The sequence below is a fragment of the Paeniglutamicibacter psychrophenolicus genome (assembly GCF_017876575.1).
In the GTDB taxonomy this organism is placed as follows: Bacteria; Actinomycetota; Actinomycetes; order Actinomycetales; family Micrococcaceae; genus Paeniglutamicibacter; species Paeniglutamicibacter psychrophenolicus.
Genome location: NZ_JAGIOE010000001.1, coordinates 2224014 through 2280377 on the forward strand (window position 1 = coordinate 2224014; position 56364 = coordinate 2280377).

Annotated in this window: 55 protein-coding genes (1 of these 55 cut by a window edge); 34 read left to right on the forward strand and 21 right to left on the reverse strand. The window is 66.2% G+C overall.

The window, feature by feature from the left end; translation table 11 throughout:
* The first annotated feature begins 97 nt into the window (after window positions 1-97).
* From JOF46_RS10090 to JOF46_RS10120, 7 genes are all read left to right on the forward strand, one after another.
* Window positions 98-949: an SURF1 family protein gene (locus JOF46_RS10090; protein ID WP_342592413.1), complete on the forward strand. Its 852-nt coding sequence runs from the start codon at window positions 98-100 to the stop codon at window positions 947-949.
* Window positions 946-1410: a DUF3817 domain-containing protein gene (locus JOF46_RS10095; protein WP_209907174.1), complete on the forward strand. Its 465-nt coding sequence runs from the start codon at window positions 946-948 to the stop codon at window positions 1408-1410. The genes JOF46_RS10090 and JOF46_RS10095 overlap by 4 nt, the downstream gene beginning before the upstream one ends.
* Before the next feature lie 154 nt (window positions 1411-1564).
* Window positions 1565-3487 carry an HNH endonuclease signature motif containing protein gene (locus JOF46_RS22200; RefSeq protein WP_245348075.1) on the forward strand — a complete coding sequence of 641 codons (1923 nt, stop codon included), beginning with the start codon at window positions 1565-1567 and terminating at the stop codon, window positions 3485-3487.
* A gap of 34 nt (window positions 3488-3521) precedes the next feature.
* Window positions 3522-3890: a DUF6176 family protein gene (locus JOF46_RS10105; RefSeq protein ID WP_209907175.1), complete on the forward strand. Its 369-nt coding sequence runs from the start codon at window positions 3522-3524 to the stop codon at window positions 3888-3890.
* A 108-nt stretch (window positions 3891-3998) separates the two neighbouring features.
* Window positions 3999-5585, forward strand: a complete 1587-nt coding sequence (gene guaA / locus JOF46_RS10110) for a glutamine-hydrolyzing GMP synthase (protein ID WP_209907176.1) — start codon at window positions 3999-4001, stop codon at window positions 5583-5585.
* Window positions 5586-5821: 236 nt separating this feature from the next.
* Window positions 5822-9655, forward strand: a complete 3834-nt coding sequence (locus JOF46_RS10115) for a DNA helicase (RefSeq protein WP_245348076.1) — start codon at window positions 5822-5824, stop codon at window positions 9653-9655.
* Window positions 9656-9657: 2 nt separating this feature from the next.
* Window positions 9658-9969, forward strand: a complete 312-nt coding sequence (locus JOF46_RS10120) for a hypothetical protein (RefSeq protein ID WP_209907178.1) — start codon at window positions 9658-9660, stop codon at window positions 9967-9969.
* 9 nt (window positions 9970-9978) lie between these two features.
* On the opposite strand, the gene cpaB is transcribed toward JOF46_RS10120, so the two are convergent.
* From cpaB to JOF46_RS10135, 3 genes are all read right to left on the reverse strand, one after another.
* Complete coding sequence (gene cpaB, locus JOF46_RS10125; RefSeq protein WP_209907179.1) at window positions 9979-10683, reverse strand: Flp pilus assembly protein CpaB; 705 nt, start codon at window positions 10681-10683, stop codon at window positions 9979-9981.
* A 121-nt stretch (window positions 10684-10804) separates the two neighbouring features.
* Entirely contained in the window at window positions 10805-11074 is a 270-nt protein-coding gene (locus JOF46_RS10130) for an FmdB family zinc ribbon protein (protein ID WP_209907180.1), read from the reverse strand.
* Between the two features lie 152 nt (window positions 11075-11226).
* A complete protein-coding gene (locus JOF46_RS10135; protein WP_209907181.1) occupies window positions 11227-11982 on the reverse strand; it encodes a 5-formyltetrahydrofolate cyclo-ligase in 756 nt (251 codons plus the stop codon).
* Between JOF46_RS10135 and JOF46_RS10140 the strand changes: the two genes are divergently transcribed.
* The 3 genes from JOF46_RS10140 to JOF46_RS10150 all read left to right on the forward strand — a co-directional run bounded on the left by JOF46_RS10140 (window position 11981) and on the right by JOF46_RS10150 (window position 15048).
* Window positions 11981-12601 (forward strand): GNAT family N-acetyltransferase, encoded by a 621-nt coding sequence (locus JOF46_RS10140; RefSeq protein ID WP_209907182.1) that lies wholly within the window; start codon window positions 11981-11983, stop codon window positions 12599-12601. The two genes, JOF46_RS10135 and JOF46_RS10140, sit on opposite strands and share 2 nt — an antisense overlap.
* A 268-nt stretch (window positions 12602-12869) precedes the next feature.
* Window positions 12870-13718 carry a hypothetical protein gene (locus JOF46_RS10145; protein WP_209907183.1) on the forward strand — a complete coding sequence of 283 codons (849 nt, stop codon included), beginning with the start codon at window positions 12870-12872 and terminating at the stop codon, window positions 13716-13718.
* Window positions 13719-13740: 22 nt separating this feature from the next.
* The gene (locus JOF46_RS10150; protein WP_209907184.1) at window positions 13741-15048 is read left to right on the forward strand and encodes a phosphotransferase; all 1308 of its coding nucleotides are present in this window, start codon (window positions 13741-13743) and stop codon (window positions 15046-15048) included.
* Window positions 15049-15058: 10 nt separating this feature from the next.
* Here JOF46_RS10150 and JOF46_RS10155 read toward each other — a convergent pair whose 3' ends face one another.
* A complete protein-coding gene (locus tag JOF46_RS10155) occupies window positions 15059-15592 on the reverse strand; it encodes an Lrp/AsnC family transcriptional regulator (protein WP_209907185.1) in 534 nt (177 codons plus the stop codon).
* Between the two features lie 80 nt (window positions 15593-15672).
* Here JOF46_RS10155 and JOF46_RS10160 point away from each other — a divergent pair, with 80 nt between their 5' ends.
* The 4 genes from JOF46_RS10160 (at window position 15673) to JOF46_RS10175 (ending at window position 19579) form a co-directional block, all read left to right on the forward strand.
* The gene (locus JOF46_RS10160) at window positions 15673-16161 is read left to right on the forward strand and encodes an NUDIX hydrolase (protein ID WP_209907186.1); all 489 of its coding nucleotides are present in this window, start codon (window positions 15673-15675) and stop codon (window positions 16159-16161) included.
* A complete protein-coding gene (locus JOF46_RS10165) occupies window positions 16158-17192 on the forward strand; it encodes a type 2 periplasmic-binding domain-containing protein (RefSeq protein ID WP_209907187.1) in 1035 nt (344 codons plus the stop codon). Before JOF46_RS10160 ends, JOF46_RS10165 begins: the two co-directional genes overlap by 4 nt.
* An 87-nt stretch (window positions 17193-17279) precedes the next feature.
* On the forward strand, window positions 17280-18509 hold the full coding sequence (locus tag JOF46_RS10170) for a pyridoxal phosphate-dependent aminotransferase (protein ID WP_209907188.1): 1230 nt from the start codon (window positions 17280-17282) through the stop codon (window positions 18507-18509).
* Between the two features lie 194 nt (window positions 18510-18703).
* Window positions 18704-19579, forward strand: a complete 876-nt coding sequence (locus JOF46_RS10175; protein ID WP_209907189.1) for a PPK2 family polyphosphate kinase — start codon at window positions 18704-18706, stop codon at window positions 19577-19579.
* Between the two features lie 96 nt (window positions 19580-19675).
* On the opposite strand, the gene JOF46_RS10180 is transcribed toward JOF46_RS10175, so the two are convergent.
* Window positions 19676-20509, reverse strand: a complete 834-nt coding sequence (locus JOF46_RS10180; protein WP_209907190.1) for an IS1634 family transposase — start codon at window positions 20507-20509, stop codon at window positions 19676-19678.
* Between the two features lie 493 nt (window positions 20510-21002).
* On the opposite strand from JOF46_RS10180, the gene JOF46_RS10185 reads away from it, so the two are divergent.
* Entirely contained in the window at window positions 21003-23411 is a 2409-nt protein-coding gene (locus JOF46_RS10185) for a PxKF domain-containing protein (RefSeq protein ID WP_209907191.1), read from the forward strand.
* Window positions 23408-23836, forward strand: a complete 429-nt coding sequence (locus tag JOF46_RS10190; protein ID WP_245348077.1) for a hypothetical protein — start codon at window positions 23408-23410, stop codon at window positions 23834-23836. Before JOF46_RS10185 ends, JOF46_RS10190 begins: the two co-directional genes overlap by 4 nt.
* A 105-nt stretch (window positions 23837-23941) precedes the next feature.
* Here JOF46_RS10190 and JOF46_RS22205 read toward each other — a convergent pair whose 3' ends face one another.
* The 3 genes from JOF46_RS22205 to xseA form a co-directional block, all read right to left on the reverse strand.
* Window positions 23942-24205 (reverse strand): DUF4190 domain-containing protein, encoded by a 264-nt coding sequence (locus JOF46_RS22205; RefSeq protein WP_307584071.1) that lies wholly within the window; start codon window positions 24203-24205, stop codon window positions 23942-23944.
* Window positions 24206-24604: 399 nt separating this feature from the next.
* Complete coding sequence (locus tag JOF46_RS10200; RefSeq protein ID WP_209907193.1) at window positions 24605-24850, reverse strand: exodeoxyribonuclease VII small subunit; 246 nt, start codon at window positions 24848-24850, stop codon at window positions 24605-24607.
* 5 nt (window positions 24851-24855) lie between these two features.
* The gene (gene xseA, locus JOF46_RS10205) at window positions 24856-26118 is read right to left on the reverse strand and encodes an exodeoxyribonuclease VII large subunit (RefSeq protein ID WP_209907194.1); all 1263 of its coding nucleotides are present in this window, start codon (window positions 26116-26118) and stop codon (window positions 24856-24858) included.
* A gap of 186 nt (window positions 26119-26304) precedes the next feature.
* Between xseA and JOF46_RS10210 the strand changes: the two genes are divergently transcribed.
* Together JOF46_RS10210 and JOF46_RS10215 are read left to right on the forward strand one after the other, a co-directional pair.
* Complete coding sequence (locus JOF46_RS10210; protein WP_209907195.1) at window positions 26305-27246, forward strand: hypothetical protein; 942 nt, start codon at window positions 26305-26307, stop codon at window positions 27244-27246.
* Between the two features lie 54 nt (window positions 27247-27300).
* Window positions 27301-28401, forward strand: coding sequence for a 4-hydroxy-3-methylbut-2-enyl diphosphate reductase (locus JOF46_RS10215; protein ID WP_209907196.1), 1101 nt, complete (start codon window positions 27301-27303; stop codon window positions 28399-28401).
* Window positions 28402-28525: 124 nt separating this feature from the next.
* On the opposite strand, the gene JOF46_RS10220 is transcribed toward JOF46_RS10215, so the two are convergent.
* Window positions 28526-29905 carry a DNA recombination protein RmuC gene (locus JOF46_RS10220; protein WP_209907197.1) on the reverse strand — a complete coding sequence of 460 codons (1380 nt, stop codon included), beginning with the start codon at window positions 29903-29905 and terminating at the stop codon, window positions 28526-28528.
* 54 nt (window positions 29906-29959) lie between these two features.
* Here JOF46_RS10220 and ychF point away from each other — a divergent pair, with 54 nt between their 5' ends.
* Both ychF and JOF46_RS10230 read left to right on the forward strand, forming a co-directional pair.
* Window positions 29960-31045: a redox-regulated ATPase YchF gene (ychF, locus tag JOF46_RS10225; RefSeq protein WP_209907198.1), complete on the forward strand. Its 1086-nt coding sequence runs from the start codon at window positions 29960-29962 to the stop codon at window positions 31043-31045.
* A 405-nt stretch (window positions 31046-31450) separates the two neighbouring features.
* A complete protein-coding gene (locus JOF46_RS10230; protein ID WP_209907199.1) occupies window positions 31451-31891 on the forward strand; it encodes a YtoQ family protein in 441 nt (146 codons plus the stop codon).
* 581 nt (window positions 31892-32472) lie between these two features.
* Here the strand turns inward: JOF46_RS10230 and JOF46_RS10235 are convergent.
* From JOF46_RS10235 to JOF46_RS10245, 3 genes are read right to left on the reverse strand one after another with little or no spacing between them, the layout of a single operon-like run.
* Complete coding sequence (locus tag JOF46_RS10235; RefSeq protein WP_209907200.1) at window positions 32473-33240, reverse strand: SCO1664 family protein; 768 nt, start codon at window positions 33238-33240, stop codon at window positions 32473-32475.
* Window positions 33240-33794: a DUF3090 domain-containing protein gene (locus JOF46_RS10240; RefSeq protein WP_209907201.1), complete on the reverse strand. Its 555-nt coding sequence runs from the start codon at window positions 33792-33794 to the stop codon at window positions 33240-33242. The genes JOF46_RS10235 and JOF46_RS10240 overlap by 1 nt, the downstream gene beginning before the upstream one ends.
* A gap of 24 nt (window positions 33795-33818) precedes the next feature.
* Window positions 33819-34511 carry a histidine phosphatase family protein gene (locus tag JOF46_RS10245; protein ID WP_209907202.1) on the reverse strand — a complete coding sequence of 231 codons (693 nt, stop codon included), beginning with the start codon at window positions 34509-34511 and terminating at the stop codon, window positions 33819-33821.
* A gap of 132 nt (window positions 34512-34643) precedes the next feature.
* Here JOF46_RS10245 and JOF46_RS10250 point away from each other — a divergent pair, with 132 nt between their 5' ends.
* The 6 genes from JOF46_RS10250 to JOF46_RS10275 all read left to right on the forward strand — a co-directional run bounded on the left by JOF46_RS10250 (window position 34644) and on the right by JOF46_RS10275 (window position 42860).
* Entirely contained in the window at window positions 34644-36080 is a 1437-nt protein-coding gene (locus JOF46_RS10250) for an IS1380 family transposase (RefSeq protein WP_209907203.1), read from the forward strand.
* 423 nt (window positions 36081-36503) lie between these two features.
* Entirely contained in the window at window positions 36504-37148 is a 645-nt protein-coding gene (locus tag JOF46_RS10255) for a dihydrofolate reductase family protein (RefSeq protein WP_209911805.1), read from the forward strand.
* Between the two features lie 446 nt (window positions 37149-37594).
* Window positions 37595-38260 (forward strand): hypothetical protein, encoded by a 666-nt coding sequence (locus JOF46_RS10260; RefSeq protein ID WP_245348078.1) that lies wholly within the window; start codon window positions 37595-37597, stop codon window positions 38258-38260.
* 770 nt (window positions 38261-39030) lie between these two features.
* Entirely contained in the window at window positions 39031-40224 is a 1194-nt protein-coding gene (locus JOF46_RS10265) for a mechanosensitive ion channel (RefSeq protein ID WP_245348079.1), read from the forward strand.
* A 304-nt stretch (window positions 40225-40528) separates the two neighbouring features.
* The gene (gene typA / locus JOF46_RS10270; protein ID WP_209907206.1) at window positions 40529-42439 is read left to right on the forward strand and encodes a translational GTPase TypA; all 1911 of its coding nucleotides are present in this window, start codon (window positions 40529-40531) and stop codon (window positions 42437-42439) included.
* The gene (locus tag JOF46_RS10275; RefSeq protein ID WP_209907207.1) at window positions 42420-42860 is read left to right on the forward strand and encodes a hypothetical protein; all 441 of its coding nucleotides are present in this window, start codon (window positions 42420-42422) and stop codon (window positions 42858-42860) included. Before typA ends, JOF46_RS10275 begins: the two co-directional genes overlap by 20 nt.
* A gap of 102 nt (window positions 42861-42962) precedes the next feature.
* Here JOF46_RS10275 and JOF46_RS10280 read toward each other — a convergent pair whose 3' ends face one another.
* Window positions 42963-43457 carry a helix-turn-helix domain-containing protein gene (locus tag JOF46_RS10280; RefSeq protein WP_209907208.1) on the reverse strand — a complete coding sequence of 165 codons (495 nt, stop codon included), beginning with the start codon at window positions 43455-43457 and terminating at the stop codon, window positions 42963-42965.
* Window positions 43458-43561: 104 nt separating this feature from the next.
* A complete protein-coding gene (locus JOF46_RS10285; RefSeq protein WP_209907209.1) occupies window positions 43562-43813 on the reverse strand; it encodes a putative acetyltransferase in 252 nt (83 codons plus the stop codon).
* A gap of 279 nt (window positions 43814-44092) precedes the next feature.
* Between JOF46_RS10285 and fdxA the strand changes: the two genes are divergently transcribed.
* The 4 genes from fdxA to JOF46_RS10305 all read left to right on the forward strand — a co-directional run bounded on the left by fdxA (window position 44093) and on the right by JOF46_RS10305 (window position 47748).
* Window positions 44093-44416, forward strand: a complete 324-nt coding sequence (gene fdxA, locus JOF46_RS10290) for a ferredoxin (protein WP_113764752.1) — start codon at window positions 44093-44095, stop codon at window positions 44414-44416.
* A gap of 11 nt (window positions 44417-44427) precedes the next feature.
* Window positions 44428-45540 carry a succinyldiaminopimelate transaminase gene (gene dapC, locus JOF46_RS10295; protein WP_209907210.1) on the forward strand — a complete coding sequence of 371 codons (1113 nt, stop codon included), beginning with the start codon at window positions 44428-44430 and terminating at the stop codon, window positions 45538-45540.
* Window positions 45541-45639: 99 nt separating this feature from the next.
* Window positions 45640-46923 carry a citrate synthase gene (locus tag JOF46_RS10300; protein WP_209907211.1) on the forward strand — a complete coding sequence of 428 codons (1284 nt, stop codon included), beginning with the start codon at window positions 45640-45642 and terminating at the stop codon, window positions 46921-46923.
* Between the two features lie 279 nt (window positions 46924-47202).
* Complete coding sequence (locus JOF46_RS10305) at window positions 47203-47748, forward strand: hypothetical protein (protein ID WP_209907212.1); 546 nt, start codon at window positions 47203-47205, stop codon at window positions 47746-47748.
* Window positions 47749-47782: 34 nt separating this feature from the next.
* Here JOF46_RS10305 and JOF46_RS10310 read toward each other — a convergent pair whose 3' ends face one another.
* Complete coding sequence (locus JOF46_RS10310) at window positions 47783-48700, reverse strand: hypothetical protein (protein ID WP_209907213.1); 918 nt, start codon at window positions 48698-48700, stop codon at window positions 47783-47785.
* Window positions 48690-49652 carry a 2,3,4,5-tetrahydropyridine-2,6-dicarboxylate N-succinyltransferase gene (gene dapD, locus JOF46_RS10315; protein ID WP_209907214.1) on the reverse strand — a complete coding sequence of 321 codons (963 nt, stop codon included), beginning with the start codon at window positions 49650-49652 and terminating at the stop codon, window positions 48690-48692. Before dapD ends, JOF46_RS10310 begins: the two co-directional genes overlap by 11 nt.
* Window positions 49653-49689: 37 nt before the next feature.
* On the opposite strand from dapD, the gene dapE reads away from it, so the two are divergent.
* On the forward strand, window positions 49690-50841 hold the full coding sequence (dapE, locus tag JOF46_RS10320) for a succinyl-diaminopimelate desuccinylase (RefSeq protein ID WP_209911807.1): 1152 nt from the start codon (window positions 49690-49692) through the stop codon (window positions 50839-50841).
* 126 nt (window positions 50842-50967) lie between these two features.
* On the opposite strand, the gene JOF46_RS10325 is transcribed toward dapE, so the two are convergent.
* From JOF46_RS10325 to JOF46_RS10340, 4 genes are all read right to left on the reverse strand, one after another.
* The gene (locus JOF46_RS10325) at window positions 50968-51873 is read right to left on the reverse strand and encodes an amino acid ABC transporter permease (RefSeq protein ID WP_209907215.1); all 906 of its coding nucleotides are present in this window, start codon (window positions 51871-51873) and stop codon (window positions 50968-50970) included.
* A complete protein-coding gene (locus tag JOF46_RS10330; protein ID WP_209907216.1) occupies window positions 51870-52550 on the reverse strand; it encodes an amino acid ABC transporter permease in 681 nt (226 codons plus the stop codon). The genes JOF46_RS10325 and JOF46_RS10330 overlap by 4 nt, the downstream gene beginning before the upstream one ends.
* 87 nt (window positions 52551-52637) lie before the next feature.
* A complete protein-coding gene (locus tag JOF46_RS10335; RefSeq protein WP_209907217.1) occupies window positions 52638-53465 on the reverse strand; it encodes a glutamate ABC transporter substrate-binding protein in 828 nt (275 codons plus the stop codon).
* A 72-nt stretch (window positions 53466-53537) separates the two neighbouring features.
* Window positions 53538-54314 (reverse strand): amino acid ABC transporter ATP-binding protein, encoded by a 777-nt coding sequence (locus tag JOF46_RS10340; RefSeq protein ID WP_245348080.1) that lies wholly within the window; start codon window positions 54312-54314, stop codon window positions 53538-53540.
* Between the two features lie 124 nt (window positions 54315-54438).
* Between JOF46_RS10340 and JOF46_RS10345 the strand changes: the two genes are divergently transcribed.
* From JOF46_RS10345 to JOF46_RS10355, 3 genes are all read left to right on the forward strand, one after another.
* Window positions 54439-55227 carry an LOG family protein gene (locus JOF46_RS10345; protein WP_209911809.1) on the forward strand — a complete coding sequence of 263 codons (789 nt, stop codon included), beginning with the start codon at window positions 54439-54441 and terminating at the stop codon, window positions 55225-55227.
* Window positions 55228-55275: 48 nt separating this feature from the next.
* Entirely contained in the window at window positions 55276-55623 is a 348-nt protein-coding gene (locus tag JOF46_RS10350; RefSeq protein WP_209911810.1) for a DivIVA domain-containing protein, read from the forward strand.
* Between the two features lie 111 nt (window positions 55624-55734).
* Window positions 55735-55902, forward strand: coding sequence for a DUF3117 domain-containing protein (locus JOF46_RS10355; protein WP_007269948.1), 168 nt, complete (start codon window positions 55735-55737; stop codon window positions 55900-55902).
* A 132-nt stretch (window positions 55903-56034) separates the two neighbouring features.
* Here the strand turns inward: JOF46_RS10355 and JOF46_RS10360 are convergent, their stop codons facing one another.
* A protein-coding gene (locus JOF46_RS10360) for an O-methyltransferase (protein WP_209907218.1) crosses the window boundary here: on the reverse strand, window positions 56035-56364 show its 3' portion. 306 nt of this gene lie beyond the right edge of the window; only the last 330 of its 636 coding nucleotides appear in the window; its start codon lies off the right edge, out of view; the stop codon is at window positions 56035-56037.

Below are 56364 nucleotides of genomic sequence, written 5' to 3' on the forward strand. Positions count from 1 at the left end.
AGCCGTGCGCCCGATTGGCCAGCGGCCCGCGCGAACGCCCCGGAGTCGCATATGGTTCCATTGGCTCTTCGAGGCCCAACCGACGTACGGTTGGAGTGTGCTGAAAACTGCCCTTAAACCCCGTTGGATCCTGGCCTTGGTCGGCGCCCTCGTTGTTGCCACCGGCTTCGTCCTGCTGAGCCAGTGGCAGTTCAACCGCTCGCAGACCGAAGCCCCGCCCCCGGTGACCACCACCGAGAAGGTCGTCCCGCTGACCAGCCACATCAAGCCGGTCAGCGAATTGATGGCCCGCGAGGCCGACCAGATGGTCTCCGCGACCGGCACCTTCCTGCCGGGCAAGCAGGTCCTGGTGAAGAACCGGATCGAGGACGGGAAGACCGGCTACTGGGTCGTCGCCGCCTTCAAGATCGCCGACGCGCCCGGCTCAAACACCATCCCGGTGGTGCGCGGTTGGCAGCCCGACGACGCGGCCCCCGCCCCGGCCCCGGCCGGCACCCTGGATCTCACCGGACGCCTGCTGCCCACCGAGGCCCCGATCTCCCAGGACGCCGGCCAGAACGCCTACGCCTCGCTGTCGGTGGCCGAGCTGATCAACGTGTGGGACGTGCCCTCCTACAGCGGCTTCGTTGTCGCCTCCACGGTGGCAGGGGCCGACGGCGCGGACCTTTCCGCCGCCGCCACCGGGCTCGTACCGGTGCACGTGGGCCCGCAGCCCCAGGAACGCCAGATCAACTGGCTGAACATCTTCTACGGCATCGAGTGGGTCGTCTTCGCCGGCTTCGCGGTCTTCCTCTGGTACCGGCTGGTGGCCGACGACTTCCGCCGGCAGCAGGAAGACATCGCCGACGCGGCGGCACTGGCCGCGGGCCTGGACCCTGCCACCGTGTACCAACGCCAGATCCACCACGACCACCACCTGCTCGACTCCCAACCCAAGGACCAGTTGTGACCGAAGAAAACTCCGCCCCGAAGGTGCGCCGCTTTGCCGGCACCCCCGCCCAGATCCGTTCCGCCGCCACCTTCTACAAGGTCCTGGCCTACGCCACCGGCGTGATGCTGCTGCTGCTCTGCGCCGAAATGATCATCAAGTACTTCGCCGGCCTGGAGCTGTTCATCGGCGGCACCCTGCTCGATGGCAGCTCCAACGCCGTCTCCCTGGTCAACCGCGCCGACATCACCGAAGGCGTCAACGTCTCGCTGGCCATCTTGATCATCCACGGCTGGATGTACGTCGTCTACCTGCTGGCCGACTTCCGCCTGTGGTCGCTGATGCGCTGGCCCTTCAGCCGCTTCATCACCATCGCCCTGGGCGGCGTCGTGCCGCTGCTGTCCTTCTTCATGGAGAAGAAGGTCCACGGCGAGGTGGACCGCGAGCTGGCCTCGCACCCGCAGGCTGCCAAGCGGTACTGACCCACTGAACGGCCCGGCTGAACTGCCCCGGGGGCGGCCAACGCATGCGCATCGACGCATCCGTTGGCCGCCCTTCGTGCCTTGCCCATCCACTTCCCCGCACATTGGGCCTCCGCGGCCGCGCGCCGGGCCCGGGCGGCGCAGACTGGGGTTCATGACCACCACCGCGCCAACCGGCACCCCGAGGGGGCAGGCACACACCGACACCGCGATCCGGCAGCTTGCCGACGCGGTGCTGGCGGTGCGTGCCGCGCAGGAGCAGTTGGGGTCCGCTGACCTGGATGCGGCCTCAGCCGCCCTGGTGCTGGGGCTGTACGAGCAGGGGAACCGGTCGATTGCCTACGGGCAGATGCACGCGGTGTTCACCGCCGACGCGCTCCAGGTCCACCGGCTGGACCCGGGCACCGCGGCGGAGATCGACGCCCTGGCAGCCAACCCGCGCGAGCTGTCCGACGGGAAAGCGAACGTGCCGGTGGAACGGATGTGCCAGGGGATGGCCCCGCACCGGAACACGAATGAGTGGATGCAGGCCCACCTGCGGATCACCGAAGCGGAGTCCAAGCGCCGGCTCGGAGGTTCCCGGCTGCTCATCGCCCCGGATCCCGCGAAGTCCGTCGCCGATGATGGTGGCCGCCAGACACCGGTGTTTCCGGTCCTGGCGCAGGCGGCCGAAGCCGGACAATCGGATGTAGGGACACTGGCACAACTGGCCAAGAAGCTCTCCTCGATGCAGACGCGCATCGCACGGCACCCGGATGCCCGGCGGTTGGCCGCCGACATCGAGGCCTCGGTCGCCGAAGCCGTCACCGGCGCGGAACCCAGGCACGGGTACAAGGCGCTGGCCGACTGGGGCTCCTTCCTCACCCGGAACGGGGCGCCGATCACCGATGCCCAGATCCGGGCCAAGCGCGGATTCTTCTACAAGGGACACCGCGATGGCTGCGACGAGTACCACCTGTCCTGCGACCCCGTGGATTCCGAGGCCATCAGGGCGTTCGGGGAGGCGTGGACCAACCCGCGCTCGAGCAAGCTGCCCCCGCCCTCGGTCTCGACCCGCGGCCCCGTCACCCGCCCCACCACCAACGCCCCGACCAACACGGTAGGCGGCACCGCCGCCGACGAGTCAGGCACCTTCACCTCGGATCACGCCACCGAGACCAATGCCACCGAGACCGATACCACCGGGGCCAGCAGTGCCGGGACCCACACCCCCGGCACGGACACAACGCCTGGCAATGACCAGGGCCCGCGGTTGGTGATAGTCCCGGATCCCGGCGACAGCACCACCAAGGACGCCACCCCTGGCGGTTTGGCACCAGCAGGAGCACCCGCCCCGGAGTGGGCACTGGCACCGGGCACCGACCCGGAACAGGCGCCGCGCTCGGAGTGGTCCTGCGGCCCGCCGGCGCCCGGCACCTCAGGCAACGAACCCGACTCCACCGAAGATCGGCAGGGGTGGGAAGACCGGGATTCGCGCACCGCCCCGCAATTGCTGCTCGACGGGCTCATCGCCGCGATCACCGGTGCCCTGAACGGCACCGGGGTCCCGGACTCCGGAGGCCTGCCGGTCAAGATCGGGGTGCTGATCGGCTACCGCAGCCTGCTGGGCCAATGCGAAGACGCCGGGATCACCGCCCACGGCAAGCCCATCTCGGCGGCGAACATCCGCCGCTTGGCCTGCGACGCCGACCTGCTGCCGGCGCTGCTCGGATCCGCCGGGGAAATATTGGATCTGGGCCGGACCGTGCGCGGATTCACCCCGGCGCAGCGCCGGGCCATCGCCATCCGCGACCGCGGCTGCGTGGTCCCGGGCTGCCACCGCCCCGCCTCCACCAATGAGTACCACCACGTCAAGCCGTGGCAGGAGGGCGGAGTGACCAGCGTCGACAACGGCGCAAATATCTGCCAGCACCACCACCTGATGATCCATGCCGGGCTGATCACGCTGAAGATGATCAACGGCATTCCCTACGTCGTCGGCCGCGCGGGCCAGCCCCGCGGGGACCCGGAACGCAACCTCTACTGGCACCCCGAGCTGCGCACCGCCGGCTACACCCCACCGATGTTCACCGACTAGCCATCCCGCTGCGTTCCCGCCTAGGGTCGATGTCGTGGATATCGAATTGAGCAGGTTTCGGGTGCTGCCCGGCAAGATGGACGTTGTCGAGGCGTGGCTGGCGTTCCTGAACGAGAACATGGACGCCGTCCTGCAGACCCTCGAAGGGGAGCGGATGGTGGTGGAGACGATCTTCCACGAGCAACTCGCCGGAGTCGACTACCTGTACTGGTTCAGCATCCAGGTCCCCGGCGGGATCGACGTGCGGGACTCGGGCCACTGGATCGATGCCAAGCACCTGGAATACTGGCGCGAGTGCATCGACCCGTCATACCCGCACGTGGACCTGGCCCCGAAAGTGGCGATGCTCCCGGCACGCGTGCGCACCGGCTTGGAATCCGCCGCAGGTGAAGCGAGAGAATGACGCCAGGGCGTCGTGCGGGCCGCACTGTGACGGGGCCCCGCGTAGCGTGCGTCACTCCCGGCCGGTTGAAGATGCAAGCAGGCTCTCCGGGCGGCTAAGCTTAGGCGCGTGACCAACACTCCCAGCACCCCAGAGCAACAGCCGGTTCTGGTCGTCGATTACGGGGCCCAGTACGCACAGCTGATTGCTCGGCGTGTACGCGAAGCCAACGTGTATTCGGAGATCGTCCCGCATACCTTCACCACCGAACAGATTCTCGCCAAGAACCCGGCGGCAATCATCCTCTCCGGAGGTCCCTCGAGCGTTTACGCCGACGGTGCCCCGAGTGTCGGTGCCGACCTTTTTGAGGCAGGTGTCCCGGTTCTGGGCATCTGCTACGGCTTCCAGGCCATGGCCAACGCGCTGGGCGGAACCGTCGCCGAGACGGGCCTGCGCGAATACGGCGCCACCGATGCCACCGTTTCAGGGGCGGCCCGCTCCATCCTTGCCGGTATGCCGGAAAACCAGAACGTCTGGATGAGCCACGGCGACTCCGTCTCCAAGGCCCCCGAGGGCTTCGAGGTCCTGGCCACCACCGCCGGCGCACCGGTTGCCGCGTTCGCCAACGAGGCCAAGCGCCTCTACGGCGTGCAGTGGCACCCCGAGGTCAAGCACTCGGACCACGGCCAGCAGGTCCTGGAGAACTTCCTGTACAACGGCGCGGGCCTGACCCCGTCGTGGACCGCAGCGAACATCCTGGACGAGCAGGTCGACAAGATCCGCGAGCAGGTCGGTACCGGCCGTGCCATCTGCGGTCTGTCCGGCGGAGTTGACTCCGCCGTGGCCGCCGCCCTGGTGCAGCGCGCCATCGGCGACCAGCTCACCTGCGTGTTCGTCAACCACGGGCTGCTGCGCGAGGGCGAAGCCGAACAGGTCGAAACCGACTTCGTCGCCGCCACCGGTGCCAAGCTCTACATCGCCGACGAGCGCGAGCGCTTCCTCACCGCGCTGGACGGGGTCACCGACCCGGAAACCAAGCGCAAGATCATCGGCCGCGAGTTCATCCGCGCCTTCGAGGCCGCCGAGACCGCGATCCTCTCCGAGGCAGCCGACTCCGGTCAGCCCGTGAAGTTCCTGGTCCAGGGCACCCTGTACCCGGACGTCGTGGAATCCGGCGGCGGCGAGGGCGCCAGCAACATCAAGAGCCACCACAACGTCGGTGGCCTTCCCGAGGACCTGGACTTCGAGCTGGTCGAGCCGCTGCGCGCGCTCTTCAAGGACGAGGTCCGTGCCGTGGGCAAGCAGCTTGGCCTGCCGGCCGAGATCGTCATGCGCCAGCCGTTCCCCGGCCCGGGCCTCGGCATCCGCATCATCGGTGCGGTCAACGAGGAACGCCTGGAACTGCTGCGCAAGGCCGACGCCATCGCGCGCGCCGAGCTGACCGCCGCCGGACTGGACGAGGAAGTCTGGCAGATGCCGGTCGTCCTGCTGGCCGACGTGCGCTCCGTGGGCGTGCAGGGCGACCACCGCACCTACGGCCACCCGATCGTGCTGCGCCCGGTGTCCAGTGAGGACGCGATGACCGCAGACTGGTCGCGCCTGCCCTACGACCTGCTGGCGAAGATCTCCAACCGGATCACCAACGAGGTCGACGGGGTCAACCGCGTGGTGCTGGACGTCACGTCCAAGCCGCCGGGAACCATCGAATGGGAGTAAGCCCCACGGCGTAAGCGCGCCGACGGGAATGTTCAGGGGGAGGCCTACGCCAGGTCTCCCCCTGAACTGTATGCGCAGGTGCCCCGGCGCCCTGCGCGGCAACGGGGCCGGTGCGAACGTGTTTCGGTTCGGCACCGGGGCCCCGTTTTGCACTAGGTTGGTAAGGGCTGGCTGTATCCGTGCGGCAATGCGCCACGCGGCCGCGGCCGCATTCGCAGCAGAGGTGAAGGGACGGTATGGTGACAGAGCACCAGCAACACACAGATGAATTGGTCTCCACGTGGGTTGACTCCCTGGGCCCCGGGGTGGGGACCGACACGCTGCTGCGTTTCGCCCCCTCGGTGTCCAACAGCATCGACATCACCCACGCCCACCCCTCGGGGCTGGCCCAGTTCCTGGCCGGACGACGCACCCGGCTCTCCACGCTGCTGCGTGACTCCGACCAATACGACTCGGCCCGCCGCACCGCCGACGCCCTGCGCGGGAAGATCCGCGAGCTCTGGGACGAGCGCGGCATCGACGTCGGATACCTCTCCGCCGGCCAGGCCAACTGGCGCGCCGTGCACGAGGGCCGCAGCGAACAATTCAACGCCCCGATCATGCTCGGGCGCATCGTGCTCTCGGTGCGCGAGGACCAGGACGACTTCGAGATCCAGCTGATGGGCCGGGCCGAGTTCTCGCCCGCCCTGCTGCGCTACTTCAAGCGCCAGCACCAGGTGGACATCGACGTCGAGGGAATCAACGCCGCCGCCTACTCGATCGCCCGCTTCGACCCGACCCGCGCCATGGACGCGCTGCGTTCGCAGGTTGCCGACGTCTCCGGCATGGTCATCGCCCACCGCCTGCTGATTTCCACCTTCGCCGACCTGGCCGATCCGGCCGACCCCGGCACCATCAACGTGCAGCACCCGGTGCTGGCCCGGCTCTTCGACGCGGAAATCAACCGCACCGATGATTCCGCGCACGTCCCCGGCCCGGCGGCCCCCGGCGCCAAGGCCGGCCAGCCCGCCACCCGCCCCCGCCGCACCAGCGACCAGCGCGACCCGGCCGACGAGCTCCTGCTGCTGGATGCCGACGAATCCCAGCAGGCGGCCCTTGACCTCATCGAGGCCGGCGAATCGGTGGCCATCAGCGCCCCGGCCGGCAGCGGGCAGACCCAGACGGCGCTCAACGCCGCCGCGGTGCTCGCCGCGGCGGGCAAGCGCGTGCTGGTGGTGGCCGAGCGCCGCTCCAGCGCCGAGGAATTCGTGTCCCGCTTCGCCGAGCTGGATTTGGCCGGCACCGCGCTGCTGCTTTCCCCGGAGGACGACCCCGATGCGCTGCGCAACCTGCTGACCCGGGCGATCCTGCGAAACGAGCGCGCGACCGAACCATCGCTGGGCAAGCTGCACGCCGCGCTGCGCGACCACCGCCACGCCCTGCTGGAGCACGTGCACTCGCTGCACTCGACCCGCGCCCGCTGGGGCTGCTCCCCGTACCGGGCCATGCAGGAACTGGCCCGGCTCACCTCGCTGTCCCCGGCCCCTGCCACCACGGTGCGCCTGAAGCGCTCGGTGCTCGACTCGATCACCGACCGCACCGCCACCACCGCCAAGCTCACGCGTGCCGCCGAGCTCGGCGCGTTCGTGCGCGCCTCGGCCTCCAGCCCCTGGTACGGGGCACGCCTGCGCAACAAGCGCGACACCGACACCGCCCTTGACCTGGTCACCGGCCTGCAGCGGGACCTGCCGATCCTGCGCGACCACATGCTCAAGGTCGCCGCGCACTCCGAGATCCGCCTGGCCGACTCCTACAACAAGTGGGGCGAGCAGCTGGACCTGCTGGTTGCGGTGCGCGGCTCGCTGGACAAGTTCGAGTCCGACATCTTCGACAAGTCCGTCGAGGACCTGATCTCCGCCACCGCCTCGTCGTCCTGGCGCCGGGAACGCGGCATCGAGATGAGCTCGATGACCCGCTCGCGGCTGCGCAAGGTCGCCAAGGACTATGTGCGCCCCGGCGTGCACGTCTCGGACCTGCAATCCGCGCTCGAGGCCGTGCAGGAACAGCACCTGGCCTGGCACCACCACGCCACCAGCCAGCGCCACCCGATGGTCCCGGCCGGGCTGCTTGACGTCAACGCCGGCTACCAGGACGCCGGTGCGCGCCTGGACAAGCTGGCCACGCTGCTGCCCGCCGCGGCCGGTGCCAATCTGCGCGACGAATCCATCACCACGCTGCTGGAGCGCATGGGCAGGCTGCTCGAGCACCAGGGCGAGCTGGCCCAATTGCCCGAACGCACCCTGATCACCGAGCAGCTGGCCGAACACGGCCTGGGCGAGCTGATGGACGACTTCCGGGCACGCAACGTCACGCCCGACGCCGTGCCCGCTGAACTGGATTTGGCCTGGTGGCAGTCCGCGCTCGAGGCCATGATCTCCGGCGACGACTTCCTGGCCATGAACGACGGGGAGAAGCTGCGCCGGCTCGAGGCCGAATACCGGCTGGCCGACTCCGCGCACGTTGCCTCCGGGGCCTCGCGGCTGCGCTGGGCCCTGACCAAGAACTGGAAGGCGGCGCTGGCCGACCACCGCGCGGCCTCGCGCGAGCTGCGCGCCATGCTCAAGGACGGGGAACCGGCGATCGCCGACCTCGCCGCCTTGGGAGACGAGCTGCTGAACTCGCTGTGCCCGGTGTGGGTCGGCTCCCCGCTGCTGATCCCCGCCACCGTCCCGGCGCAGATGGAATTCGACGCGGTGATCCTGCTCGATGCGGACTCGCTGTCGCTGCGTTCGGTGCTCGGCTCGATCTCCCGCTCCAAGCAGGTCATCGCGTTCGGCGACACCATGATGGGCGCCCCGAACCCGTTCGAGGTTTCCGTGGACCCCACCGCGCACGCACGCATCGAACCGGCCCCGATCTCCGCGATGGAATCCCTGCAGGCGGTGCTGCCGCTGTGCCGGCTGGCCACCGCCTACCGGGGGATCGACGAGGGACTGACCGAGTCGCTTTCGCACGACTTCTACGAGGACTCGCTCTCCCGGCTGCCCGCCGCCCGCTCGCTGGGTGCCGGCACCCCGGCGCTGAAGGCCGAGTACGTGATGGACGGCACCGGGTCCCTGGGCGCCGACGGAGAATCGGTGGAGACCACCGTCGCCGAGGTCCAGCGCGTCGTGGACCTGGTCTTCACGCACCTGGCGCGGCGCGGCGAGCAGACCCTGGCCGTTGTCGCCGGCAACCGCCGGCACGCCTCCGCAATCGCCGAGGGCATCCGCGTGCAGCTGCCCAACCACCCGTGGGCGACGAAGTACTTCCGCACCGCGGCCGAGCGCTTCCTGGTCACCAGCGTCGACAGGCTGGCCGGGTTGCAGCGCGACTCGATCATCTTGTCCCTGGGCTACGGACGGACCACCCACGGCAAGGCCGTGCACGACTTCGGCTCCCTCTCGGTGGCCGGGGGCGACGAGCTGTTCGTCAACGCCGTGACCCGGGCGCGGGAGTCGATGGTGCTGGTCTCGGCGCTGCGCCCGCAGGACATGGACCTGTCGCGGATGCGCTTCGGCGCCTACCGCTTCCTGGAGCTCTTCGGCCGGGTGCTCGGCGGGGACTCGGGCATGTCCGCCACCGCGACCCCGCTGCAGGACCCGCTGGTCACCGACCTGATGTCGCGGCTTTCGGACCGCGGGGCCATCGTCACCCAGCACTACCGCGGGGTGCTGGACATCGCCGCGCATGCACTGGATGTCACCGGCAACGGCACCGCGGTGCCTCTGGCCGTGGTGTACGACGGCACCCAGGGCTACCGGGAACTTTCGGTACGCGAGCGCAGCCGCCTGCGCCCGCAGCTCTTCGAGGCCCTGGGCTGGCGCTACGTGCCGCTGTGGACCATCGACGTGTTCTCCGACCCCGACCGGGTCGCCAACATGCTGGCCGGCTTCCTGGGTCTGGACGGCGACATCGAGGGTGCCGGCGACGGCACCAAGGATGGCGCCGGCGAAGGTGCGGCCAACGCCACGGCCGCCGGGACTTCTGGCTCCGCAACCCCGAATGCCGCCGGCCCCGGCCCCCGTGCCTCGGACCTGGCCGATGCCTAGCCATGCCCGCTGAGCAAGACGCGCCGCGGCGCAAGAAGCCGCGGCGCTTCACCGCCCCTCCACAACGGGTCAGCGAGTCGACGCTGGTCGGGGTCTTTGAAATGCCCCACGGTTCCGGCCGCCCCGCGGCCAACGCCGCCGGGAACCCGGAAGCCGGCACCCGGCCACCGAAGCCGGCGAAGAAGCCGGGCCCCGCGAAAACCGGCCCGGTCCTGGAGCAGCGAGCCACGGAAGACGACCCGCGGCGCTGGGGAGATGCGGACGACGATCTGGGCGACTGGATGAAGGCGCAGCGACCTCCGCACTGGGACTGACCCGCCCGCCTACGGGTTCACCAGGACCACCGAGACCTTGCCGCGCTGCGCCGCGGTGGAAAGCTGCTCGGCACTGCCCGGGCCGGCGCCCACCACGATCAGCCCGCCCTGGCCCGAGCCGGCGGCCACCGACCACGGGGCCTGCCCGTCCGGCTGGGTCTGCGACCCGGTCCACAGGATCGGCACGGCCCGCGCGAGCACCCGGGAGACCAGCTTTGTCTCGAACCCGTTGCCCTCGGTGAGCACCACATCTACCAGCTGGCCCGCCCGCACCAGGGAAGCGGTCTGTTCGTCGTCCAGCCGCAGCGGCACCGCCACCGACCCGGAATCCAGCCCGGCCAGCAGCCCGGGCCCGATGACCATGGTGGGCAGCACCGGGGTGCCGGCCGGTACGGGAATCGCCAGCCGCGACCCGGCCGCCGGGGGCTGGCGGTCATAGGTGCCCGCGGGCACCAGGGAGCGCGCCACCGGCTGGCTGCGCAGATCCCCTTCACGCAGCGCGGTGCCAACCGGCAGGTCGCGCGCGGCGACCAGCACCTCGATGCGTTCCTCGGTGTCGGGGGCCAGCACCGCCAGGGACACGGCCACCGAGAGCATCAGCAACGCCGCGGCAAGATGCCTGCGGTACTTGGCGAACAGCTCCGGGCCCGTGCGGCGGGGCACCCGGGTGGCGGCGGACGGGCGGGCCATGGCGGAGCGGCGAAAAAGGGTCATGCCCTTAAGCAACTCATGGGCCCCACCCAAACGGATGGAGCCCATGGCGAAGCGGTGATACCGGCGGCCGGGGCGGTGTCCCTGTGCGGGCAAGTGCGCCGCGGCCCGCCGGGTAAGTGGCTTAGGCGGAAGCCGACGCGGAAACAGGTGCGGCGGCGGGCGCCGGCGCGGCGGCCTTGGTGCCGGCGGCGGCCGGGGTGCTGGAGCTGGTGGTCGAGCGCGAGTCGTTGCGGTAGAAGCCCGAACCCTTGAAGACCACTCCGACGCTGTTGAACTTCTTGCGCAGTGCGCCCTGGCATTCGGGGCAAATGGTCAGTGCCTCGTCGGTGAACGACTGGACGACCTCCAGGCCGTGGCCACAGTCCTTGCAGGCGTAAACATAGGTAGGCATATCGATCCTTTCGCACGGGCTTTGCGTGCATGGCGCGGGCCGCCGGGGCAGCAAGGCGGCACGGCACGGCACCCGGGCAAGCGACTGTTGATGGGGGAGTGCGGGCGCCCGAGGGCGTCCACCTACACCAATTCTAACGCACCCGCCCGCCGCTACCGGGTGAGGTTGCGCACCCCGGAGGGCAGCACGACAGCTTCGACCCGCTGGTCGAAGGGTTCGACGGGGATCTGCCCGGCCGCAACGAACTCGTGCTCGAACAGGATGCTCACCAGCTTCGGGCGCTTGCCGGGCCCGGGAAGCGAGGAGATGAAGCGGTCGTAGTAGCCCCCGCCCTGCCCCAGCCTCTCCCCATCGGCATCAACGGCCTGCGCGGGCACCAGGATCACATCGACCTGCGCCATCAGCCCGGGGCCGAAGCGCTCACCGACGGGTTCGTCGATGGGGCCGACCGAACTGCGGGCCATCTCGACGCCGGGGTGCCAGCGCGTCCAGGACAGCCGGCGTTCCGGTTCGCAGATCGGCACGTAGATCGTGTACCCGGCGCCATGGAGCCGGGCCAGCAGCCCCTCGGTGGGCGGCTCGGCGCCGTAGGACAGGAAGCAGGTCACGGTCCGGCGCGGTGCATTGGCCTCAAGCCACGGCACCAGGTGCCCGGCGAGCAACGCCATTTCGGCTGCGCGCGCCACCGCTCCCATGGCCCGGCGCCGGGCACGAAAGCGGTTCCTCACCTCGTCCTTGGAGTTCATCTGTGTCACGATCCACAGTCTATCCCCGCCGGCGCTGGCCACCGCGGCCGCCGAAGCCGCGCCGGGATCCGAGGCGGTTGCCGGCCCCCGGTCCGCGGATCGCGCCACTGCGGGAACGGCGGTGCAATCGCGGGGCCCGCGGATCGCTAGGATTGTGGACATGTCCGAATTTGAACGCCACTGGCCCGTCACGGTGCAGGGCCCGCGCCTGGTGCTGCGCCCGATGCGCCGCCGCGACAAGGCCGAATGGATGCATTTGCGCCGCACCAACGAGCAGTGGCTGACCCCCTGGGACGCGACACTGCCCGAGGGCAGCGGCTACCCGGCGGACTTCGCGGCGATGGTCTCCACGCAGAACCGTTCAGCGCGCCTGGGCCAGTGCCTGCCCTGGGCCATCACCCTTCCGTCGCTGCACTCCAAGCACGCCCCGATCGTCGGACAGCTGACGGTCTCCTCGATCATGTGGGGTGCGGCGCGCAGCGGATCCATCGGCTACTGGGTCGATGTGCGCCACGCCGGGGAGGGCATCGCGCCGGAGGCCGTGGCGATGGCGGTGGACCACTGCTTCAAGGCGATGGGCCTGCACCGGATCGAAATCAACATCCGCCCCGAGAACGGCCCGAGCCTGCGCGTGGTTCAAAAGCTGGGCTTCCGCGATGAGGGGCTGCGCAAGGACTTCCTGCACATCAACGGGAACTGGGCCGACCACCGCAGTTTCGCGCTGACCGAGCCCGAGGTCCCGGACGGGATGCTCAACCGGTGGCTGGGCATGACGCAATAGCGACACAAGCACCCCAAACACCCCGAAATCCCGAATTTGTCCAGAGTATTGCCAGACACACCGGGTCGAATGCGGCATCACACGCGCAAGCATGCTTAATGTGGTTGACGTGGACGTTTCACATCGGCAACAAAAGCCCGCGGCAACTTGCGCACGCAGGGCCGAGGCAACGCCAACGAACCGCCACGACGGAGTAAACCGGCCCCCAGGACACTGGGCCGGGCGGATCCGCCCAAAGAAGTCAGTCGCCAGCCGACGAAGGAGCAACATGGCACCGGTAGCATCCCACGCTTCAGCCGCGTCACGGTCGGCTGCGCAGGCGCCCTTGCGGATTTTCTACGACCGCCTGGCCGTTGCCCTGCTCGGATGCCTCGCCGTCCCCACCCTGCTCATCGGCGGGGTGCTCGCCCTGGTCTCGGTGGTCTCCGGCTGGGTTCCGCTGATCGCCCTGCTCGTGGGCCTGGCCAGCTTCTCCACGCTGCGCGGCCTGGCCGTGCGCGACCGGCGCAAGAAACTGCTGGCACGCCTGGATGCCACGCGCACCCGTGCCATGGAAACCGGCCGCACCCCGGTGGCCGAACCGGCGAAGAAGGCCGCCGAGGTCTTTGACGCCCAGCCGAACTCCAACAAGCGCCCCCCGCGGCTGACCGTCCAGGAATTGCGCGCCGAGGCGCTGCGCATCGCCCACAAGGGTGCGGCCGTCCAGCGCCCCGAGGGCTGGGAGCCCACCGAGGTCCCGCTGCCGCAGTACGTCGTGGCCAACACCGCCAAGCGCCAGGCCCCGGCCCCGCTTCAAGCCACCGAGGCACCCAAGGCATCGTCCAATGCGACGCTGCGCGCCCAGGAGGCCGCCGCACGCCTGGCCGAGGCCACCGGCGCCGCCAACGCGGCCACGGATTCCTCGATTGCGACCCTTCCCGTGGTCCCGGCAACCCCCGTGGTTGCTCAGGCCGATCAGGCCCCCGCCGCACGGGCACCGTCGGCCGGATCCGCGCCCTCGACCGCGCCGAAGACCGCCGCCGAACCATCGTCGGACAACGGCCCCCGCGCGCCGCGCACCGAGAAGTCCGCCGACCGCATCAACCTTGACGACGTCATGCAGCGTCGCCGCGCCTGACCGGATCCACTTCGGTGACGCGATGACAGCCGGCGAACCCGGCCCCGCGCCCCCGGGGGCCGATGTGGCACGGAAATCCGATGCCGCAAGCAGGCCGGATGCCGCGCGCATGGTCGATGCCGACGCCCGGGAACTTGCTGCCCTGCCCGCCGCCATCCCCGAGCTCGTACGCCGGCTGGGCGGCCGCGTGCACACCGGAAACTGGGACTACGAGGCCAACCGGCTGCGTATCCAGCACCGGCCCGGCGCCGGGATCAGCGCGATGTACCGCATGCCCGCGGGCACCGGATTCAACGAACTGGGCGTGAGCACCGAGGCGATCCGGGTACCCGGCGTCGCCGCCACCCGGGTTTTTGCCACCAACCGCACCCCCGGGGTCACCGTCAGCGGCTGGATCCACCCCCACGACCCCAGGCTCCCGGCCCTGGCCCAGGCCGCGGACCGGGCATTCGTGCAGGAAACCTGGGGCGAGGCGGAATTGCTCACCAAGCTCAAGATCGTCGCGTACCGGCCGCTGCGCCGCGCGGTGCTCCGGGCCACCTTCACCACGCGCGGCCCGCTGCGCATCGCACGGACGATCTACCTGAAGGTGGGCCGGCCCCAGGCGATCGAGGCCCTGAACCGCCGCCACGAGCTGCTGGCCGGAACCCCGGTCCCGGTGCCCCCGGTGCTTGGCCCCGCAATCGCCGGCGTGCTGGCCCTGGAGGCCGGGATCGGGGAATCGCTCTCGGCTGCCATCAGGCCCCATTCCGGCGCGGACCTGGATCCCCGGGACTTCATTTCCCTGCTCGATGCGCTGCCCGGGTCGGTCATGGAGCTGAAACCCCGGGCGGCATGGAGCGATTCGACCAGGCGCTACCAGCAGGCAGCGGCCCTCGCCCTGCCGCATCGCGCCGGGCGGATCGAGGAGCTCACCGGGCGGATCGAGGCGCATCTTGCGGCCTCCGACCGCGGGGACAAGGTGCCTGCCCACGGGGACTTCTACGACGCGAACATCCTGTTGGACGGCGGGAAGATCACCGCACTGCTGGACCTGGATTCGCTGGGGCCCGGGTACCGGGTCGATGACCTCGCCTGCCTGCTGGGCCACCTGGCCATCCTGCCCACGCTGGGGGAGAAGAACGACGGCGCCGCCGGTGCCCTGGAGCGTTTCGCCGCGGTCTTCGAACGCGGCGTGGACCCACGCGCCCTGTGGGCGCGGTCCGCCGCGGTCGCGCTGACATTGATCGCCGGGTCCCGCGGCCTGGGCGGGGAACGCTGGCTGCAGGTGGCCGAGGCCCGGCTGCGGGTCGTCGAGGCGCTGGTGCGCCGCGCCGACTCCCGCGTCTAGCCGGCGCGGATCAGAGGGTGCCGGCCCGGTGCTCGGCGGGAACCTGGCCGGGTTCCTCCGGGATCGGTCCGCCCTGTCCCTTGTGGTGACCGAAGACCAACGTGGTTTCGGTGTGCCCCACGGACTCGTCGGTGGCCAGGTTGTCCAGCACCCAGTCGCGCAAGGCCTCGGTGGAGCTCACCGCGATGTGCAAAAGGTAGTCGGTGACCCCGGAGGTGTGGAACATCGAGAGCACCTCCGGCAGCTGCGGCATCTTCTGCGTGAAATTGTCGATCAGCACGCGGTCGTGCACCCGCAGCCGCACCGAGATCAGCGCCTGCACGCTGCGCCCGACCGCCGGCAGGCTGACCTCCGCGTGGTACCCGGTGAGCACCCCGCGTTCGACCAGCGCACGGGTGCGCAGCAGCGCCGTCGAGGGTGCGATCCCGGTCCGCTGCGCGAGCAACGCATTGCTTATGCGCGCATCATTGACCAATTCCTGAATAATCCGACGGTCAACGGCGTCAAGATCAACGGGTTGTTGCGGAAAAGTTGAAGGTGCCATGCTGATATTCCATCACAGTTGTCCATGCTTCGGGAGATTTGGACCCCGGGATTCCGCCGCCGACACCCTAAAATGGAAGAATGACTACCCCTGAACCCCCGGTCCACCCCGGCTTTGACACCCGGCTTGCCGCCTACGCCGTGGTGGTCCGCGATGGTTCGATCCTGCTGGCGCTGTGGGACATGCGCGGCCGGGACCCTCAATTCGTGCCGCGCTGGACGCTGCCCGGCGGCGGCGTGGAGCTCGGCGAGGGGATCGCCGCCGGCGCCATCCGCGAGGTGGAAGAGGAAACCGGGTACCGCGTGCGCATCGATGAGCTGCTTTCGGTGGACTCCGGGGTGATCCCCGCGCACAAGCGCTACAGCGGCACCGAACACCCCATGCAAACCGTCGCGGTGCTCTATTCCGCCACCGTCACCGCGGGGGAATTGCGCCACGAGGCCGACGGCACCACCAGCCAGGCCGCCTGGTTCCCCCTGGCGGAGGTCGCCTCGCTGAACCGCGTCGAGCGGGTGGACGCCGCCATCGCGCTGTACCGGGAAAACCTGCACAAGGAAAGCACCAGATGATTCGCACTACCGGGCCCCTGGGCCTTCTGGGCATCGGCGCCCTGCTGCTGTCCCTGGCCGCCTGCACCTCGGGCACCGAGGTGAGAACCTCGCAGGCCGCCACGACGCGCGAGCTGGTGCTGGTCCAGGGCCCCGACGCCACCTCCCAGGCACTGGGCCACGCCTACCGGGACATGCTGGCCGACGCCGGAATCAATGCACGGCTGGCCGACCCGGCCACGGACCCGGTCGGCGAGGTCCTGGCCGGACGGGCCGACTTCACCGCGGCGGGATCCAGCAGGCTGCTCACCGCCCTGGGCAAGCTGCCCGGCGCGCACGGCCCGGAGGCCACGGCATCGGGGACCTCCGCCGACGCGACCGGGAACGCCTCCGCCTCCGAGGGCGCCGACCCCGGCACCGAATCCACGTCCGGGAACGCCTCGGTGGCCCCCGGGGACCTGGACGCCGCACAAACCAAGCGCGAGCTGCACGCCCTGGCACCGGGCGGATTCGCGGTGCTGGAATCGGCCGACGCCGAACGCACCGGCACCCTGGTGCTCACCGCAGCCACCAGCGCCCGGGACCAGCTGGTGAACACCTCGGAGCTGGCACCGCTGTGCCCGCAGCTGGAATTCGGCATCGCTTCAAGCATCAAGGCGGAACTCACCTCCCAACTCGCGGCCAAGCTCGCCTGCCACCCCGAGGCCGTCACCGAGCTGAGCGACGCGCAGGCCCGCGGCGTGCTGCCGGTGATCAGCGACGAGGTCCAGGTCCAGGCCACCACCCTGGAGAACGCCGGGATCCCGGACAACGCGCTGGTGGTGCTCCAGGGTGCCGAGAAGCTCTTCGCCCCCGAATCCATCACGCCGCTGATCACCACCGACGGGGTGGGGCAGGACGCGGTCAAGGCCATCAACAAGCTCAGCTCCGCGCTGAAGCAGGAAGACCTGCTGAACCTCAACCGCATGGTCACCGGCCGCGACGCGCTGGAACCGCCCAAGGCCGCTGACGACTGGCTCACCGACAAGGCACTGGTCGCCGGACAAAGATGACGCCGCGGCTTCACACTCGCCGCAGATCGCGAGTTGGCTTGCTCACAGTGCAGGCGCGCCCCCGGCCCCCAATGAGAAAGTAGTCCCATGGCAGAATTCAAGCAGTCCACGAAACTCCACAATGTGCTCTACGACATTCGCGGGCCGCTGCTGGAACACGCCCAGCGCATGGAGGCCGAGGGCCAGCGCATCCTCAAGCTGAACATCGGCAACCCCGCGCCCTTCGGTTTCGAGGCCCCGGACGCGATCCTCGTGGACATGATGCGCAACCTGCCCAACGCGCAGGGCTACTCGGACTCCCGCGGCATCTTCTCCGCGCGCACCGCCGTCTCGCAGTACTACCAGACCCGCGGCATCCAAACCATCGGCGTCGACGACGTCTACCTGGGCAACGGCGTCTCCGAGCTGATCACCCTTTCGCTGAACGCGCTACTGAACAACGGCGACGAGGTGCTGATCCCGGCCCCGGACTACCCGCTGTGGACCGCCTCGGTGTCCCTGGCCGGCGGCACCCCGGTGCACTACCTCAACACCGAGGAGGAGGGCTGGCTGCCGGACCTCGAAGACATGGAAGCGAAGATCACCCCGCGCACCAAGGGCATCGTGGTCATCAACCCGAACAACCCCACCGGCGCGGTCTACCCGAAGTCGACGCTCGAGGGCATCCTCGAGCTGGCACGCAAGCACAAGCTGATCGTGTTCTCCGACGAGATCTACGAGAAGATCCTCTACGACGACGCGGTGCACATCAACACCGCGGCATTGGCCGACGACGTGCTGGTGCTGACCTTCTCCGGGCTGTCCAAGGCCTACCGGGTCTGCGGCTTCCGCTCCGGATGGATGGCCATCTCCGGGCCCAAGCACCTGGCCCACGACTACATCGAGGGCATCAACCTGCTCACCAACATGCGCCTGTGCGCCAACGTGCCGGGCCAGCACGCAATCCAGACCGCGCTGGGCGGCTACCAGTCGATCAACGACCTGATCCTTCCCGGCGGGCGCCTGAAGGAACAGCGCGACACCGCCTTCAAGCTGCTCAACGAGATCCCGGGCGTCTCGGTGCAGCAGGCCAAGGGCGCAATGTACCTGTTCCCGAAGCTGGACCGGGAGGTCTACCCGATCCACGACGACGAGCACTTCGCGCTGGAACTGCTCAAACGGCAGAAGATGCTCATCACCCAGGGCACCGCGTTCAACTGGGTCGCCCCCGACCACTTCCGGCTGGTCACCCTGCCGGCGGTGCGCGACCTGCAGGACGCGATCGGTCGCATCGCCGAGTTCCTCGCGGAGCTGCGCGAGGGCAAGCTCAGCGTCTAGACCCGCCGCACTGCCGTCCCGGGGGCGCGTTCCTTCCCAAGCCGCCGGCGGGGAAGGAACGCGCCCCCTTGCGTTCCCGCCGGCCCCGGGATGCCCGCGTCGCCACCACCACCTGCCGCAGTCCGCCTGCGCGGGTTGTTAATGCCCATGCCGTACGCTGATCTCCACAAGTCCCGAGGATGAAGGTTGCAGCCATGAGCAAGAAACAGAAGTCCAAGTCACGCCCCGTTGCCTTCGCCGATGCCGTGGGCCCCGCGCTTGCGGCCTCCGCGGACTTCGAGCTGGCCGGCGTGGACCCGTCCTCGACCCCGGGCTACACCGGGGACAAGGCCAGCGGCGCCCGCGACCTGGCCCAGGTGGGACGCGAACTCGGCGAACTGCAGGAGCGCTTCCATGCCGCCTCGCGTGCCGGGGCCCCGGCCAAGGTCCTGTTGGTGCTCCAGGCGATGGACACCGCGGGCAAGGGCGGCATCGTGCGCCACGTCATCGGCGCCGTCGACCCTCAGGGCGTAAAGTTGAGCGCCTTCAAGGCGCCCACGGCCGCGGAGGCCAAGCGCGACTTCCTCTGGCGCATCAACCGGGCGCTGCCCCAGGCCGGCTTCATCGGCGTGTTCGACCGCTCGCACTACGAGGACGTGCTGATCCACAAGGTCAGGGGCCTGTCGCCGGCCGAGGAGATCGAGCGCCGCTACGGCGCCATCAGGGAGTTCGAGGCCGCGCTGGCGGACAAGGACACCACCGTCATCAAGGTCATGCTGCACATCTCCAAGGATGAGCAGCGTGCGCGCCTGGCCGAGCGGCTGGAGCGGGAGGACAAGCACTGGAAGTTCAACCCCGCCGACATCGACGAGCGCGAGGTGTGGGACGAGTACATGGACGCTTACCAGACCGCGATCCGGCGCACCCACACGCCGGACGCGCCCTGGTTCGTGGTGCCGGCGGACCGCAAGTGGTACGCCCGGCTGGCGGTGGCGACCCTGCTCGCCCAGGCGCTGAAGGGCATCGACCCGCAGTGGCCGCCGGCCGACTTCGACGTGGAAGAGCAGCAGCGCCGCCTGGCCGCTTCCTAGCGGGAGTTTCCGAAAGGCGACCTGACTGGGACTCATTTGTCCTAGTCAGGTGTTCTTTTGGGGTGTATTACCCAGAGGGTTCCTTTCGGCGGGTGGCTAGCGGGTCGGCGCGTAGGTTTTCAGGTTGAAGAGCTCGCCAAGTTTCGCGGCCCTCTTCGAGTGCTCGGTCAGCGTCCGCTGGGCGCGCGGGCGGCCCTTGGCGCCGTCGTGGTGCAGCAGCACGGTTTCCTCGATGGTGCCCAGTTCGTCGAGCAGTGCGCGTGTGGAGAGCTTGTATCCGGCGTTGGCCGCGGTGCGGGTCATCGGGTGCGCGATCTGCAGGGCCAGGACGCAGGTGAAGGCGTGCACGCGGATGTGGTCGTCGGTCCAGTGGTGCATGGGCGAGAAGGAGACCACGTGGCGGTCCTTGAGCTGCCGGAAGGAGTCCTCGACGTGGGACTGGGAGCGGTAGGCCGCCACGATCTCGGCCGGTGACCAATCCGGTTGGTTGGTGATCAGGATCCTCTTGCCGAACACCCGGTTCTCCAGCTTCCTGCGGGCCGCGGCATCCACCGCGAACGTGAGCCGGAACGTGGCGGGGGTGTCCCCGGCGAGGCTTGTGGTCAGGACCTCGGCGACCCAGCTGTTGTGGGTGATCTTCTGGAGGTGGTCTTCCAGTCCCTGGCGGGTGCGGCGGGACTTGCCGCGGGCCGGGGTGTCGGCCAGTTCCTCGAGCCAGGCGGTCACCTTGCCCAGGGTCTGGTCGAAGCCGCGGCTTTGGGCCTGGTGCAGGGTTTCGGAGTGGGTGAGCAGGATGCGCTGGGGATGCCCGTGGACGGTCTTGGCGCCCTGGTGGGCCTGGATTCCCGGGTAGCCGGGAACCGCGGTGAAGCGCGCCCTGGGGACCTTGAGCAGGGCAGAAGCCAGCCACCGTGCCCGCCAGCTTGTCACCGACCTGTTCCAGCCCCCCGGCAGGCCACCCCATAAGCACCGCCGTTCACATCACCGGCGGCGGCCCGGGCCACGACTTCACCGAGGAAACCGGCTCCGATGTGCGCAGCATCACCTGCGAAATCCAAGGCCCGCTCAAGGGCAGGTGGTGCGCGACGGCGTAGAGTGCCACGGCACCAAAAGCGCCCAAGAACGTAGCCTCGACGGAGGGGCACCACGACAAGCGCGCGGCCCCGTGGCAGTGCCGTGGCGCCGGATATCGTCCCTTCGGTTCGGTCGGAGAGTGGACGGCAAAATCCCTACTTCTAGCCGTTGGACAAAAGTCATAGACATGCCCACATCGTGGTGTTAGGTTTGGACTCGTCATCGTGTATCGGGGGGAATGCGAAAAATGCCTAGTCGTACGTGGGGAAAAGTATCAGCCATAGCCTTGGCCGCAGCACTCGCTGCTCAGCCTGTCGTGGCTCAAGCGGCACCAGAGACCCAGGGAGCGGTGATCAACACCGCTGACTGCAACGAGAATGTCCTCACCGCCAACGATGACTCATCATCCCCACACGTCCCTCTGCCGTTCGGCGTCAACTTCTACGGATCGTCATTCCAGAGCCTATGGGTGAACAACAACGGCAACGTCACCTTCGACGGACCCCTCTCCACATACACGCCATTTGGACTTGCAGGCACCAAATCCCAAATCATCGCGCCGTTTTTCGCGGACGTAGACACCCGCGGCGAAGGTTCCCAACCGGTCACATACGGCTGGGGTGAAACCACTTATGAAGGCCACCGAGCGTTCTGCGTGAACTGGATCAACGTCGGCTACTACTCGCGCCAAACGGACAAGCTCAACAGCTTCCAAATGCTCCTGGTCAACAGGGAAGACTCCAAGAACCCCGGTGACTTCGACATCGTCTTCAACTACGACAAAGTACAGTGGGAAGCCGGTTCCGCCAGCGGTGGCGTCGGCGGCCTCGGCGGAACCTCAGCCTCGGCCGGGTTCTCCAACGGCAGCGAGAGGGACGGCAGCTCATACCAGATCGCCGGTTCGCTCACCAACGGTGCGTTCCTTGATTCCAGCCCTACCGGGCTCGCGAAAACCAGCACCGACAGCACTATCCCAGGGCGCCATATCTTCCGCGTTCGTGGAGGTAACGCCCCACTGACCCGCTACGTCGCACTGGGCGACTCCTTCCAGTCCGGTGAGGGCGCCTACGAATACCTGCCCCTGACGGATGTGCCGGGGAACAAATGCCACCGCTCAGCAATGGCCTACCCGAAACGCCTTGTAGATAATGGCACAGTTGCCCTCGATTTGGATTTCGGGGCCTGCAGCGGCGCCACTACCGACGATCTCGCATTGACTGTTTCATCCTCAGGGCCTCCGTACACCGACGGCACCGCCCAGCTCGACAGGCTGGACAGCAGCACCAAACTGGTCACCATTGGCGTGGGCGGCAACGACCTCGGGTTTGGGCCCATCCTCAATGACTGCTTCACATCATCCATCGGCGATGCATTCAACCCATTTGCAGAATCCAGCTGTGAAGAGGATCTCGGTGACACCTTGCAGGCGAGTTACGACTCCCTGGTAAGCGACGACAAGCTTGGCAAGGCATACAGGGAGGTGCGCCGGCGTGCCCCGTTTGCGCGAGTCGTAATCCTTGGGTATCCCCGGTTCTTTGTGGAAGGAGGCAACAACAACGACTCTTCCAAGGACTATTGCGGCGGCTTCCGAATGGCAGATCAGCGCTGGATCGACTCGAATATCCGGAAGCTAAACGGCTTGATCAGCAACCAGGCCGGGAGCTTGGGTCTGCAGTACGCGGACATCTACGAGACCCCGAAGGGCCATGAGCTGTGCGGCCCCTCGAAAGACCACTTCCTCAACGGCCTCGTCGGATTGGGCGACCCGGAGTCATTCCACCCGAACGCCTTCGGTCATGAGCTGATCACCGGCACGTTGACTGATTCGTTGACCTCCCCGGATCCCGGTACGTACTACAACGTCCTTCCGGGGCAGACCATCAAGACGACCTTCGAGTCATCAGGGGAGCCTTTGGGCATCTCCACGCAGTGGCCCGGAAGCGACGTTGTCCTGACCTTGACTTCACCGTCGGGCCGCGTGATTGACCGTGACGTCAATAGCGCCGATGTCCAGCACGAAGTGGGCCCCACATTCGAAAGCTATCGCTTGACCACAAGCGAGCCAGGGACATGGACGGCAACACTCTACGGAGCTCAAGTTGCTCCCCAGGGTGAGCAGACCCGCCTGACCGTCTGGCATACCCCTCCGGACAACAAAGACCCCGTGGCCCGGTTTAGCCTGAGCCAGGATGGTCGGACCGTTACCGTCGACGCGGCGGCCAGCACGGACGTTGACGGCAACGTTATCGACTACCTGTGGGAATTCGGTGACGGCACTTCAGCCACTGGCAGCAAGGTGGCCCACACATATAAGGCCGCGGGTAGATATCTGACGACGCTGGCCATCAAGGACAACGCCGGGGGAGAGGATTTCGCCTCTGCAGACCACGTGGTCACCATTTCCAACTACACCTTCACCGGATTCTTCAAGCCGGTGGCGCCGGAGCCAGCCATTAGTGAAGTCAAGGCGGGGCGCGCCATCCCTATGAAGTTCGGGCTCGGCGGAGATTTCGGCCTGGACGTCATCTCGAAGGGGTCGCCCACCTCCGTCCGCGTAACGTGTCCGGCCGACGCGCCTGTGAGCGCTGTGGAGGCCGCGTCGACAGCCGGAGCAAGCTCCCTTAGCTATGACGCGGAGTCCAAGACGTACAACTACGTGTGGAAAACCGAGACCAGCTGGGCAGGGACCTGCCGGACGTTTGACCTGACCATGGACGACGGCAGCTCACACCGGGCAACGTTCAAGTTTGTCCGATGACAGGGAGCGGAGCAGAAGCGATGAGCCGGGACCGGCCTTCCATTCAGCGCCGGGGGTGGCTGGGCGCGATCCTCTGGGCCCTGCTGGTGGTGACATCCATTGCCCTAATGGCCAAGGGTCTGTGGGTGTCAACGTTCATCGGGTATCTCCCCGTGCCTGGACTTGAGGAGGACGCCATCGTCGGCAGCCGCTACCTGCTAGGCGGCTCCGCGGCCTCGTTGACAGCAGCGCTCTGCTCGTTCCTACGAGGTCATCCGCACTGGGTCACCGCGTGCGTTGCGGCCCCTGCTGTGCTGGTTGGGGGAGTCGCCTTGGTGGAGCCGTACACCTTACTCCGGCATCTCGTAGCCGTGGTCGCCCTGCCGGCTGCGGTGGCGGGAATGATCGGCGGCCTGCTCAACCGGGGCTACCGCAGGACCGGGTAGCGGAACCGTCGCGGAAGCGGGATCCCGGAAGAACCCAAACCTTCCCAGCCGACGTTCGCGGGTAGAACGAGGTACGGGCCGTGACGCCGGGCTGGATCCGGGGTGTCAGGAGGTCGCCGACAGGAGACTGGCGAGGAAATAAGCGAAGAGCACCGTGGCTAAGTAGCCGATGACCAGCGCCGAAATCGCCAGCCAACGGCCGTCTTCGCCAGTTCTCTTGATCTGGTGCAGGGCGATATGCCCCAAAATGACGCCCGTTATGCCGATAAAGAACGACGTCGCGAATGCGGCGATGGCAAGCGGGTTTGTCCTGGAAGGTGCCGAGCCGTTGACGCGATGCGCGGGTACCTGGTTCAAGGGGATGCTCACGGGTGACGCCCTTCCAAATCCGCAGTTCCGATCACCGCAAACCTGTGCGGTGATCACAGAGTACCAAGACCGGTGGGCTTTGTCTGCGCGTGATGGTTTCCGGGATCGCCCCGTCCGTGATTTCGTTTCCACACAGCGCGCCCCTGCCTGTTGAATCCTCCCCGCGGCCAACGTTGGGGCCATTCAGTCCCGGACCCCACCTTCGGTGAGCCGGAGCCCGGCGCCGGGACTCCTAGCGCGCGCCGCTTCCCGGCAAGTGCCGCCAACTGGCGAGCGGCCTGGGCGCGCCGGTTGCCATCCGGACCTGCGCCGGCGCCGAATCCGGGGGGCGGAGGGATAGTGCCCGGTCAGGACCCGGCGGCCCGGTCGGGCCCGGGACCCCCCGTCGCCGGGACCCGTTCAGGATGCGGACGATGCGGGCGACGAAGGCCCGTTGGGCTCGCGGGCGGCATCCAGGCGCGCGGTGGCGCCCTGCAGCCAGGCCTCGCAGCGGGCTGCCAGCGCCTCGCCGCGCTCCCACAATCCCAGGGACTGCTCCAGGGTCGCGGCCCCGGCCTCGAGCTGCGCGACCACGGCCACCAGCTCCTCCCGGGCCTGCTCGTAGCTCAGCGTGGCGATGTCGGTGTTTGCTGCTTCGGTGTTCATGGGGTTCATCCTTCTTCCGGGGATTGGCTGTTGGTGACGGTTGCGGCCAGGCGTCCGCGGGCCAGGCGCACCTGGATCCCGCTGCCCGCCGGTGCATCCTCGGCGGAGCGGACGATGCCGCCGTCCTCGAGCTGCACCACCGCATAGCCGCGGTCCAGGGTCTGCTGCGGGGAAAGCGCGCGCACCTGGGCGCGCAGGTGCCCGATGGAATCGTGGCCGCGCGCCAGTGCCGCACGCATCGCCAGGGTGCTGCGCTGGCCCAGGCGCACCACGTCCTCGCGGCGCCCCTCGATGATGGTCCAGGGGTTGGCCAGCACCGGGCGGGCCCGCAGCGAGGCGATGCGCTGGGTCTCGCGCTCCACGTTCGCCCGCACGGCCCGATCCAGCCGGTTCCGCGCCATCGCCAGGTTGGCCAGCTCCTCGGCCAGGTCCGGCACCACGCGCTTGGCGGCATCGGTGGGGGTGGAGGCGCGCACGTCGGCCACGTCGTCGAGGATCGGGCGGTCCGCCTCGTGGCCGATGGCGGAGATGACCGGGGTGGTGCATGCTGCGACGGCGCGCACCAGGTCCTCGGAGCTGAACGGGAGCAGGTCCTCCAGCGCGCCGCCGCCGCGGGCGATGATGATCACATCGACGTCCGGGTTCGCATCGAGCTCGCGCAGCGCGGCCATCACCTCGGACACCGCGTTGACGCCCTGCACCGCGGTGTTGCGGATGTCGAAGGCCACCGCCGGCCAGCGCAGCGAGGCGTTGCGGACCACGTCCTTTTCCGCGTCCGAGTCCCTGCCGGTGATCAGCCCGATCCGGTTCGGCAACAGCGGCAGCGGCAGCTTGCGTGCCGGGTCGAAGAGGCCCTCGTCGAACAAGGCCCGGCGCAGCCGCTCCAGGCGGGCCAGCAGGTCGCCCAGGCCCACCGGGCGCAGGTCGAAGGCGTTCAGCGAGAGCCGGCCGGTCTTGGCGTAGAAGCTGGGCTTGACCCGCGCCACCACCCGGGAGCCGACCTCGGGGGCCGTGTCCAGCGAGCGCAGCACCGAGGCCCACACCGTCACCGAGAACGAGTAGTCGACGTCCACGTCGCGCAGCGTGAGGTAGGCGTGCCCGTTGCGGATGTTGGCCTCCAGCAGCTGGCCCTCCACCCAGGACTCGGGGGAGTTCTCGATGTGCGCCTTGAGCTTCTCGCTGAGCACGCGCAGCGGCCAGGGATTCTCGGGCGAGGTCGCAGCGGCGGTGCGCGGCAGCGAACCGTCTTGCTTCTGTGCTTGCTCCACGTGTGCTGGGCCTTCCTTGCCGCCGGGTCTGCAGGGGCGGGTTGCCGGGCTGCCGGGATGTGCGGCGGCACCGGCTTTCGAAACCACACCAACACCTATTCAAGCAGTAACGTGGGACAAAACGCAGACGGCGGGGAAACACCGCCCCCCGGGGCCGACCGGAAGACCACCAGGAGCGCCACAGCCATGCGAACCACCACCCGCAACATCACCGCGATCGTCCTGATGGTCCTTGCCGTGCTGCTGGGATCCGGGGCCATGCTCGGATCCGCCGCAGCCCGCCTGGCGGACACGCCCGGCCCGCTGCAGGGGATCCTTGGCCCGCTGGCCTCGGACCCCGAGCTGCGCCGGGTGCTGCCCGGCACGCTCGGCACCGAACTCGCGGCCCGCATCACCGCCCAAACGGCCGTTCCGCAGATCCTGGCCGGCCCGCTGGAAAACGCGATCGCCACCGCCGGCGGCGCCCTGCTCGATGACCCGTCCTTCCGGCCCGCATGGGACGCGACCATCGAGGCAACCCGCGCCGACTTCACCGCACGGCTGCGGGCGGCGAAGGACCCCGGGGCGGAAAACCCCGAGGGAGTCGAACAAGTCACCCTGCACCTGGACATCGCCCCGTTGCTGGGCTCCGGCTACAGGACCTTGCACGCGTCCCTGCAGGGCTCCGCACTCGGTGCCGTGCTTCCCGAAGCGATCCCCACCACTCCGGTGGTCCTTGACACCGGGTGGCCGAGGGCGGACCAGCTGCCCACCGCAACCCTGGACAACTGGCTGTCGCTGGCACGCGGTTGGGTCTGGATGCTCGGCGGGGCGGTGCCGGCTGCGGCGGCCGGGATGCTGCTTGCCACCCGAAGCGCACGCCCCTGGGCACTGCTCGCCGGCGGGGCCGCGGCCCTGTTGCTGGGCACAGCCACCCGCCTGTGGGTCGGGTCCCTGGGCTCCGCCGGTACCGAGGACAGGGCAGCCAGCCTGCAGACCCTGGTCACCGACAGGCTCGTGGCCGGGGTGGCGGGGGAGTTCGGTGCGGCCACCACGATCCTTGTCATCGGCGGCATCGTCGTCGTGCTCGCCGGCGCCGGATGGGCGTGGCTGGCCTCGCGCACTGCGGACGACGGTCCGCGCGGCTAGGCCGGTGGCGGAAAGCCGCCCGCGGATTTTGTGCGCCATCGTAGACTTGGAGACATGGCTACCAGTTCCACCGTTCAGGTCTCCCTTCCGATGCCCACCATCCCGCGCTCCCGTCGCTCCCCGGCAGAAATCGCCGCCGCGGCACCCGTGAGCGGGGAACGCCACGTGTTGCTGGCCGCCCCGCGCGGCTACTGCGCCGGCGTCGACCGGGCCGTCATCGCGGTGGAAAAGGCGTTGGAGCACTACGGAGCACCGGTCTACGTCCGCAAGCAGATCGTGCACAACCTCCACGTGGTCTCCACCCTCGAGGCACGCGGGGCGATCTTCGTGGAGGAAAACGAGGAAGTCCCCGAGGGTGCCCTGGTCGTCTTCTCCGCCCACGGCGTCTCCCCGGCCGTCGTGCAGTCCGCCGCCGACCGCAACCTGCGCACCATCGACGCCACCTGCCCGCTGGTGACCAAGGTCCACAAGGAAGCGGTGCGCTTCGCCCGCGAGGACTACGAGATCCTGCTGATCGGGCACGAAGGCCACGAAGAGGTCGAGGGCACCTACGGCGAGGCGCCGGACCACACGCAGATCGTGAACAACCCCGACGAGGCCGACACCATCGAGGTCAAGAACCCCGACAAGCTGATCTGGCTCTCGCAGACCACGCTGAGCGTGGACGAGACCATGGAGACGGTGCGCCGCCTGCGCGCCCGCTTCCCGAAGCTGCAGGACCCGCCGAGCGATGACATCTGCTACGCGACCACCAACCGCCAGGATGCGATCAAGGCCATCGCCCCGAACAGCGACCTGGTCATCGTGGTCGGCTCCTCGAACTCCTCGAACTCCGTGCGCCTGGTCGAGGTCGCGCTGGAATACGGCGCGAAGGCCGCCCACCGCGTGGACTACGCCTCGGAGGTCGACGAGACCTGGTTCGAGGGCGTGGCCACCGTCGGGGTGACCTCCGGAGCCTCGGTGCCCGAGGTCCTGGTCCGCGACGTGCTCGCACTGCTGGCCGACTACGGCTACGGCAGCGTCGAGGAAGTCACCACCGCGCAGGAAGACATCCTCTTCTCGCTGCCCAAGGAGATCCGCGCCAAGCTCAAGGAAGCCGGCGACGACTCCCGCGGGCCCGGCGGCCGCATCACCAAGTCCGACATCAGCAGCTAGGCACTTCCCGCGGGACCATGCTGCCGTGGCGGCCGGGCCCCGCGCTGCGGCGCACCCCGGCGGTGCCGAGTCAGGTCAGTGGCGTGGAGCCCCACCACCGTGTGGGGACCCACGCCACGCCCGCTTAACCGCTTGCCTGGCCCTTCTTGGCCTCGCGCCGCGTCAACGGCAGCACCGGGCCACCGGCGGGCCCGTCGGCAGACACGTCATCGGCACCATCGCCGGCCTCGTCGCCAAACACGTCGCCCGTCGCGTCCCTGGCCGCATCCCCGCCCGGGTCCCGCCGGCCGTCGTCATCCAGGTGCTCGAGGAACTCCCCGGCACCGAGCGCGCGCGGGGTCGCCTCGATGACCGGCAGCCCATGCAACGCGGCGGCCGGATCGTGTTCCGCACCAAGCCCCGGATCCAGGTCCCGGATGCGCCGGGCACTGGGCAGCACCCGTGATTCCAGGGTCCCGACGAACGCGTTGTACCTCTCCACGCTGGAGCGCAACGAGGCTCCCAGCTTGGCCACGTGCCCGCCCATGGTCCCGAGCCGCTCGTAGAGTTCGCGCGAGCGCACGAAGAGCTCGCGTGCGTTCTCGGTCAGCAGCTCCTGCCGCCAGGCGAACGCCAGCCCCTTGAGCATCGCCAGCAGCGTGGCGGGGGAGGCCAGGGCGACGTTCTTCCCGAAGGCGTAATCCAGCAGGGAGGGGTCCGCGGCCAGCGCATCGGCCAGGAACGACTCGGCCGGAAGGAAGCACACCACCAATTCCGGGCTGCCCGCAACCGCATTCCAGTAGGACTTGGACGCCAGCGCATCGACGTGCAGGCGCAGCGCCTTGGCATGCTCCTTCATCAATTCCGCGGCCCGGGCCCGGGAGGGTGCATCGAGGGAGGCCGAAAGCTGCTGCGCCTTCAGGTAGGCGGACAGTGGCACCTTCGCGTCCAACACGACCAGCTTGTTCCCGGGCAGCTTCACCACCATGTCCGGGCGCAGCCCCTCGATGGTGCGCAGCTGCTCGGAAAAATCCACGTGCGCCAGCATGCCGGCGGCCTCCACGACGCGGCGCAATTGCGCCTCGCCCCAGGTGCCGCGGACGGCGTTGTTGCCCAGGGCGGCGGCCAGCGAACCGGTGGTGCGCAACAGCTCGGCATCGTTGGCCGCGGCATGCACCAGCTGCTCGCTCAGCTGCCCGAACTGTTCGACACGGTCCCGTTCCAGCACCGAGACCTGCGCCCTGACCTGGCGCAGCTGCTCGGCCACCGGTGCCAGGGCATGGAGCACGGACTGGTCCTCGCTGCCGCGCAGGCGTTCCTCGGCGACGCGGTCGCGCAATTCCACCACCTGCGCCTGCGCGCCGGCCAGCAATTGCGCGGTCCGGGCCAGTTCGTCGCGTGCAGCCGCGGCGGCGGAAAGCGCCGCGGCACGCGGTTCCCGGTTCACGTACCACCACGCCGCGACACCCAAGACGAACCCAACAACCAGCGAGCAAAGGGCCGCCACCCAGACCAAGGCATCCATGGGCAAATCATCCCAGCAAGCACCGACGGTTTTTCCCCGGTAGACTCTATTCCCGTGGCTCTTACAATCGGAATCGTCGGACTGCCCAATGTCGGCAAGTCAACAATGTTCAATGCTCTTACCCGCGCGCAGGTCCTCGCGGCCAACTACCCGTTCGCAACCATCGAACCCAACGTGGGTGTCGTGCCGTTGCCGGACGCACGCCTGAAGGTGCTCGCCGGAATCTTCGGTTCCGAGCGCATCCTGCCGGCAACGGTGTCTTTCGTGGACATCGCCGGAATCGTCAAGGGCGCCTCCGAAGGTGAGGGCCTGGGCAACAAGTTCCTGGCCAACATCCGCGAAGCCGAGGCCATCTGCCAGGTGACGCGGGTCTTCTCGGACCCCGACGTGATCCACGTCGACGGCAAGGTCGATCCGGCCTCGGACATCGAGACCATCGCCACCGAGCTGATCCTCGCTGACCTGCAGACCATCGAAAACCAGCTTCCGCGCCTGGAAAAGGAACTGCGGGCCAAGAAGATCGAGGCGTCGTTCATCGACGTGGTCAAGGCCGCGCAGAAGGTCCTCGAAGAGGGCAACACCCTCTATGCAGCAGGCAAGGGGGCCGGCATCGACATCGAAGAGCTGGCTCCGCTGCAGCTGATGACCACCAAGCCGTTCATCTACGTGTTCAACACCGACGAAGAAGGCCTGTCCAACACCGCGATGCAGGAAGAGCTGTCCGCCCTTGTTGCACCGGCCGAGGCAATCTTCCTGGATGCGCAGTTCGAGTCCGAACTTGCGGAGTTGACCGAGGAAGAAGCCGAGGAAATGCTCGAGGATGCCGGCTACACCGAGTCCGGCCTGGACAAGCTCGCCCGTGTCGGCTTCGACACCCTGGGCCTGCAGACCTACCTGACCGCCGGCCCGAAGGAAACCCGCGCCTGGACCATCCCCAAGGGTGCCACCGCACCGCAGGCAGCCGGCGTCATCCACACCGACTTCCAGCGCGGCTTCATCAAGGCCGAGGTCTTCGGGTTCGAGGAATTGGTTGAGGCCGGTTCGGTTTCCGCTGCCAAGGCAGCCGGCAAGGCCCGCATCGAAGGCAAGGAATACATCATGAAGGACGGCGACGTGGTGGAGTTCCGCTTCAATGTTTAGTTCTTGACGCATAAGCAAATGCCTCGGCTTCTTTCAAAGAAGCCGGGGCATTTGCTTATCTAGGACAACACGTTGAATGAATCGACGGACCAGGGCAGCGAGCCTTGTGGGTAACGCAGTGTCCAAGTGAATGCGCAATGGAGCGTTTCCTTCATGTGAAGAGAATTAGGTGCGGATGATCATGAACTCGTCTGCTACCACTGAGGGGCGCGATCCGATTCCTCTGATCCATCCGGGGAAGAACTGTTGGAAGATTTGACTCCCCATTTCCCAGTTGAGCTCGCTCTTGCGTGGACTAAAGACAGAAGATGACGTGCTCGCAGTGATATCGCTGGCCCAACTAATTAGGATGGTGAGCTCAAGGACCAGCCGAGTCCGCCGTCTCAAATATAGGAGTCTTCAGCCATGAGTTTCTCTGTCTATCTTTCCGGCGAGATCCACACCGACTGGCGTGAAGAGATCCAGCGCGGTGCAGAAGCTGCCGGTCTGGACATAGTCTTTACCGCGCCGGTGACTGACCACCCCGCGAGCGACGCCGCCGGCGATCATTTGGGTGAGACTTCTAGCCAGTTCTGGCGTGATCACCAATCCTCGAAGGTCAATGCGATTCGCACACGCACCCTGATCGAAAAGAGTGATTTCGTGGTGGTGCGCTTCGGGGATAAGTACAAGCAGTGGAATGCAGCCTTCGATGCCGGCTACTGCGCCGCCTTGGGCAAACCCTATGTGACTCTTCACGATGAAGGCATTGTCCATCCGCTCAAGGAAGTGGACGCCCAAGCTCAGGCTTGGTGTAAGACTACCGACCAGGTAGTAGAGATATTGCGTTACGTTCTCAAGGCGTGAGTATTCCGAATTCAGCCGTCGCAGGCGAGCTTGCTTGCCGGCGATAGCCAAATTCGGTTGAAGTAGCTGCGGTTCTCGGAGTTCTACGTGCGGTGACGTGAAGACGAGGGGTTCGTACAAACTGCGATCTCCACCCGGGGGTGGTCCGGCATCCCGAGATCATAGTGAACAATGTTGCGGCGATAGCGATAACTGTCCGGTACGGCTCTGGAGGGACGCGACTTTCGCCGGACGCGAGGAATAGGTCCTGCCGAGTGGTGGCGTGCAGAGCGACGCATCGTCGAGACCACGGAGGAGTTCGGGAAATGCAGGCGATGCGTCAGCGTATTCGCTTGGTCCTATTCAGTGGCTCCCTCAAAACGGGAGCAATATTTCGGAGGATTGCTGGCTGCGAAACACGATCGAGTTTCGCCCTACAAGTAACTGCTGGCGTGATTGGCACCGAACTCCGTTTGCCGGAAGCCAACCTCTGGAAAAAACAAGGCACGTCTTACCCTGGTGTGGGATCCGCTCCGCGGGCGCGTCCTTTTAGGAAACCATACAACGCGATACCGACAGCGAAGCCAGGAAACGTAATTCCCTTAGAACAGCGGCCAGGGCACCGCTGGCATCTCACCGCTAGGAGCCGGAAACCGTCCGGCCAGGCGCAAGCGGGCGCAGCGCGCGGCAAGCACTGCGATTTCTTCGGCGCTGAGCAAGTCCGCCAGGTCTTGGCCCAGGGAACCATGCAGTCCTTCGCTGACACGGTCTATGCCTTCTGCTTCCTCGGTGGTTAAGGCCTCACCCTGCCATCCCCACAGGACCGTGCGCAGCTTGTGGTCACGGTGAAAGGTGAGCCCGTGGTCCACGCCGTGTCGGTGACCGTCGGCCATGGCAAGGATGTGGTCGCCTTTGCGGTCGGCGTTGTTGACGACGATGTCGAACACCGCCATGCGCCTGAGCTCTGGCGAGTCTTCGTGAATGAGGGCGACCATCCCTCCGTTCTGATCTTGTCCCTGCAGAACTTGTTTCCAACCTTTTTCCGGCACGTTCTCAGCCGCGACCAGATTCACGGCGTATTGGGCAGGATCTTGCTCCTGCCAGAGCTGCACCATTCCTTCACCCAACGGCCCATCGCGCAGCCAGGTGTGTGGCACGACGTCCCAGCCGAAGGCCTGCGATATCAGGTAGGCGGCGACCTCCCGGTGGGCCAGTCTTCCCTGGGGAAAATCCCAGAGCGGACTTTCGCCGGCTATCGGCTTGTAGACGACCGGCACGTCGCCGATGCTGCCGAGAAAAGTGGCGTTTGAAGCCGTCGTGATACGTCCGGTGAGTCTCAGCTCGGCGGTCAGGAGGTCCGGGGCCGGCATCAGGACTCGGAAAAGGTGCAGGTGTGTCCGTCTGCGTCCATGGGATAACCGCACAGCGGGCACATCGGACGCCCGGCACCCACGATCTCGCGGGTGCGCTTGGTGAACGCGCGAGCGGTGCCGACCGGCATTCTCACGCGCAGCATTTCGGGGTCGTCAGTCGGGTCCTCATGAAGCGATTCGTCGTTGTCCTCGGGATCGTCAGAGGGGAGAGGATGGGCCTCAATGACGAGCTGGGCCGTGGTTGGGTCCCACCCCAAGCTCATGGCCCCGGTGCGAAACTGCTCCTGGACGGCTTCGAGGGGGTCATTGTCGACAAGTTCGATGGGAGTACCGGTCGGTACGCTGAAGGGGTTGCCCTCGAGGGTGATGAGCTCGTCGAGAATTTCGTCGATCTTCTCCGCGAGCAGAGCGGACTGCTGCTTCTCCATGGCAATACTCACAACCTGCGCCCCTGCGCGCACCTGCAGGTAAAACGTGCGCGACCCCGGAAGTCCGATGGTGCCGACGACGACCCGATCAGGCCAAGCAAACTCGTGAATACGTGCAGACATGTCAGTATTCTAGGCCAAGGAGGTTCACGGCGCCTTGTGCCCCGCACCGCCGCCCACCGGCGCATCGCCAGTGTTGATGTCGTTCGCCAGCCATGACAGGTCACCCGCATCGGTGTTGGTCGCATAGACGCTCGGCCGACTGGCGCCGTAGTGCACAATCGAGATGGAGGCCGGACCCACGTTGATGCGCTGGAACATATCAAGGTGCATGCCGAGCGCATCGGCGAGGATCGACTTGATGACATCCCCGTGACTCACCGCTGCCCACACAGCCCCTGGCCCGTACTCGGCTTCGAATGCTGCATCGTGGCGCCGGATCGCCGCCACCGACCGCGCCTGCATCGCGGCCATGGATTCACCGCCCGGAAAGACGACGGCAGAGGGCTGCGACTGGACAACCCGCCACAAATCCTCGGTCGCGAGATCGGTAAGCGTGCGGCCCTGCCACTGGCCGTAATTGCACTCGGTGAGATCGGGATCAACGGGCGCATACGGCGCTGTAGCCTGGCGATCGAGGATGAACTGGGCGGTCTGCTGACAACGTTCAAGAGGGCTCGACACCACCCCGGCCAAAGGCACGGACGCCAGCCGCTCTCCTGCCAAGGCCGCTTGCTCCCGCCCGATCTGGTCCAGGCTGACGCCGGGGGTCCGGCCAGCCAGCACTCCATTGGCATTTGCTGTGGAGCGGCCGTGCCGCACGAGAATAACTGTCGCCATCCACCCAGCCTAACCCGGCGTTTTCATGGGATGGGTTGTCATTAAGCGTCTTTAACGAGGAAAAGGTGAGCTGATCTGGGAAAATAGAGGTACCACACCTTATATTCCACCAGATCAGGACTCACCTTTTCGATGCTTAACGATACCCGTGTTTTCCCCGCCGTTCCCGCAACCCTGACCGGCCAGTCGCTGGTCTCCCACGCCGGGCTGAACGTGCTCACCTCCTTCCTGGACGCGACCGGCTTCGGTGCCCTGTGCGAGGACCGGCTCTCCCAGTTCGTCCCCGAACAGGCCATCCACCGGCCCGGCGGGATCCTGGGCCCACTGGCGGTGATGCTCGCCGGTGGCGGGGAACACGTCACTGACCTCGACACCCTGCGCGACAGCCCCGGCTTGTTCGGCCCGACGCCCTCGAACGCGACCGTGTCCAGGTTCGTGGCGCGTGCCGCCGAATCACCGGAGGCCTACGCCCACGGCTTCGCCACCCTCACCAAGGCCCTGCGCTCCAGGATCTGGGAAGCCTCCGGCCCACGGAACCCCGCCATCCTGGCCACTAGGCTGGACCCGCTGAACATCGATCTGGACGCGACCCTGGTGAATTCCCACTCCGAGAAGGAATGGGCCGCAGGCGACTTCAAGGGCGGGTTCGGTCACGCCCCCTTCGTCGCCAGCCTCGACTACGGCAGGAGCAACGGCAACGGCGAGGTCCTTGTCGCGGAACTGCGGGCCGGCAACAAGGGCGCTAACTCGGCAACGGACCACATCCGCGTGCTCGACAAGGCCCTGGACCAGCTCCCCGATGCGATGCGCGACCAGCAGGGGGAACTGGCCGCCGAGAAGATCCTGGTGCGCACCGACAGCGCCGGGGCCAGCCGCGAGTTCCTGCACCACCTGCACGACAGGGGGCTGCAGTTCTCCACCTCCTACGCCCTGCCGGTCCCCAACGAGCGGTTCATCCACTGGATCAACGACAAGACCCTGTGGGAGCGGGTCGTGGAGCAGGACGGGTACGAACGCCGCGACGCCTGGGTCATCGACGCAACCCGGGTCATAAAACTGAAGGATTACCCGCCAGGAACGCGCCTGTACCTCCGTGCCGAGCCGTTGCATCCCGGGGCGCAGGCCAGCCTGTTCGACGTGGACGGGCACCGGGTGACCGCGTTCCTCACCAACGCCCCGCGCTGGAACGTCGCGTTTTTGGACGCCCGGCACCGGGCCCGCGGGCGGTGCGAAAACCGCATCAAGACGCTCAAGAACAGCGGTATGGGGAAGCTGCCCTTCTTCGGGATCTCGGCGAACCAGCTGTGGACTGACCTCGCGGTGCTCGCCATGAACCTCGTGGCGTGGATGCCGTTGGCGATCCTGCCCACGGACCACACGGCCGGGGCCTGGGACATGAAACGCTGGCGTTACCGGCTGTTTTCGATCGCCGGGAAAATCATCAGCAGCGCCCGGCGGAAACGGCTGCTGATCCCGCAATCCGCACCCGAATCGCCGCTGCTGATCGCGCTCCTGGATGGGACCGCCCGTCTGCGCCAGCGCTGGCGGCAAGGGCACCTCGCGGCATAAGGACCCATGCCGCGAGAACCCCCTTCGAGAGAAAGAACAAGCCCTTTTCGGGAGTGGAACCCGACGCCCGGACCGGTGGCAGGTCTTCTTGCCGTGCCCGGAAACCGGTCGGGCCGCCGAATCCGGGAAAACCATGGATCCAGCGGCCCACCGGCATCACATGAAAAATCCGGGCTAACCACCCGCAGTCGACGAACCCAGCCCGGAAGCCGAGTGCCACCAACCCGATGGCCAATCAGAGCCAATGGCAATGAGAGGGGAAACCCCGACTCGTGGACCGCTGCGGAAGACCACATCAACCCTTGCATCCCGGTATTGATCTGAAATGGTCCTGGCCACGTGACCTCCAAAACGATTGCGGTGGGAATTCACTCTGGGCTATGGTTCAAACGTTTCCAGGTTCCTATCACACAGGGAGTTCTCATGGTTCGGACGCGAGTACACAACCTGCTCGTTTCCTCGGACGGATATGCCGCAGGGGACTACGTGACGCTCGAGGAGCCGATCGGCGGAGCCAAGGCCCTTTTCGGCAAGTTCGACGGACGGGTCATTCATGGCGTTCATGGCACCGACGACCCCGTGACCGTGGACCGGGCCATGTTCAGCATGTGGGGCCAGGGCATCGGGGCGGAGATCATGGGCCGTCGAAAATTCGGTCCGCAGTCCGGCGAATGGCCCGACGACGGCTGGGAAGGATGGTGGGGAGACGAACCGCCCTTCCTCACTCCGGTGTTCATCCTGACCCACTATCCCCGCAAGACACTCGAGTTCGCCAACGGCACCAGCTTCCACTTCGTGGATGCGTCGCCGGAGAAGGCGCTGGCTCTGGCGCAGGATGCTGCCGGCGGGTTGGATGTTCGGATCGGTGGCGGGCCCACGACCGTGAGCGAATTCCTCCGGGCCGATCTCATCGACTTCCTGCATGTGGCGATCGTTCCGATCGTGCTCGGCTCCGGAGTCCGGATCTGGGATCACCTTGCTGGCTTGGAAGACCGGTTCACCGTCGAATCCATCAGCACATCCAGTGGTCTGACGCATCAGCTGTGGAACAGGAATGGCCGAGTGTGAAGTCAACGCGTCGTCACCAAGAGGATGTTATGTACCGGAACGTGGTGGAGTTCCGCTTCACCGTCTAGTCTTCCCAGCCTGAGGCTGTTCCGAGGGGACGCCCTGCGCTGCATGGCAGGGCATTCCATTGTTGCCTGTGCTCCAAGGCCTTGCCCGGGGATGTCGGGATGCGCCGTGGAACGTGCCCGGTCGGCGAGTGCAGCCAGCGCGAGTGCTGGACACGTCAACGCAAACGGCCCCGGCCGCCTGCCGTTCAAGCTCCCGCCTGGCATGCGGCGATCCTCTGTGAGCCCCGGTCGGCCCGCAGTCCGGGAGCTACCCATTTCGCCTTGGAGCATCGCCTTCGATCATTTGACGTACCTGCGTCACCGCTGTGAGGATCGGGGGATGAAGAACCAGATGCGCGTGTCGGCTAGATGAGCCTCTATTCCTTCCACCTCGCACACATGCCGCTGCTCAGCGCAACCGGTGGGCTCCTGCGACCGCCGAAGGCCCCTGGCCTGAGACACATCGAAGTGCTCGCCGGGATGCAGCTGGGAGCGGCAGTGATCTCCCCGCACCGGATGCAGTTGCGGCGCGTGGCGGTGTTCGCGCAGTGGGAGGACGAACCGGCCCTCGTTGTTTTTCTTGCCCGGCACCGGTTCGGCCGAAAATTGAACGAGGGCTGGCACGTCAGGCTCGAGTTCGTGCGCCGTTGGGGTGAAGTGCGCGAGCTGGCCCCGTTGCCGGAGACGGCAGGGCGCCTTGAACTGGATGAGCCCGTGGTTGCCGTGACATTGGCCCGCATGCGCCTGCCCGAGCTGCCCCGGTTTATCCACTGGGGCCGCCCCGTCGAGCGTCAGATCCGGGACCATCCCGAAGCAACGCTCGCCATGGCGGCCATCCGACTGCCGCGGACCGTTTCAACGTTCTCGATCTGGACCAGCACCCGGGCGATGACGGGGATGGTGTTTGGCCGCGATGATGGCGGTGCAGCCCGCCGACATGCCGAAGCGATGAATGAACGCGAGCGCCGGGATTTCCACCGGGAATTCACCACGCTGCGCTTCAAGCCGCTGTCCGAGCACGGCTCCTGGGAAGGCCGGGCCAATTACGTTCCGTGGCCCGGGTGATTCCAGCCGCCCCGGTTGGTCGGTGCAGGGTCGCACGCCGAGGATGAGTGCTCGTTTCCAGACTTTGACGTCCTTCAAGTTTCTCGCCGCCTCCCGATAAGTGTTGGCTCTCGAGTGGGCATCGCATTGTTGGTGTGCCCATGTGAATGAATCCTCCGCTCCGTCCGGAATCCTGGCTCTTGCCCTGCCGGTGAGTTCGGCCGGGCCGTATGCAGTTCCTTGAGCTCGATTGGCGCGGAACGACTATGGGACATGGCGGAGTTCGGCTTCAAGGCGTATCGCCTTCCGCGCCGGAGCGCCGTGCTTGACCTGCCCTCCGACGTCGAAGGATTCCTCGGTCCACGGGACATTCCCTGAAACGGAAGCCCCTTTTGCCTTGCGCCGCCCTCCGGCATTCCCCGCCCGGCTGCGACGACGGGACCGGGCAAGCCAGCAGGAACGGCTGCGCCCGTGGCCGGACAGCGGCTAGGGAGCACATCCACTCATTGTCCGAAGTCGGCAGCGATCTCCTGCGGCCCAAAAAAACACTCGATGCGATAGGAAAGCAGTGCCGCCCACTTGCATATCGTTGAAGTTGATCGCGATGGGCACCGGAATTCGTTGCACATTCCCAGCGCCGGGTACTGGTTCCGCAGCTGCTTGGGGAGCTCTAGTGAAATCAGCTGTTGTCTTAGAGACACGAAACAGGTTTCCTTAGTAGTCAACGCCGATTTTAGAAAGGACAGCGGTTCGCGGGCACGATTCCTCCAAGTGAAGGATTTCTCATGAACATGGAAAGTTTCGATTGGGCCGGCACGGCGCAGAAAGTTGCCATCGCCGTAATCATCCTGCTGGTGACTTGGCTGTTGGCCAAGTTGGTGAAGTGGGGTATTGGAAAACTCGTGGGGCGGGTTAAGGGGTTGCAGCGTCAGGGCAACGACGGACAACAACTTGGGGAATCACTCGGCAAAATTGCGGCACTGATCATCTGGCTTTTTGGGCTCGTTGCCATTTTGCAGGTCTTCGCACTATCCGAGGTCCTGGCCCCGGTGCAGGATCTGCTTGGCAAGGTCATGGCATTCGTCCCGAATCTCATCGGTGCGGGCATCATCTTCTTCATCGGCTACATGATTGCCAAGATCGTTCGCCAATTGGTGACGACCGCACTGGGTGCCGTCGATTTCAGCAGGCTAACCGCCAGGTTCAGGCACGGAGCCACGGAGCCCGACCTCGTGCAAACCCGTGAACAGAACGCCAAGATCATTTCGATCATCGGCAACATCCTTTTCGCGATTATCGTCATCGTGGTCGGCATCAGTGCCCTGCAGGTACTGGGCATCGCGGCCATCTCCGATCCGGCCCAACAGATGCTGGCCCTGATCCTGAATGCCATACCGCAGATCATTGCCGCATTGATCTTGCTGGCCATCGGCTTCGTCATCGCCAAGTTTGTCGGAACGATCCTGGAAAGCACGCTGCAGGGAATCGGCACCGACCCTGTCGTACATAGGTGGGGAATCGTCCCCGCAGACAGGAGCCCCTCGGGCATCATCGCGCTGTTGGTGAAGATCGCCATCATGCTGTTCTTCGGCATCATGGCAGCACGCCTGCTGAACTTCCCGGAAGTCACGGTCATTCTCAACGAGATCCTGGCCCTGGGAGGCAATGTCCTCTTCGGTGGTTTGATCATCGCCGCCGGCTTCCTGATCGCCAACGTCGTGGTCTCGATCGTCGGACCGGGAACGGCTGCGACCATCATCCGGTGGGCAACGATCGTGCTTTTCGTGGCCATGGGCCTGAAGTACATGGGCCTGGCCGATTCGATCATCAACATGGCCTTCGGTGCGTTGGTCATCGGAGCCGCCCTCGCCGCGGCCCTCGCCTTCGGGCTGGGCGGGCGTGAGACTGCCGCACGGACACTGCAGAAACTGGAGCACAGGCAGCCTCCGGCGGCACCTGCCGGGCCGGTGGACCCCCTGGCCTAGGCAGCAGTGCCGAGCTAGCAGTAGTTGATTTCTGCAAGTTCCACAGGAAGATGGGCGGTTGCGGGTATCCCGCAGCCGCCCCCTTTCCGTCGGATCGGAGCACTTCTGGCCGCCCCGGCTTCGTGTCCGTGGCTGCAACGTTCCCGGGATGACGGGGCACAGCAGCGCTGCACGCAAATTTTTCCGCGTGAGATAAGGCACTTTTTACACCAGATTTCCCATTAGGACTAGAATGGTTAATTGGGTCAGTCGTGGCCCCGATCCCCGAGACCCAAAATTCTCTAGAAGAAGTGAGCCTTTTCGCATGTCAGATACCACCATCATTCGTCGTGAAGACCTGCGCAACGTTGCCATCGTTGCCCACGTCGACCACGGCAAGACCACCATGGTCAACGCAATGCTCCAGCAGACCGGTGCATTCGACAGCCACGGTGAAACCGAAGACCGCGTGATGGACTCTGGCGAGCTGGAACGCGAAAAGGGCATCACCATCCTGGCCAAGAACACCACCGTGTTCTACAACGGCCCGGCTGCCAACGGGCACAACATGACCATGAACATCATCGACACCCCGGGCCACGCCGACTTCGGCGGCGAGGTCGAGCGCGGCCTGTCCATGGTCGACGGCGTCGTGCTGCTCGTGGATGCCTCCGAAGGTCCGCTGCCGCAGACCCGCTTCGTGCTGCGCAAGGCGCTTGTCGCCGACCTGCCGGTCATCATCGTGGTCAACAAGACCGACCGCCCCGACGCCCGCATCGACGGCGTCATCTCCGACTCCATGGACCTGCTCCTGGGCCTGGCCTCGGACCTGGCCGACGAGGCGCCGGACCTGGACCTGGACAAGATCCTGAACGTCCCGATCGTCTTCGCCTCGGGCAAGGCCGGCTACGCCTCGGTCAACCAGCCTGCAGACGGCACCCTGCCGGACAACGAGGACCTCGAGCCGCTGTTCGAGACCATCATCAAGCACGTCCCGGCCCCGTCGTACACCGAAGGCGAAGTCCTTCAGGCACACGTCACCAACCTTGACGCCTCCCCGTTCCTGGGTCGCTTGGCACTGCTGCGTATCTTCAACGGCACGCTGCGCAAGGGCCAGCAGGTTGCATGGGCACGCCAGGACGGCGAGCTCAAGACCGTAAAGATCACCGAACTGCTGGCCACCAAGGGCCTGACCCGCGTTCCGGCCGAGTCCGCTGGACCGGGCGAGATCGTTGCAGTTGCAGGTATCGAAGACATCATGATCGGTGAAACCCTCACCGACATCGACAACCCGAAGCCGCTTCCGCTGATCACCGTTGACCCGCCGGCCATCTCGATGACCATCGGTATCAACACCTCGCCGCTGGCCGGCAAGGTCAAGGGCGCCAAGGTCACCGCACGCCAGGTCAAGGATCGCCTGGATCGCGAATTGATCGGTAACGTTTCGCTGAACATCCTGCCGACCGAGCGTCCGGATGCCTGGGAAGTCCAGGGCCGTGGCGAATTGGCCTTGGCCATCCTCGTTGAGCAGATGCGTCGCGAAGGCTTCGAACTGACCGTCGGCAAGCCGCAGGTTGTTACCAAGCAGATCGACGGCAAGCTGCACGAGCCGATGGAGCACATGACCATCGACGTACCCGAGGAATACCTCGGCGCCGTGACCCAGCTGATGGCAGCCCGCAAGGGCCGCATGACCAACATGGCCAACCACGGTACCGGCTGGTGCCGCATGGAATTCATGGTTCCGGCACGTGGCCTGATCGGCTTCCGCACCCGCTTCCTCACCGACACCCGCGGTGCAGGCATTGCCGCTTCGTTGGCCGAGGGCTACGAGCCATGGGCCGGTCCGATCGAATACCGCACCAACGGTTCGATCGTGGCTGACCGCTCCGGCGTCGTGACCCCGTTCGCGATGATCAAGCTCCAGGAGCGCATGTCCTTCTTCGTGGCGCCGACCTCCGAGGTGTACGAGGGCATGATCGTCGGCGAGAACTCACGCGCCGACGACATGGACGTGAACATCACGAGGGAAAAGCAGCTCACCAACATGCGTGCAGCTTCCTCGGACACCTTCGAGAACATGACCCCGCCGCGCAACCTGACCCTTGAAGAGTCCCTCGAATTCGCCCGTGAGGACGAATGCGTTGAGGTTACCCCGGAGGCAATCCGTATCCGTAAGCTCATCCTGAACGCCGGCGACCGCGCCAAGTCAAACCGTGCCCGGGCCAAGGCCTAACAAGGCCCAAGGCGCCGGCGCCTCGGCAATCGGCAGCGTCCTGGTCGCCCTGGCGGCCGGGGCGCTGGCCGCGGTGGTCGGCACGATCCTGCATGCCTCGCTGGGCTATATCGGCGACGTCCCGGTGCCGTGGGGTGCCGCCCTGGCCTTGCTCCTCACCGGAACCCTGACCTACTGGGTCGGCATGGTGCGGGGAAAGCTGTGGGTCAGCGCGCTGACCGGGCTGGCGACGTATGTGTTTGTCGCGTTGATCTCGACCGACCAGCACAACCAGATGATCGTCTCGACCCAGTTCTTCAAGATGTTGCCCGGCCCGGCATTGGCCGGCGGCATCTGGGTTTACGGCATCATCGTCCCGGTCATCGTGGCGATCCTGCTGGTCTCCCAGCAGTTGCGCCTTCTGGCACGATCCGGGCGCTGATTCGTCGGTTGGCCCGAACAACGCAGGAACCGGACATCGAATAAACAGCTTGGCCCCCGCAAGGTTTCTTGCGGGGGCCAAGCTGTTTTGTTTATGGGACGGCTACGCCGACTTCAGATCCAGGTGGTGGGCCAGGAAAAGCGAGGTGGCCACCCCGTCGGGCTCGGCATCGCGCATGGCGTAGTCCTCGATGACCGCGTGGATGCGCGCCAACATTTCCTTCTGCGTTCCTTCGCTGAGCTTCAGCCCCACCCGCATGACCTGGATCTCCTGCGGGGCCAGGCCGTCGATTTCCTGCAGGAACGTGTCCACCAGCAGGGGAGCGGCGTCGGGCAGCTTGGTGCCCCAGGAAAGCTTGGTGCTGCGGTATGGCACTTCCTTGGCCCCGCGGTTTCCCCGGCGGGTTTCCTCGGCCGCGAGGAAACCATTGGAGAGCAGCGTGCGCACATGGTGGAGCGATGTTGCCGGATTGATCTCCAGCAGGTCCGCTATTTCCTTGTTGGTACGAGATTCGTGCAAGCAAAGTCGCAAAATGCGTAGACGGAGCGGGGAGCTCAACGCCCGTGCACGGGCCTGTACCTCTTCATCTGTGGCCATGGAATCAGCATACGGGAAAATCCGCCACTGATTGAATCATTCAAATCACATGTCCGGGGACGGCCAATTCGCCGGGTTGGAGGGCCTGCGTGCAGCCTGCCGGCTCAGTCGCCGGGCGCGGCGCGCCTGCGCACCGGGGGCGGGGGAACCCGCTTGGCGTGGGTGATGGCCGCCCGGCTGACCTGCACATCCCCGGTACGGGTCTGCACCGTCACGCAGTGCTCGTCGATGCTCAGCAGGTATCCCAGCGCGTCACTCATCCGTTCGCCGGCCTGCCCTTGCTCACCGGGGGAGAGGCGATAGCGAAGGACCACGCGGGTGCCGGGGTCCAGGGAATCCAAGAAGTCCGTGCTCATGCACCAATCCTAGGTCCTGGGTCGCAGCACCGGGCGGTGACGCATTTCGTAAGATTTCCGGCGCAGGGGGACCCCGGGTGCCCGGGGGGCGACGCGGAACGTAAGAATCCATCGGCGGGGGAGTATTTGTGACCCGGACTGTGACGCGGAACGTAAGAATTCTCCGGTGGGGCAGCTGCTGCGGCATTCGGGGCAGGTCGGGACTAAGCTTGAGTCATGCATGTCTAGCCGCATGCAAATCACCGAACATTTCCGTAGTGAAGGAAGGCCCCGGGTACCGTGACCTACATCATCGCCCAGCCGTGCGTCGACGTCAAAGACAAGGCGTGCATCGAGGAATGCCCCGTGGATTGCATCTACGAAGGCGAACGCTCGCTGTACATCCACCCCGACGAATGCGTTGACTGCGGCGCCTGCGAACCGGTGTGCCCGGTCGAAGCCATCTACTACGAGGATGACGTCCCGGACCAGTGGGCGGAGTACTACAAGGCGAACGTCGAGTTCTTCGACGAGGTCGGTTCCCCTGGTGGAGCCGCGAAGCTCGGCAACATGGGCATCGACCACCCGATCATTTCCGCGCTTCCGCCGCAGGCCCAGGGCTGATCCGCGACACCATGCTGACGCTCCCTGACTACCCGTGGAACGCCCTTGCCCCCTACCTGGCACGTGCCGCCGAGCATGAAGGCGGGGCGGTGAACCTGTCCATCGGCACGCCGGTGGATCCCACCCCCGAGATCATCATGCGGGCCCTGCGCGATGGCGCAAACGCCCCGGGATATCCCACCACCCACGGCACGCCCGCGGTGCGCGAGGCCATCGTGAACTGGTTCGCGCGCCGGCGCGACGTGCACGGTCTGTCGAGCGACGATGTCATGCCGACGGTCGGCTCCAAGGAGCTGGTGGCCTGGCTGCCGCTGCTGCTGGGCCTGGGCGCCGGCGACCTGGTGGTCCGTCCGCGCGTCGCCTACCCCACCTACGACATCGGCGCGCAACTGGCCGGTGCGGACTCGATCGCCGCCGACTCGCTGGCCTCCCTCTCCGACGCGGACCGTGCACGGGTCAAGCTGGTCTGGGTCAACTCGCCCGGCAACCCCACGGGCATCATCCGCGGGGCCGAAGACCTCAAGGCACTGGTTGATGACGCGCGTTCACTCGGTGCCGTGGTGGCCTCCGACGAATGCTACGCGGAACTCGGTTGGGGCGAACACGAGGCCGGGGTGCCCAGCATCCTGCACGAGTCGGTCAGCGGCTCGGACCACGGCAACCTGCTGGCTGTGTACTCGCTGTCCAAGCAGTCGAACCTTGCCGGATACCGTGCAGCCTTCGTGGCAGGGGCACCGAACCTGATGCCCGCGTTGATCAACAACCGCAAGCATGCCGGGATGATCGTTCCGGCCCCGGTGCAGTCCGCCATGGTTGCCGCCCTGAACGACGACGAGCACGTCAAGGTGCAAAAAGACACATATCGGGCACGCCGGACGGCACTGGTTCCGGCCCTTGGCGCCTTCGGGCTGCGGATCGAGGATTCGGTGGGCGGACTGTACCTGTGGTGCACCGCGGACGAGGACTGCTGGAGGACCATTGGCAGGCTCGCCGATCTGGGCATCGTCGCGGGCCCGGGGGCCTTCTACGGAACCGCCGGAGAGAAGTTTGTGCGCATTGCACTGACAGAGAGCGACGAGCGGATTGCCAGCGCCGTTGATCGGCTTAATGCGGCAGCCCGATAGACAAACGTGACCAACGATTGGTGTCAAGAGCCTACTAAAAGGTAGCGTGACAGTGATTACTGACCATCGGACTCATCTGCATTCCGGTTAGGAGAGACAATGACGGAAAACAATTCTGCTCAGCTCAGCTTTGGCGGCAACAGCATCGAACTACCTGTTGTGCCCGCGGTAGAAGGCAACAACGGCTTTAACATCGCGCCGCTCTTGAAGGCGACGGGTGGCGTGACGTACGACCCCGGCTTCATGAACACGGCTGCGACCAAGTCCGCTATCACTTTCATCGACGGCGATGCGGGCATCCTGCGTTACCGCGGCTACCCCATCGAGCAGCTGGCCGAGAAGTCCAGCTTCCTCGAGACCAGCTACCTGCTGATCTACGGCAACCTTCCCTCGGCCACCGAGCTGGAGGCCTTCGACCAGAAGATCCGTCGCCACACGCTGCTGCACGAGGAGCTCAAGGGCTTCTTCGGCGGCTTCCCCCGCGATGCGCACCCGATGCCGGTGCTTTCCTCGGCCGTGACGGCCCTGTCGACCTGGTACCAGGACTCGCTGGATCCGTTCGACGAGGAGCAGGTCGAGCTCTCGACCATCCGCCTGCTGGCGAAGATGCCGGTGCTTGCCGCCTACGCCCACAAGAAGTCCATCGGCCAGGCACTGCTGTACCCGGACAACTCGATGAACCTGGTCGAGAACTTCATGCGTTTGAGCTTCGGCCTTGCCGCCGAGCCGTACGAGATGGACCCGGTCATCGTCAAGGCCCTGGACCAGCTGCTGATCCTGCACGCGGACCACGAGCAGAACTGCTCCACCTCCACGGTGCGCCTGGTGGGTTCCTCGAACGCCAACATGTTTGCCTCGGTCTCCGCGGGCATCAACGCGCTTTCCGGCCCCGCCCACGGCGGCGCCAACGAGGCTGTCCTGCAGATGTTGCGCCAGATCCAGTCCGAGGGGCTGAAGCCGGCGGACTTCATGGAGAAGGTCAAGAACAAGGAAGACGGCATCCGCCTGATGGGCTTCGGGCACCGCGTCTACAAGAACTACGACCCGCGCGCCAAGATCATCAAGTCGACGGCACACGAGATCCTCAACAAGCTCGGCGGCAACGACGAACTGCTGGACATCGCGATGTCCCTGGAAGAGCGCGCGCTCAGCGATGACTACTTCATCTCGCGCAAGCTCTACCCGAACGTGGACTTCTACACGGGCCTGATCTACAAGGCCATGGGCTTCCCGGAGAAGATGTTCACCGTCCTCTTCGCCATCGGGCGCCTGCCGGGCTGGATTGCCCAGTACCGCGAAATGCTGCAGGACCCCGAAATGAAGATCGGCCGTCCGCGCCAGCTCTTCGTCGGCGAAACCGAACGCAACTACCCGAACCGCTAAACCGCCAGCCCTCCCCGCGGGAATCGACATCCCGCGGGTCGTGGCGCACGACAGCGATCCCGAAGGGGGGTCGGTGTCGTGGAAGGAGACATCCTTCCACGACATCGGCCCCCCTTTGCCGTGCCGCGGGGCGGCTGCCCGATCCCCGGGTTTTCGGGCCAATTGTGCGGATTCGGGCTTATCCTTGAGATAGGCGAGTGAATGGAAAGAAACGAGTGTGCCCGCATGGTGCAGGATTCTGGATCCGGTTGGAAGGTTTCGGCTGATACCCACAAGGAGATGATGCTGGCACTGTACTTTCGGGACCTGGCGGCCATCGAACCGCTTGGAACGCCGTGCCTGGCTCCGCTGAGCCCCAAGGTCAAACCCGCTGCAGCGAGTGAACTGGCGGACCATTCGGCCGGGGAGCTGCGCCAGGAGTGGCAGAGCTGGTGGGAGAGCATCATTTCCAACACCCACCCGGTCATCGACATCCACGCGGAACCGGATTTCGCGGACTTCTCCGATTCCCCGAGCCTGCAGCACCTTCTGCGTGCCCATTACGGCAACGCCTACACCTGGACGCAGAACCGTCTGGGGGAGTACCAGGAGTTCTGCCTGGACAACACCAAGGAGCGCCTGGCGTTGGTGGCGCAGCTCTTTGCCGAGCGGGAGCTCGAAGGCAAGAACGTGTCGGACCTGCACCTGAAGCTGGTGGAGTTGCCGCTGGCCGAGCGCCGCGCCTGGTTCGTGGAGCCTGACACCGTGATCCTCAGCCAGGACCTGATGCGCGATGCGACGCTCTTCCGCAGCTACCTGCAGCCGATCATCGACATGTTGACCTAGCGCCCTGCCCGAAGATCTGGCTTCCTGCCCGAAGCTATTTTCCGGTGCCGGCCAGGGAAACCACGACGTACCCGTCGCTGGTTGCCGCGGGCACCCAGTGGCCCTCGGAGCGGTTCCACACCAGCCCGGCGTAGGAGACCGACTCGGTGTGCTGCTTGTCCGCGTTGGCCACGGCCCATTGGGCGATGGCCCAGCCCTGCTTCCCGCGCACCGGGATCCGCACCCGGTTCCCGCCCAGCACCTGCGCCGTCTTGCCCGTGGCCGCCTTCAGGTCCCCGGCCACGTCACGGGCCGACCCGGCGCCTTCGGCCGGGCGCAGCGTGCAATTCAGCGTCGAGGGCGAGGCCCCGGTCAACGCCGAGGCGAACGCCGCCGCCTTCTCCTCGTGCGGGGCGTAGGCCAGCGGGAACCCCGAGCGCTGCACGCGCTGCGCTGCGTCGGTGAGCGACATGGAGCCGTAGTCGAACGTCTCCAGCTCCTGGAAGAAGCGGTTGGCCGCGTACAGCGGGTCCATGACCTGGGCTTCGGTGCCCCAGCCCATCGAGGGTCGCTGCTGGAACAGGCCCCGGGAATCGGGTCCGGCATTGTCGCCGTAGTCGATGTTGGTGAGCTTGGATTCCTGCAGGGAGGTGGCGATGCCGATGGTCGCGGCCCGCGTGGGCATTGAGCGCCGGGTGGCCACCGCGGCGATCAGTGCCGCGTTCGAGGCCTGGTCCGGGCTCAGGGTGTGCAGCGTCGAACCCACCAGCGCGGTGCATTTTTGCCGCACCGCCGCGGTGTCCAGTCCGATGAAGTTCACCGCCGCGTAGAGCCCGCCGCCAATCAGCCCGATGGCCAGGGTCAACGCGAGCAGCGTGCGGCCCCAGCGGCGCGGCCCGCGGTGCCGTCCGTGCTGCTCCTGCACCTGCCCCGAGCCCAGCGAGAGCACGCGTTGGTGTGCATCAATTGGCATGCAGGATGCTATTCAATTCAACGTGTTGGCCTGCGCGCGGCAGCGCCTCCACGGCCCCGGAAATCGAGTTGCGGCGGAAGAGCAGGTTGGGCACGCCGGAGAGTTCCACGGCCTTGACCACGCTGTCTCCGAGCTGGACCCGGGTGCCGGCGGTGACGTACAGCCCGGCCTCCACCACCGAGTCGTCGCCGATGGAGATGCCCACGCCCGAGTTGGCGCCCAGCAGCACGCGCTGGCCAATGGTGATGCGCTGCTTGCCGCCGCCGGAGAGCGTGCCCATGATCGAGGCGCCGCCGCCCACATCGGACCCGTCGCCGACCACGACCGAGGAGGAGATGCGCCCCTCGACCATGGAGTGGCCCAGGGTGCCGGCGTTGAAGTTCACGAAGCCCTCGTGCATGACGGTGGTGCCCTCGGCCAGGTGCGCGCCCAGGCGCACCCGCCCGCCATCGGCGATGCGCACACCGGAGGGCACGACGTAGTCGAGCATCCGGGGGAACTTGTCCACCCCGTAGACCGTCAGCGTGCCGCGGGAGCGCAGCCTCAGGCGGGTGGTTTCGAAGTTGCCCACGGCGCAGGGCCCGAAGTTGGTCCACACGACGTTTTGCAGCAGGCCGAAGGCCCCGTCGAGGTTGACGTTGTTCGGCGCCACCAGGCGGTGGGAGAGCAGGTGCAGGCGCAGCCAGACATCAGGTGCGTCCGCGGGGGCCACATCGAGGTTGATCTCCAGCGCGATGACCGACTGGGTGGTGCCGCGCTCCAAGTCGTCGCGGGCGGCGGCGGCGAGGTCGCCGGAGACCTGCGCGGCGTCCTCGAGGACTGCCAGCACCGGATGGGGGAACCAGACGTCCAGCACCGCGCCGTCGGTTCCGTAGGTGGCCAGGCCGTGGGCCGAGGCGATCCTGAGGTCCTGGGTGGAAGCATGCGTCAGTCTGGTGTCTACCGGAGTCATGAATCAATCCTAGCGCGGGCGCCGGTACTAATCTTGGATTGTGCACAGCAAACCCAGCCCCGCTTCCGCCATCCGCCCCGCCGCGCCCCTCGAACTGGACCTGCGGGGGGACGTGGCCGACCTGACCGCCCGCCTGATGGACATCGAGTCGGTTTCCGGCAACGAGGGCCCCCTGGCCGACGCCATCGAATCGGCCCTGCGCAATCTCCCGCACCTGGTGCTGCACCGGGACGGGGATGCGATCGTGGCCCGCACCATGCTCGGCCACCCCGAGCGGGTGGTGCTGGCCGGGCACCTGGACACCGTGCCGCTGCCCACCACGCCCGGGGCGCGCGGAACCGTGCCGGTCAGCTGGGAGGGCGAGACGCTCTACGGGCGCGGGGCCACAGACATGAAGGGCGGGGTCGCTGTCCAGCTGGCGCTGGCGGCCACCCTGGAAAACCCCAACCGGGACGTCACCTTCATCTTCTACGACCACGAAGAGGTCGAGGGCTCCAAGTCGGGCCTGGGCCGGCTGTTCCGCAGCAGCCCGGAACTGCTGGCCGGGGACTTCGCGATCCTGCTCGAGCCCACCCACGGGACGGTGGAGGGCGGTTGCAACGGCACCAGCCGCTACAAGGTGCGCACCCGCGGCGTCGCGGCGCACTCGGCCCGCGCCTGGATGGGCGAGAACGCCATCCACGCGGCGGCGCCCATCCTGCGCATCCTGGCCGACTACAGCCCCAAGACCGTGGACGTGGACGGGCTGGCCTACCGCGAATCGCTCAACGCCGTGCGCATCAGCGGGGGCATCGCCGGGAACGTGATCCCCGATTACTGCGAGGTCGAGGTCAACTACCGCTTTGCCCCGGACAAGGACGTGGCGGCCGCCGAGGCCCACGTCTTCGAGCTGTTCAAGGACTTCGAGATCATCCGCACCGACGGCGCGCCCGGCGCTCGGCCCGGGCTGCAGCACCCGGCAGCGGCCTCCTTCGTGGCGGCCGTGGGCCGGGAACCGAAGCCGAAGTTCGGGTGGACCGACGTCGCGCGCTTTTCCGAGCTGGGGATCCCCGCGGTGAACTTCGGACCGGGCGATGCGCTGCTGGCGCATTCCGACGACGAACACGTCACCCGCGCGGCCATCCACGAGTGCCTGGCCGCATTGGAACTCTGGCTGGGCGGGAAACCGGCCACCGGCGAGGGGTCGTAGCGCAGGCGCCCGCAGGGGTGGACAAGCAAAAGGGCCGGGCGGCAGTCGGGGCCTCGTGGAATACGAGGTCGACTGCCACCCGGCCCTTGGCCGTTCCGCACAGGCGCGGAGCCCGGATAACCGGGATCAACCCTTGGGGTTGCCGCCCGGAACCGTGGTGTTCAAATCAGCGACCACAACGGGCACCGCTGGGTCCAGCGGCTTGCCGGCACTGATGCCGCGGCTGCTGAGCCGGCCCGCCACCAAGGTGGCCAACCTCGAGAGCCCGAAGTTGATCAGGATGAAGATGACGGCAACAACCACCAGCGCCTGCAGCACGTTCGCGTTGCCGGTGCCGATGAGCTTGCCGTTGAATAGCAGTTCGTTGAAATTGATAATGTACCCCAGTGCGGAGTCCTTCAAGATGACCACGAACTGGCCGATCAGCGCGGGAAGCATCGCAATGAGCGCCTGCGGGATCTCGATGTTGCGCAGCGACTGCCCGCGTGTCAGGCCGATGGCGATGCCTGCCTCGCGCTGGCCCTTGGGCAGGCCGAAGACGCCGGAGCGGATCAGCTCTGCAACCACCGAGCCGTTGTACAGGGTCAGTCCCACGACCACTGCTACGAACGGGGCATCGCTGGGTTGCACGATCCCCGAGCGGGCAAGGATGATCCACAGGAAGATCATCATCAGCAGCACCGGCACGGCGCGGAAGAATTCCACGACGATCGAGCTGATCCAGTTGATGACCTTGTTGGTGGACAGGCGCCCGATGCCGAAGATGAACCCGAAGAGCATCGAGGTGACGATGGCGACGGCTGCCGCCCTGAGGGTGTTAAGCAGGCCCGGGAGCAGATAGTTCTCCCAGATGGAACCCTTGCCAAACACGACCCACTTTTCGGCCGCCAGCTGCCCGGCGTCGTTCATGACCTTGTAGAGGTAGTAGACCAGGGCGAGGGCAATCAGCACGCCAATGATGTTGACGATGACGACGCGGCGACGGGCCTTGGGGCCCGGGGCGTCGAAAAGGACCGATTCGGAGACTTTCATCGTGCCACCGCCAACTTCTTGGATAGGTAGGTGGTCAGCACTCCGACGGGGATCACGACGATCACGAAGAACACGGCGATGGTGAGGAAGATCAGGATTCCGACATCTGCGCGGAACTCAAGCATGGTCTTCATGAGTCCGGAGATCTCGGCCACCGACCCGGCCACTGCGACCGTGGTGTTCTTGATCAAGGCGATCAGCACGTTGCCCAGCGGGGCGATGGCCCCGCGGAAGGCCTGCGGCAAGATGACCATGCGGGCAGCGGGAAGGAAGCTCAGTCCGATGGCCCGTGCTGCTTCCGCCTGCCCCAAGGGCACGGTGTTGACGCCGGAGCGGATGGCTTCGCAGACGAATGCCGAGTGGTAGATCGTCAAGCCAACGATGGCGATCTGGAAGAAGTTGAGATTGAAATCCGAGCTGAACTGGACCTTGAAAACGCCAAAGAGCACCAGCACGCCAAAGGTCATGATGATGGTCAGCGGGGTGTTTCGGAAGATGTTCACGTATGAGGTCCCGAATGCACGGAAGCTTGGCACCGGCGAAATACGCATCAGTGCCAGGATCGTGCCCAGGACCAACGACCCGATGGCTGCCCAAAATGTCAGCTGCAGGTTGCCCCAGAAGGCGGACATCATTTGTCCGCCGTATTCATCCCATAGGGAAAGGTAGCCTTGCACGGCTTACTCCTTTAGGGTGCGGTTGGTGGAGGACCCACCCGGCACGAATTGCGTGCCGGATGGGTCCGATGAAGAAACGGTCAACGACTAAGCGCAGGGCTCGGGCGTCGGAGGGTTCAGCTTGGCATTCGGGGTGTAGCCGGTGCCCTCCGTGTTGGCCTTGAGCGACTTCTCCCACTCGCCGGAGCTGACCATCTTCTCGATGGCCTTGTTGATGTCGGCGCAGGTGGTGGCTTCCTTGTTCAGGCCAACACCGTACTTCTCCTCGGAGAAGGTGTTGCCCACGACCTTGAACTTGCCCTTGTTTGCGGGGGTTGCTGCAAGGCCGGCGAGGATGATGTCATCGGTGGTGACGGCGTCGATGCCGCCGGTCTCCAGCAGGCCGAGGCAGTCGGCGTAGCCGCCCTGCTCAACGAGGGCGACACCGGGGTAGGAATCGGAGACCTTCTTTGCCGAGGTCGAACCGGTCACCGAGCAAAGCTTCTTGCCCTTCAGGGTGTCCGGGCCGGTGATGGACGTGTCGTCCTGGCGGACCAGCAGGTCCTGGCCTGCAACGAAGTACGGGCCGGCGAATGCCACTCGCTCCTTGCGGGCATCGGTGATCGAGTAGGTTGCGAAGATCATGTCGACCTGCTTGGTCTCCAGCAGGGTTTCGCGGTTCGCCGACGGTGCGGAGATCCATTCGATCTTGTCTTCCTTGAAGCCAAGTTCGTTGGCGACGTACTTGGCGACATCAACGTCGAAGCCGGTGTACTTGTCGCCGTCCTTGAACCCGAGGCCCGGCTGGTCGAACTTGATGCCGATCTTGACAGTGTCGCCGCCGCCGGTGTCTCCGCCGGAACCGCCGCAGCCGGTCAGGGCCAACGCCGCGGCCGCGGCCATTGCTGCAATTGCTGAAATGCGAGACTTACGCATCGTTTCTCCTTGTTTGGTCAAGGATGAGAGCGAGTTTCTCATCCATCGAGCACGAAATGTCCGTGGGTGGCCCTAGTTCGTGATGAGCTTGCCAAGGAAGTCCTTGGCGCGGGCACTCTGGGGGTTCGTAAAGAACTGGTCGGGCGTGGCTTCTTCAACAATCTGGCCATCGGCCATGAAGATCACGCGGTCGGCGGCCTTGCGGGCGAATCCCATCTCGTGGGTCACCACGATCATGGTCATGCCTTCCTTGGCCAGGCCGACCATGGTGTCGAGTACCTCGTTGATCATTTCCGGGTCCAATGCGGAGGTCGGCTCGTCAAAGAGCATGACCTTCGGACGCATGGCCAGGGCGCGGGCAATGGCAACGCGTTGCTGCTGGCCGCCGGAGAGCTGCGCCGGAAGCTTGTCCTTCTGGTTGGCAACACCAACCCGCTCCAGGAGAGCGAGGGCGAGCTTGTCGGCTTCGGACTTCTTCATCCCCTTGGCCTTGATCGGGCCGAGGGTAACGTTTTCCAAAATCGTTTTGTGTGCAAAAAGGTTAAACGACTGGAAAACCATGCCGACATCGGCACGGAGTTTGGCCAGCATTTTCCCTTCTTCGGGCAACACCTTTCCATCGATCTCAATGGTTCCGGTGTCGATGGTTTCCAGGCGGTTGATGGTGCGGCATAGGGTCGATTTGCCCGAGCCCGAGGGGCCCAGAACCACGACGACCTCACCCTTGGTGACTTCAAGGTTGATGTTCTGCAGAACATGGAGTTGGCCATAGTGCTTGTTCACTGCGGATAGCCTGACGATAGGAGTCAGGTCCGACTTAGCGCTATTCGAGTGGGAATCGGTGCTCATGACATGAACCCTATCCGAAGTGACGCGCTTCACGGCGACATTTTGGCCAGTCGATGCCAAATCTTTGCCTAAACGCGCCGTGACGCGGCCAGTGGGACCGGGTATTGCCGATACAGTGGAGGGCATGCAACGCCAGAATTCGCAATCCAAGAACTTCGATTCCCTTCCGGATCCCGCACGCAGGAAGGGCTCGGTTGTCCTGCGCCGGGCACAGGCGAAAACCGAGCAATCCGACGCCTACTTGCTTGATACCCGCGAAAACCAGGATTTCACCCATTCCGACCCTTGGCGGGTGCTGCGCATCCAGAGCGAATTCGTTGAGGGGTTCGGCGCGCTTGCCGGGTTGGGGCCGGCCATCAGCGTGTTCGGTTCAGCCCGCACGCCGCGTGGATCCGAACGGTACATCCAGGCCGAGAAGATCGGTGAACTCATTGCTGCCGCCGGGGTTGCAGTGATCACCGGCGGCGGACCCGGGGCCATGGAAGCCGCGAACAAGGGCGCCGTGGCTGCCGGTGGGATCTCCGTCGGATTGGGCATCGAGCTCCCCTTTGAAACAGGTCTCAACGAGTGGGTGGACCTTGGAATCAATTTCCGGTATTTCTTTGCCAGAAAGACGATGTTCGTCAAGTACTCGCAAGGATTCATCGTCCTGCCCGGCGGCTACGGAACGTTGGACGAACTCTTCGAGGCGCTGACCCTGGTCCAAACGGAAAAGGTCACGGGATTCCCGATTGTTTTGGTGGGCACCTCCTATTGGGGTCCGCTTCTTGAATGGCTGAGAAACACCGTTGCCGAAGAGGGCGCAATATCGGTTTCGGACATTGACTTGATCCACATCACCGACGATATCGAAGAAGCAGTGGATATCGTGGTCAATTCCGCCCGCCCCAATGGGTTTATCGCTGCCGAATAAAACCCGACAGATTCATTCCCCGCACCGAAGGAGTCCAAGTTGGTGTACATGTTGCTGGTGGTCGCCATCGTAATACTCGGTGCCGGGGTGTGCCTCGGAGTTGGTACCAAACGCAGCCGCACCAGCCAGGACGGACGCCGTTTCGAACCGATTCGTGGTCCGCTCCAGGGGCTGGTGGAGCCCGTTGCCAGCTTGCCTCCGGTGCTCCTTCCCGCGCGCCCAAGCGCCGAGGACGTCGACTCGGTGAATTTCTCGCTGGGTCTGCGTGGGTACCGCTGCGACCAAGTCGACGAGGTCCTCGATGCGCTTTCGGCCGAGATTGGCAGGTTGCATGAGGTCATCGCGGCACACGGAAAAGACCCTGTGATTAGCAACACGAGCCATTCTTCGGAATAATAGGACGTAGCAAGTTGAAAGCGGATCACTAACGTCATGATTCGCCGATTAACTCACCACTGGGTGAAGGACCTAAAAACCCTTTACCTCAAATGAAAGGGAACAGCGCTAATGGCTGCGATGAAACCACGTACCGGGGATGGTCCGATGGAAGTCACAAAGGAAGGCCGTAGCCTGATCATGCGCGTACCGATTGACGGTGGCGGACGTCTGGTTGTCGAGCTGAATGCCGACGAGGCCGCCGAGCTGCGCGAATGCTTGGTAGGTGCCACCGAGTAGTACTCGGTGTCGAAATGCCGCGGGGCGGGACTTGGCCAGAGAGGCCCGGTGCCCGCCCCGCGGTGTGTCATGGGCCGGACGCAGCCTGGCGATGATGGAACCCCGGTGGTGTTTCAGGCCGCAGGGGTCAAGCTAGCCCACGCGGGCCGCGATCTGCAGGCCCAGTCCCGTGGGGACCAGCGTGGAGACGAATCGTTCATCCTCACGCAGCATGCGGGTCGCATTGCGCGTGGCCACGGTGCTGGGCTGGCGCACGGCCGGCTTGGGGACGCGATGCTGGTCGAAGGCGTCGTGCATGATGACCATCCCGCCGGTCTTGACCAGGCGAATGGCCTGGGTGACGTACTCGAGCAGATGCGTCTTGTCTGCATCGATGAACACCAGGTCGTAGGCGCCGTCGGTGAGCCTGGGCAGCACGGCCTGGGCCCGGCCGGAAATGGCGCGGGTGCGCGAACCGTCGAT

Excerpts from the sequence above, each read along its gene's own strand:
- JOF46_RS10265 (WP_245348079.1), top strand. The coding sequence starts at position 39,031 with ATGGAAAGTTTCGATTGGGCCGGCACGGCGCAGAAAGTTGCCATCGCC.
- JOF46_RS10160 (WP_209907186.1), top strand. The coding sequence starts at position 15,673 with ATGACTACCCCTGAACCCCCGGTCCACCCCGGCTTTGACACCCGGCTT.
- JOF46_RS10355 (WP_007269948.1), top strand. The coding sequence starts at position 55,735 with ATGGCTGCGATGAAACCACGTACCGGGGATGGTCCGATGGAAGTCACA.
- JOF46_RS10340 (WP_245348080.1), bottom strand. The coding sequence starts at position 54,314 with ATGAGCACCGATTCCCACTCGAATAGCGCTAAGTCGGACCTGACTCCT.
- JOF46_RS10150 (WP_209907184.1), top strand. The coding sequence starts at position 13,741 with ATGACAGCCGGCGAACCCGGCCCCGCGCCCCCGGGGGCCGATGTGGCA.
- typA (WP_209907206.1), top strand. The coding sequence starts at position 40,529 with ATGTCAGATACCACCATCATTCGTCGTGAAGACCTGCGCAACGTTGCC.
- JOF46_RS10255 (WP_209911805.1), top strand. The coding sequence starts at position 36,504 with ATGGTTCGGACGCGAGTACACAACCTGCTCGTTTCCTCGGACGGATAT.
- JOF46_RS10215 (WP_209907196.1), top strand. The coding sequence starts at position 27,301 with ATGGCTACCAGTTCCACCGTTCAGGTCTCCCTTCCGATGCCCACCATC.
- dapD (WP_209907214.1), bottom strand. The coding sequence starts at position 49,652 with ATGACTCCGGTAGACACCAGACTGACGCATGCTTCCACCCAGGACCTC.
- JOF46_RS10130 (WP_209907180.1), bottom strand. The coding sequence starts at position 11,074 with ATGCCTACCTATGTTTACGCCTGCAAGGACTGTGGCCACGGCCTGGAG.
- JOF46_RS10155 (WP_209907185.1), bottom strand. The coding sequence starts at position 15,592 with ATGGCACCTTCAACTTTTCCGCAACAACCCGTTGATCTTGACGCCGTT.
- JOF46_RS10335 (WP_209907217.1), bottom strand. The coding sequence starts at position 53,465 with ATGCGTAAGTCTCGCATTTCAGCAATTGCAGCAATGGCCGCGGCCGCG.
- JOF46_RS10310 (WP_209907213.1), bottom strand. The coding sequence starts at position 48,700 with ATGCCAATTGATGCACACCAACGCGTGCTCTCGCTGGGCTCGGGGCAG.
- JOF46_RS10305 (WP_209907212.1), top strand. The coding sequence starts at position 47,203 with ATGATGCTGGCACTGTACTTTCGGGACCTGGCGGCCATCGAACCGCTT.
- JOF46_RS10350 (WP_209911810.1), top strand. The coding sequence starts at position 55,276 with ATGTTGCTGGTGGTCGCCATCGTAATACTCGGTGCCGGGGTGTGCCTC.
- JOF46_RS10175 (WP_209907189.1), top strand. The coding sequence starts at position 18,704 with ATGAGCAAGAAACAGAAGTCCAAGTCACGCCCCGTTGCCTTCGCCGAT.
- JOF46_RS10220 (WP_209907197.1), bottom strand. The coding sequence starts at position 29,905 with ATGGATGCCTTGGTCTGGGTGGCGGCCCTTTGCTCGCTGGTTGTTGGG.
- JOF46_RS10165 (WP_209907187.1), top strand. The coding sequence starts at position 16,158 with ATGATTCGCACTACCGGGCCCCTGGGCCTTCTGGGCATCGGCGCCCTG.
- dapC (WP_209907210.1), top strand. The coding sequence starts at position 44,428 with ATGCTGACGCTCCCTGACTACCCGTGGAACGCCCTTGCCCCCTACCTG.
- JOF46_RS22200 (WP_245348075.1), top strand. The coding sequence starts at position 1,565 with ATGACCACCACCGCGCCAACCGGCACCCCGAGGGGGCAGGCACACACC.
- JOF46_RS10135 (WP_209907181.1), bottom strand. The coding sequence starts at position 11,982 with ATGTCCACAATCCTAGCGATCCGCGGGCCCCGCGATTGCACCGCCGTT.
- JOF46_RS10115 (WP_245348076.1), top strand. The coding sequence starts at position 5,822 with ATGGTGACAGAGCACCAGCAACACACAGATGAATTGGTCTCCACGTGG.
- JOF46_RS10250 (WP_209907203.1), top strand. The coding sequence starts at position 34,644 with ATGCTTAACGATACCCGTGTTTTCCCCGCCGTTCCCGCAACCCTGACC.
- JOF46_RS10170 (WP_209907188.1), top strand. The coding sequence starts at position 17,280 with ATGGCAGAATTCAAGCAGTCCACGAAACTCCACAATGTGCTCTACGAC.
- JOF46_RS10245 (WP_209907202.1), bottom strand. The coding sequence starts at position 34,511 with ATGGCGACAGTTATTCTCGTGCGGCACGGCCGCTCCACAGCAAATGCC.
- JOF46_RS10120 (WP_209907178.1), top strand. The coding sequence starts at position 9,658 with ATGCCCGCTGAGCAAGACGCGCCGCGGCGCAAGAAGCCGCGGCGCTTC.
- JOF46_RS10200 (WP_209907193.1), bottom strand. The coding sequence starts at position 24,850 with ATGAACACCGAAGCAGCAAACACCGACATCGCCACGCTGAGCTACGAG.
- JOF46_RS10260 (WP_245348078.1), top strand. The coding sequence starts at position 37,595 with ATGCCGCTGCTCAGCGCAACCGGTGGGCTCCTGCGACCGCCGAAGGCC.
- JOF46_RS10190 (WP_245348077.1), top strand. The coding sequence starts at position 23,408 with ATGACAGGGAGCGGAGCAGAAGCGATGAGCCGGGACCGGCCTTCCATT.
- JOF46_RS10230 (WP_209907199.1), top strand. The coding sequence starts at position 31,451 with ATGAGTTTCTCTGTCTATCTTTCCGGCGAGATCCACACCGACTGGCGT.
- JOF46_RS10300 (WP_209907211.1), top strand. The coding sequence starts at position 45,640 with ATGACGGAAAACAATTCTGCTCAGCTCAGCTTTGGCGGCAACAGCATC.
- JOF46_RS10280 (WP_209907208.1), bottom strand. The coding sequence starts at position 43,457 with ATGGCCACAGATGAAGAGGTACAGGCCCGTGCACGGGCGTTGAGCTCC.
- JOF46_RS10140 (WP_209907182.1), top strand. The coding sequence starts at position 11,981 with ATGTCCGAATTTGAACGCCACTGGCCCGTCACGGTGCAGGGCCCGCGC.
- JOF46_RS10240 (WP_209907201.1), bottom strand. The coding sequence starts at position 33,794 with ATGTCTGCACGTATTCACGAGTTTGCTTGGCCTGATCGGGTCGTCGTC.
- JOF46_RS10285 (WP_209907209.1), bottom strand. The coding sequence starts at position 43,813 with ATGAGCACGGACTTCTTGGATTCCCTGGACCCCGGCACCCGCGTGGTC.
- cpaB (WP_209907179.1), bottom strand. The coding sequence starts at position 10,683 with ATGACCCTTTTTCGCCGCTCCGCCATGGCCCGCCCGTCCGCCGCCACC.
- JOF46_RS10345 (WP_209911809.1), top strand. The coding sequence starts at position 54,439 with ATGCAACGCCAGAATTCGCAATCCAAGAACTTCGATTCCCTTCCGGAT.
- JOF46_RS10145 (WP_209907183.1), top strand. The coding sequence starts at position 12,870 with ATGGCACCGGTAGCATCCCACGCTTCAGCCGCGTCACGGTCGGCTGCG.
- JOF46_RS10210 (WP_209907195.1), top strand. The coding sequence starts at position 26,305 with ATGCGAACCACCACCCGCAACATCACCGCGATCGTCCTGATGGTCCTT.
- JOF46_RS10325 (WP_209907215.1), bottom strand. The coding sequence starts at position 51,873 with ATGAAAGTCTCCGAATCGGTCCTTTTCGACGCCCCGGGCCCCAAGGCC.
- JOF46_RS10235 (WP_209907200.1), bottom strand. The coding sequence starts at position 33,240 with ATGCCGGCCCCGGACCTCCTGACCGCCGAGCTGAGACTCACCGGACGT.